This window comes from Actinomadura sp. 6K520 (genome assembly GCF_004349245.1).
Taxonomy (GTDB): Bacteria; Actinomycetota; Actinomycetes; order Streptosporangiales; family Streptosporangiaceae; genus Spirillospora.
The window spans coordinates 1-52,338 of the sequence record NZ_SMLC01000038.1 but is presented as its reverse complement, the minus strand read 5'-3'; the positions used below and the strand labels follow the sequence as shown (position 1 = coordinate 52,338).

Here is a 52,338-nt window from a genome sequence, read left to right as displayed (position 1 = left end):
GGTATGGAAGCGCGGTAACGTGTGGAGTTGACCGGTACTAATAGGCCGAGTGGCTTGAACACACAATTCGTTCAAGGTGAATCGCTGTGTGAGTTGTTCGCGTCCCTGTGTGGTTCTCAGGAAACAACCCTGAGCAACCCGTGATTGTATAATTGAATGCTGAGCCGTTGTGCTCGGACGTTGACTTGCCCGCCTTCGGGTGGTGCGTTGAAACGTTCGGTGGTTTTGGCGAAGGGGAAACACCCGGTCCCATTCCGAACCCGGAAGTTAAGCTCTTCAGCGCCGATGGTACTGCATGGGAGACTGTGTGGGAGAGTAGGACACCGCCGGACATATATTAAGGGAAGGGCCCCGCCGTTACGGCGGGGCCCTTTCTCATTTCTACGGACTCGCTCATATTCGGTGTCGAGGAGACGGTCATCCATTGAGGGCGTGACGCCATTGCCCACTAGATTCATGCGCTCGACAGCGGCGGTGACCTGGACTCCGCGGCCTGGCTGCTCCTCCAGGAACTCTCCTCCCTTTCCGCAGACAGGCTCCCGGCCCATTTGTGGGGATGATGACCCGGGCAGAGCACCAGGGCGCTTGGCAGGGGCGAGCCGGAGCGGTGGTTCTGCGGCCTGACGAGGGCATGCCTGACATGGACCATACGTTCATGCTTTTCGGCAGAGCAATGCTTGAGACCTGCGGATCTGCCGGGAGGGGTGTACCTTCCCGGTGATCGTTTGAGTCTCCCGGATGGCCGACGCGCCGACGTCGGTCGGGAAGGTACACCCATGCTCAGCGGAGTCCCGGACCCCGCTGGCGGTGATCGCTCCGTAGGTGGCCCGGTGCCGTCGGGCTCGGTGGTCGACGAGATCGTCCGCGACGGTGCCCGGCGGATGCTGGCCGAGGCATTGCAGGCCGAGGTCGACGCCTACATCGCCCAGTTCGCGGGCGAGTGCGACGAGTGTGCGGCCGCCGCTTGGTGGTGCGGAACGGGTCGCATCAACTTGCTTGGGGCCGGCCGGTGTAGGTCGGTGGTGAGCTGGTGTCGCCCTTCGAGTGGCTCGGTGGCGTGGCGGCTGATTGGGCGGGGTCAGAGTTGTCGACGGAGGTGCTCGGCTTGTTCGGTGACCTTGGTCAGGACGCGCTGAGCCACGGCCAAGTCATCGGGGGAGAGGCCGTCGTAGAGGCGGGCGGCGGTGCCCTGCACTGTGGCCGTCAGGCGGTCGAGTAGGTCCTTTCCTTGCGCTGTCAGGACTACTGGGGTGTCGGTGGTGATCAGTCCTCGCTGTTCCAGGCTGTCGAGGAGGCGGTCCGCGGCGGACTGGTCGAGGGCCAGTTGGGGTTGGTCCTGGAGATAGTCGCGCAGTGCGGTACGGGTGGTCCAGGGGCCGCGGACGGCCACCACGCGGAGGGTGATCTGCTCGTTCGAGGTGGTGCCGCTGCCGTGGAGGATCTGTTCGTGCAGTTTGCGGACGGCGCCGTGCGCCTCTGAGATGTCCTGTCCGGTGAGCACTTGGGTCTTGGTCATCTTCTCGCTCCTGTCTGAAGGGTGGAGCAGGGCTTGCAGCGTGCGGATGAGGTCGCGGTTCCGCGGTCCGGCGATGCCGCCGATCGGTGCGGTGAGTTCCTCCTGGAGGGCATGGACAACGGTCACGGCCTCGCGGATGACCGCCGTCCCCTGGTCGGTGAGGGTGAGTTGCAGTGCCCTCGGGTCGGTGGGGTGTTCGGTCCGGACGACCAGGCCGGCGCCTTCCAGCGCGCGGACGAGTTTGGAGACGTAGATCGGTTCGAGGCCGGCGAAGTCGGCGAGTTCGCGCTGGCTGGGACGGGTGCCGGACCGGGAGAGGCCGTACAGCGAGCCGAGCAGCGTGTACTGGGCGTGCGTCAGGCCGAGCGAGGCGACGGCACGGTCCACCGCGGCCCGCCAACGGGTCGTGACCTGCCACAGCAAGCGTCCCGTGGTGGTGTCGTCCGAACTCATACCGATACTCTACATGGCAACTATTTCCATGGAAAGTATCGACGGCAATGGTGGCCGCTCGGTCAGGGTTCGGTTGTTTCCAGCGTTCGCAGGAAAGCGTCCACGGCGGCCAGGTCGTTCTCGTTGAAGACCCGGATGCCTGCCCGTTCCAGGAGGGCCGTCGTCACGCCATCTCCTGGCATGGGCGTCCCCGTGAACGTACCGTCGTAAATGCGGTCGCTGCCGCAGGAGGGGCTGCTCTCCTTGAGGAGGGCGATTCGGGCGCCGGAGCGCCGGGCGGTGTCGAGGGCCAGGCGGGCGCCGAGGAGGAACTCGGCCGTTACGTCCTCGCCCGCGTCGGTGCGGACCCGGGCGGTCCCGTCCAGGACGGCGTGCCCGTCGCCGCCGACGATCTCGGCGGGTGGGCGGGGGACCGCCAAGCCGCCCGACACCTCGGGGCAGAACGGAACGAGGCGGCCCTCGGCCCGCCAGCGTTCGAAGAGGGCCGCCCCGACCGGCTTGGCCGCACCGTCGTAGCGGACGCGTCGGCCCGCCAAGCACGAGCTGACCAGGATGCGTTCCACGTCTTCAGACTATGTCGGCCACTCGGCGCCCGTAGACCTTCCCCACTTCGCCATCTGGACGCCCGCGGGGCGGCTGCCGAATGGCGACAATACGTCGCAGGTCAACGAACTCGGTGGACCTTGGTGGTCACCGCTGACCGGTCACTTGCCCGCGCGGACGCGGTTCACGGCCAGTTGGGCGATGCGGACGGCGGCGCCCGGGTTGAGGCGGACGCCGCGCCACGCGACGCGGCCGTGGGCGGGGGCGACGATGAGGGCCTGGTTCCTGGCGACGCCGCGCATGATGTCGCGGGCCAGTTTCTCGGCCGTGTAGAAGCGGGGGGACGCCTTGGAGATGTCGGCGGTGGCGTCGCCGCTCAGCGCCGTCTCCGGCAGGTCCGGGTTGATGTTGTGCAGCAGCGGGGTGTCCACGAAGCTCGGGCACACGACGCTGACCTTGACGCCGCGGCCGGCGGCCTCGGCGCGCAGCCCGAGGGACAGGCCCACGACGGCGTGCTTGGTGGCGGTGTACGGGATGCCGATCGGCATCGGGACGAGACCGGCGAGGGAGGCGGTGTTGACGATGTGCCCCTGCCCCTGCTCCAGCATGATCGGGTAGGCGGCGTGGACGCCGTGCACGACGCCCTTGAGGTTGATGTCGATCGCGCGGTTCCAGTGGTCGAGCGTCAGTTCCTCGGCCAGCCCGCCGATCCCGATGCCGGCGTTGTTGAACACCAGGTCGAGGTGGCCGTGGTCGGCCCGCACGCCCTTGTACAGGTCGGCGACGGCGTCGGCGTCCGCGACATCGAGGTGCGCGGACGTGGCCTTGCCCCTGCCGAGCGTGTTGAGCTTGTCGGCGACCTTCCCGGCGCCCTCGGCGTTGATGTCGGTGACCACGACGGTGTCGCCGCGCGCCACCAGGGCCGTGGCGATCGCCCGGCCGATGCCGGACGCTCCTCCGGTGACGATCGCGATGCTCATTGGGCGCTCCGCTCGATCAATTGTATTCAGCGTTAATTGCGGGGATTCTACGGGTTCGCGGCCCCGCCCGAGACGGGGCCGCGATGCGCGCGGCGGCGGTGGTGTCAGGCGGCCTTGGCCGGCTGGACGGCGCGGCGCTTCTTCGGCTCGTCCCAGATGCCGAACGCCTTCCAGAGCTGCTTGCCGACCGGGCCGATCGTGTCGAGCTCGGCCATCAGGTCGCGGATCTTGCCGACCGAGTCGGAGATCTCGGCCTGCGCCGTCTCGCTCTTGTACGCCTGCCGGACGACGTCCTTCGGGATGTTGAAGTGCCGCACCATCGGGCCGGGCGGGGACAGCATGATCCGCGCCATGATGCCGAGGACGATGGGCGTCGCGAAGCCGAGGATCCGGCGGCGCACCGGGTTCATGTTCGGGACCCGGTGCCGGAGGTAGTGCCGGGCGAAGGAGATGTGCCGGGCCTCCTCCGCGATGTGGATCCTCATGATGGTCTCCTCGAGCGGGTGCTTGATGTGCCCGCCCTTGAGGTGCTTGCGCTGGACGTAGTCGATCGGGTCCTCGCCGCCGAGCACGAACACGAAGAACATCTCGGTGCTGACCAGCGGGATCCACGGGGCCGCCTGCGCGATGAGGCTGAGCGAGCGCGGCATGCCGCGGATCGGCATCTTCGTCCGGTTCACGAACTCCTGGAACATCATCCCGTGGTGACATTCCTCGGTCGTCTCGTGGTAGACGTACCGGAACTCCGGCCGGCCGTTCGGCAGGCGGTAGGCGTAGTTGAGCAGCCCCCGCTTCAGCAGGTTCTCGAACTGCAGTCCGATCTTCATCGCGGTGGCGACGCGCCACAGCCCGATCTGCGCCTGGACCTCCGGCGGCTGCGCCTGGTACCAGGCCGTCTGGCCGAGGTGGTCGGACGCCGGCAGCACCCAGCGCGGGTCGTTCTTGTCGACCTGGAACTCGGGGTCGTCCCAGGGGATGTCGGCGTAAGCCTCCCAGTGCTTGTCCACCGACGCCTTGTTCAGGCGGTCGATGACGCCCAGATACGACTTCTTGTCCTTGACCTGCTCGCGGACCTCGTCGGCGAGTTCGGTGGGGGCCTTCGGCATGTCGGTCGCTCCCTCGGGGTGGTGCTGTCGGACGGGGCCGACGGGGTTCGGGGGTGTCAGGGGTTGATGCGGCTCTCGCCGTCCTCGGCGGGCGTGTCGGGCATCGGGGCGCGGGTGGGATGCCCCGGCTCGGGGATGATCAGCTGGGCGACGTCCTTGACCTGGCGGAGGACGGCCCGCTGGTGGCCGTCGGCGTCGTCGTCCAGCGCGTTCTGTATCGACAGCCCGACGAACATCGCGAACACACCGCGCAGCATCGTCGGGACGAAATCGGGGGGCAGCGTGTTCTCCGGGAACAGCCGCTCGAAGGTCTCCAGGATGACCTGCAGGATCCGCTCGTTCAGGTCGCGGCACAGGGGACGCAGCTCGTCGTCGGTGCGGGCCGCCACGGCCAGTTCCATGAGCGCCTTGGCGGGCCGGCCGCGGAACACCTCCCAGAGCAGGTCGAGCGCGCCGGAGACGTTGCGGCGCTCGGCCGGCAGCACCGCGAACGCGGTCTCGTACGCCAGCCGCTGCGCCTCCAGCAGATGTTCGAGCGCGGCCGCGACGAGCACCATCTTGGTCGGGTAGTGGTGCTGCTGCGCCCCGCGGGACACGCCCGCGCGGCGGGCGACCTCCGTGGTGGACGTCCCGGACCAGCCGAGGTCCACCAGGCACTCCATGGTGGCCTCCAGGAGCCTGGCCTGCGTGCGGGACCGGCGTTCCTCCTGCGTGCGGCGGCTGGACGAACCGCGCCCATGACGTCGGCGACTGCTTACTGACACGCCTCCGACGGTACGAGCACACATACAAGCAATCAAGCCTGCATGTATGTTGGCCGCGTCACAGTTGGACCACGAGTCCACTACCGCCGTGGCCGTGGCCGTCGGTCCGTCCGTGGCCTGGCCGGGACCGGAAGCGAGCAGCGAGGGCGGCACCCGGCGGGTGCCGCCCTCGACATGTGGCGGAAGGTGGGAGCTACGTCAGCACGGGTCGATGTACCAGATCGGGCGCCAGTCGACGCCCACGATCACACCGCTCCTCGCCGCGATCTCCTCCTTGACGCTCCCGTCCTGCCTCTTCAGGCGGACCGTTGCGCCGCCGGTCTGGTTGTTGACGACGGCACCGGCGTCGATGAAGTTGGTGAGGCTGCGCTGGCTGCAGTAGTAGAGCCAGTACACGGTGTGCTGGCCGTCGCCCTCGCCGGCTGCGACGCATGCCCACCCGCTCGGGCAGTTCCAGAGCAGATTGCGGCGTTCTGTCCCGTTCACATCTCGCCACACCCGCTCGGGGCTGGAGATCGGAATCACCTGCGGGATCCAGGCCCTTGCTTCGGCGCCGGCCGTGCTCGGGCGCCCCTCGCCTTTCGTCTCCGCCGCCTGCGCCGCCGCAGCGGTGACCGAGGAGACGGAGAACAGGACGGCGAGGGCGGCGACGAAGGCCGGCACCCTTTTCCGCAGGAGGCGTGGCGTGCTCGCCGTAACCGCCATGTCATGGTCCTTTCCGGCTCGGCTCCGGGAGTCGGGCCCGTGAGGTTTCACTGCCTTCAGTGAAGCCGCCGGGGCCTTCAGGACGTCTTCGGATCGGCTTCACCGGCGGTCGCGTGTCAACCGGCGGGCGTAGACGAGGGGCCCGGCATGCCGCAGCGGGAGCAGCCGCGGTGTCTCTCCTCGCCCGATGACGGATGCCGGTTCGTGCCGCGACGATCCGCGGCATGGGAAACGCAGCAGAAGCAAGACCGGCGAGCAACGAGGGCCAGGCCACCGTGAACGGCGGCGCACGCACGGTCCATCTCACCAAGGTGTACGGGTCCGGTGACATGGCGGTGCGCGCGCTGGACGACGTCAGCGTGGTGCTCCCCGCGGGCCGGTTCACCGCGATCATGGGTCCGTCCGGCGCCGGGAAGTCCACGCTGATGCACTGCGTGGCGGGCCTGGAGGACGCGACGTCCGGCAAGGTCTACGTCGGCGACCAGGAACTCGGGGTGCTGTCGGACCGGCGCCTCACCCGGCTCCGGCGCGAGCGGATCGGGTTCGTGTTCCAGGCGTTCAACCTGCTCCCGACGCTGACCGCGCACGACAACATCGTCCTGCCGATGACGCTGGCCGGCGCGGCGCCCGACCGGGAGTGGCTGGACACGGTCGTCCGCGTGCTGAGGCTGGGCGACCGGCTCGCGCACCGTCCGGCGGAGATGTCCGGCGGGCAGCAGCAGCGGGTGGCGCTGGCGCGGGCGCTCGTCACCCGCCCGCAGATCGTGTTCGCGGACGAGCCGACCGGCAACCTCGACTCCCGCACCGGCGGGGAGGTGCTGAGCCTGTTCCGGCACGCCGTGGACGACCTCGGCCAGACGGTCGCGATGGTCACCCACGACCCGGTCGCCGCGGGACACGCCGACTCGGTGGTGTTCCTCGCCGACGGCCGCGTCGTCGACGTCATGGACGCCCCCACGCCCGACCGGGTGCTGGACCGCATGCGAGGGCTGGGGGACCACCGATGATCCGGCTCGTCTTCAAAGAACTGTGGGGACGCAAGCGCCGGATGGCCGGCTCCCTGACGGCGGTCTTCCTCGGCGTGACGTTCCTGACCGGGACGCTTGTGCTGGGTGACACTCTCGCAGGCAGCATCGACGGCTACTACGCCAACGCCTACGGCAAGACCGACGTCAGCGTGCGGAGCTCCACCCGGGTCAGCGACCAGCCGTGGGGGTCCCGTGGGCAGATCGACGCGGCCGTCCTCGACAGGGTGCGGCAGGTGGACGGCGTCGCGAACGCCGAACCGGTCATCGAGGGCTCGGGGCAGCTGCTCGCCAAGGACGGCGCCACGATCCAGTCACGCGGCCCCCGGACGGCCGGCAACTGGATGACCGACCCGAAGCTCAACCCCTACCGGCTCGCAGAGGGCAGGGCGCCCCGCGCGCCGGACGAGGTCGTCATCAACAGGATGTTCGCCGACGAGGGCGGCCTGGCCGTCGGTGACCGGACGGCGGTGCTCACCCCCGACCGGGTTCCCGTGACGGTCGTGGGCATCAGCATGTTCGGTGCCGAGGAGGCGTTCGGCGAGACGTCGTTCACGGCGTTCACGCTCGACGGCGCCCGCGAGCACGTCGCGAAGTCGCGCGACCGCATCAGCGGCGTCTCCATCAGGGCGGCCGACGGCGTCGGCGCGGACGAGCTGGCGTCGCGGGTGCAGGCCGTCCTGCCGTCCGGGGCGGAGGCGATCACGACCGAGGCGCAGGTCGAGGAGGGGATGAGCGAGGTCGAGAGCGGCTTCCTCAACGTCTTCCGCACCGTGCTCGGCGCGTTCGGGGCGGTGGCGCTGCTCGTCGCGGCGTTCAGCATCCACAACACGTTCGCGATCACGATGGCGCAGCGGACCCGCGAGTCGGCGCTGCTGCGCGCCCTCGGCGCCGGGCGCCGGCAGGTCGTCACGATCGTCGGCTTCGAGGCCCTGGTGATCGGCGGCGCCGCCACCCTCGCCGGGCTCGCCGGCGGGATGGGGTTCGCCGAGCTGCTCAGGCAGATGTTCACCGCGTTCCGGATCGGCATCGCCATGGAGGGCCTCACGGTGTCGGCGACCACCCTGCTGATCGCCGTGCCGGTCGGGCTGCTGGTCACGCTGATCGCGGCGCTCGGTCCCGCGGTGAAGGCGTCCCGGGTGGCGCCGCTGGCCGCGCTGCGCGAGGTCGCGGCGGAGGCGCACCGCCCGTCCCCCACCCGCGTCATCGTCGGCGGCGTGCTCGCCGCGGTCGCGGCCGGCACCGTCGTGTTCGGCGGCGTCGCCGAGCGGATGACACCGGCCGCGGCGGGTGCGCTGCTGGCCGTCGTCGCGATGGTCGTGCTCGGCCCCGTCGCCGCCCGGCCGGTGGCGTCGGTCGTCGGCGGGCCCGCGGCGCGGCTGCGGGGCATTCCCGGCGCACTGGCGCGCGGCAACGCGTCCCGCAGCCCGCACCGCACGGCCGGGGCGGCGGCCGCGCTGATGATCGGCGTGGGGGTCGTCACGCTGATGACGGTGTTCATCGGGTCGCTGGGCGCGTCGCTGGAGAGCAGCGTCGCCGGGTCGTTCAAGGGTCCGCTCGTCGTCAACGCGGGCAACAACGAGACCGGCGGGTTCAGCACCCGGCTCGTCCAGGACGCCGCAAAGCTGCCGCAGGTCAGCGCGGTCGCCGGGGTCGGCAGCGGCAACCTGCGGGTGGACGGCGACCCGTCGGTGGTCAGCGTGGCCGACCCGTCCGCACTGGGGCGCGTCCTCGACCTGGGGGTCGACCAGGGCGTGCTGTCGGACGCCGGCACGTTCGCGGTGTCGAAGACCGTCGCCGAGGAGAAGGGCTGGAGCACCGGTTCCCAGGTGGACGTCACGTTCGCGGACGGTGCCGCGCAGCGCCTCACCGTCGGTGCCGTCTATGAGAAGACCGATCTGACCGGTGACTACCTGGTGCCGCGCACAGAATGGGACGCGCACACCAGGCAGCCGCTCGACAACCGGGCGTTCGTCGAGTTGGTGCCTGGGGCGTCCACGGCCGTGGCGGCGCGCGCGCTCACCGACCTGGGCAAGCAGTACGGCGCGCCTGAGGTGCAGTCAAGGGACGACTATGTCGCGTCCCAGACCGAGGAGCAGCAGGGGTTCATCACCGTCGTGTACGGGCTGCTCATCCTCGCCATCGTGATCGCGCTGATGGGCATCGCGAACACGCTGTCGCTCGCCGTCCACGAGCGGACACGCGAACTCGGGCTGCTGCGGGCCGTCGGAGCGACCCGCCCGCAGATCCGGTCGATGGTCCGCTGGGAGTCGGTGATCGTCGCGCTGTTCGGCACGGCCGGCGGGCTCGGGCTCGGCCTGTTCCTCGGCTGGGGCCTCGGCGGAGCGCTCGGCAACCCCTTCGCCCCGCCCGTCGCCCAGCTCGTCGTGATCGCGCTGGTCGGTGCGGTGGCGGGTGCGCTCGCCGCGATCCGGCCGGCGCGGCGCGCGGCGCGCCTGGCGATCCTGTCCGCGATCTCCGCGCCGTGACGCCGCCGGACCCGTCCCCTCGCCCCGGCGCGGGAGGGGACGGGTCTTGGCCACTGCTTCCACGTTCGCGGGGCCGCGCGTCTGTAGGGTGAGTCCATGCAGGTCAATCAATCGGGGAAGCTCACCAACGTCTGCTACGACATCCGCGGTCCGGTGCTCAAGCGCGCCAAGCAGCTGGAGGCCGAGGGCAACAACGTCCTCAAGCTCCACATCGGCAATCCCGCCCCGTTCGGGTTCGAGGCCCCGCCCGAACTCCTCCAGGACATGATCCGCAACCTGCCGGAGGCGCACGGCTACAGCGACTCCAAGGGGATTCTGCCCGCCCGCCGCGCCATCGTGCAGCGCTTCGAGGACAACGGCGTCTGCGGCATCGACGTCGAGGACGTCTACCTCGGCAACGGCGTGTCCGAGCTGATCGTGATGACGCTGCAGGCGCTGCTCAACGACGGCGACGAGGTGCTGATCCCCACGCCCGACTACCCGCTGTGGACGGCGTCGGTGTCGCTCTGCGGCGGGACGCCCGTCCACTACCTGTGCGACGAGGACGACGGCTGGCAGCCCTCCCTCGACGACATCGAGTCGAAGATCGGCGACCGGACCCGGGCCATCGTCATCATCAACCCGAACAACCCGACCGGCGCCGTGTACTCGCGGGAGGTGCTGTCGCGCATCGTCGAGGTCGCCCGCCGCCGCAACCTCATGGTCTTCGCCGACGAGATCTACGACCGGATCCTCTACGACGGCGCCGAGCACGTCCCGATCGCGTCCCTGGCCCCGGACCTGCTGTGCCTCACCTTCGGCGGCCTGTCCAAGAACTACCGGGTCGCGGGGTTCCGCTCCGGCTGGGTCGTGCTGTCCGGGCCGAAGGAGCACGCCGAGTCCTACATCGAGGGCCTCGACATCCTCGCCAATATGCGGCTCTGCCCGAACGTCCCCGGGCAGCACGCCATCCAGGCCGCGCTCGGCGGCTACCAGAGCATCGACGACCTCGTCCTGCCGACCGGCCGCCTCGGCGAGCAGCGCGACCGCGCCTGGAAGCTGCTGAACGACCTGCCGGGTGTCAGCTGCGTCAGACCCCAGGGCGCCGTGTACGTCTTCCCGCGCCTCGACCCGGAGATGTACCCGATCGAGGACGACATGCGCTTCGCCCTCGACCTCCTCGAACGGCAGAAGCTCCTGGTCGTCCAGGGGACCGGCTTCAACTGGCCGGCCACCGACCACTTCCGCGTCGTCACGCTCCAGTACGCCGACGACCTGGAGGAGGCCGTGGGCCGCATCGGGGAGTTCCTCCACTCCTACCGCCGCTGACCCCCGGGGCGCCGCCGCGGCCGCGTCCGCCTCTGGTGGCGGACCGCTAGGAGGCGGTCGTGGCGGCGTCGTCGAGGCGGCGGAGGGCGCCGCGGACGACGCCCGGGTCGGTCGTCGCCCAGAACGGCGGCAGCGAGTTCTTCAGGAAGCCGCCGTAGCGCGCCGTGGCCAGGCGCGGGTCGAGGACGGCGACGACGCCCCGGTCGTCCATCGAACGCAGCAGGCGCCCGGCGCCCTGGGCGAGCAGCAGCGCCGCGTGCGTCGCGGCGACCGCCATGAAGCCGTTGCCGCCGCGCGCCGCCACGGCCCGTGACCGCGCCGAGGACACCGGGTCGTCCGGGCGGGGGAACGGGATGCGGTCCATGATGACGAGCTGCAGCGAGGGGCCGGGGACGTCCACGCCCTGCCAGAGCGACAGGGTGCCGAACAGGCAGGTCCGCTCGTCCTCGGCGAACTGCTTGACCAGCAGGGAAGTGGAGTCGTCGCCCTGGCACAGCAGCGGGTGGGACAGGTGGTCCCTCAGCTCGTCGGCGGCCTGCCGCGCGGCCCGCATCGAGGAGAACAGACCGAGGGTCCGGCCGCCGGCCGCCTCGATCAGCTCGGTGATCTCCGTCAGGTAGGCGTCGGCGAGGCCGTCCCGTCCCGGCTGCGGCAGGTGCCGCGCGACGTACAGGATGCCCGCCTTCGGGTGGTCGAACGGAGAGCCGACGTCGAGCCCGGACCACACGACCTCGGACGCCTCGCCTTTCGCCTCGCCCTTCTCGGTCGCCGTGCGGGCGAGCCCCTCGGCCGCCGTCAGCGCGTCCCGCCCGGCGCCCTTCTCGTTCAGCGGCGGCAGGCCCCACTGCCGGGCGAGCGGCTCGAACGACCCGCCCAGCGTCAGCGTCGCCGACGTCAGGATCGCGGTGCGCCGCTCGAACAGCGTGGTGCGCAGGAGGCCGCCGACCCCGATCGGCGCGACGTGCAACGCCGGTGGACGCTTCGGCCGCCCGTCCTGGACGAACGGCTTCTCCAGCCACACCACGTCGAAGCGCTCGGCCATCTCGGGCTGGAACGCCTCCAGGGTGCGTACGGCCGTCTCATGCAGCTCTTCGAGCGACGACCGTGCGGCCTTGCGCGCGGCCATATCGCCTGGGTCGGAGTCCTTCTTCTCGGGGCCGAGCGCGCTGATGCAGGCGTGCGCGGCGTCCCGGACGACGGCGAGGGTGTTGCCCAGGGCCGGAGGGAGGACGTCCATACGTCCGGTGGGCAGGTCCTCCAGAAGTAGGCCGAGACCTTCCGCGGACTCCTTCAGGCGGTCGGCGGTGGACTCCTCGATGAGCCGCCCGCATCGGCGGGCCGTCATCTCGACCGCGGCGGCGCTCAGGTCACCGGTGGCGACCGACGTGACCCGGTCGACCAGTTCGTGCGCCTCGTCCACGATCACCACGTCGTGCTCGGGCAGGACCTGGAACTCCTCCAGCGCGTCGATCGCCAGCAGCGCGTGGTTGGTGACCACGATGTGCGCCTCGCCCGCCTCCGCCCGCGCCAGCTCGGCGAAGCACTCGGTGCCGTGCGGGCAGCGCTGGGCGCCCAGGCACTCCTTCGCGGTGACGGCCACCTGCCGCCACGCCTGCTCGCTCACGCCCGGCACCAGCTCGTCCCGGTCGCCGGTGCCGGTCTCCTCGGCCCACTCGTTGAGCCGCTTCACCTGCCGTCCGAGCGAGGAGAGCTGCTGCGGATCGAACAGGCTCGGGCCCTCGTCCTCCTCCGGCACGCCCGTCTGCACCCGGTGCAGGCACAGGTAGTTGCGGCGCCCCTTCAGGATCGCGAACTTGAGCTCCGTGCCGAGCAGCGGCCCGAGGCTCTCCGCGAGGCGCGGCAGATCGCGGTCGACGAGCTGGCGCTGCAGCGCGATGGTCGCCGTCGACACGACCACCGTCGTCTGCTTCTCCACCGCGTGCCGGATCGCGGGGACCAGGTAGGCCAGCGACTTCCCGGTGCCGGTGCCCGCCTGCGCGGCGACATGCTCCCCGGACTCGATCGCGTCCTCCACCGCGCGGGCCATCTCCACCTGGCCGGGGCGCTCGGCGCCCCCGATGGACGCGACGGCCGCGGCGAGAAGGGACGCCGTGTCCGGAATCTTGGTTTCGCCGGCGGTCAGCAGATCAGGGGCGGGCACGTCGCCCAACGCTACCGTCCGCGGCGGACACCCGCGTCCGCCCCGGAGTTATCCACAGTTCGCGTTCCCCGTGGCCCCGGAACCGCCGCGCTGCGAACCTCGACGACATGACACCCTTGGTGATCCGATCGGCACAGGACGCGATCGCGGCCGTCCCCTACCTGCTGGGCTTCCATCCCTCGCGGAGCCTCGTCGTGATCGGCTTCGAAGGACGCGCCCACGGCACCTGCGCCATCAGGCTCGATTTACCGTCGGCCGGCGCCGCGGGGAAGGTGGCGGCCCTCCTCGCCGGCAACGGCTTCGCCCGGTCCCTCGTCCTCGGCTACGGGCCGCCGGGGGAGGTCGGCGAGTCGGCGTCCGCGATGCGGGCCGCGCTGGAGGCCGCGGGCGTCCCCGCCGCCGAGGCGATCCGGGTCGCCGACGGCCGCTGGTGGTCGCTCACCTGCGACGACGACTGCTGCCCGGCCGAAGGGACCCCGTACGACATATCCGCCAGCGCCCTCGCCGCGCAGGCGACGTACGCCGGCCACGTCGCCCTCGCGGACCGCTCCGAACTCGTCCGCTCCGTCCAGCCGCTCGACGGCCCCGCCCGCGCCGCCATGCGCGACGCGACCGAACGCGCCGAGAGACGCCCCGGCCCCGCCCCGGGCGAGGGCCTCGCCTTCGTCCTCGCCCTCCTCGCCCGCACCGGCACCCGCTCCGGCGCCGCCCCGACCGACGACGAGGTGGCCCGCCTCGGCATCCTCCTCACCGACCTGCGCATCCGCGACGAGGCATGGATCCGCATCGACGAGGACGCCCCCGCCGCCGACATCGCCTTCTGGCGCGACGTCCTGCGCCGTGTCGAAGCCCCCTACGTCCCCGCGCCCGCGTCCCTCCTGGCCTTCGCCGCCTACTCCGCGGGCGACGGCGGCCTGGCCAACGTCGCCCTCGAAAGAGCGCTGGACACCGACCCCGCCTACTCGATGGCCATCCTCCTCCGCGAAATCATCAACGCCGGCATCCCACCCTCGAAGGTCCGCCTGCACACGACCCCCGACCAACTGGCCGCCGCCTATGGGGAGGAACGAGAAGCCGGCTGACCCACCACCCGCGACCAGGCCGCGTGTTGAGACCTGAGCATTGTGGTCTCGGCTTGCGTGGCTGCTGGTTGCATGTCCCGGGTGGCGGCTTCGTCGGCACGGGCTCGGCGACGGGGAAGGTGGTGGCCCGCCGGGGTCTATTCGGCGGTCCGGGTTGCGGGCGTTCCAGGCGCGCATGCGGGCCGGGTAGCCGACGATCTGGACGTCGTAGATGGGGAGTTTCAGGTCGCGGGCGACCTTGCCGATGACCTTGGGGGAGCCCACGCGGCGGCGGGTCCACTCGCCGTCGTGGGCCACGGCGACGGCCGTGGTGTCGGTGGCGAACGTCTCCGGCTCGACGAAGAACTCCACGCCGCGGCGGCTGCGGGCGAAGGCGATCAGCGCCTCGATGTCGGAGTCGGTGGCCTCGCGGTCGAGCCTCGTGACCGAGGACCCGCGGTTCTTGCGGAGCCCGAATCGATCCCGGAACCTCATGCCTGTCCCGTCGTCTGGTGCGGCCCCCGGACCTCTTCCGGGGTCGGTGCGGTCTACGACGATAACGGCTCGGCGGGACCCGCGGTTCCCGACACAGCGGCGGCATCCCCGTCCGGCGGGGCGCCGCGCCCTAGACTGTCGGCCCTCGGGGGATCAGCAGCGGGGGGCGTGTGTTGATAGGCGTGGTCCGGCGGGCGGCCGCCGCCGTGCTCGTGGCGGCGGTATGCGGATGGCTGAGCACACTGGCCCCGGACGACGGACCGGTGCGGCTCACCGCGGCGAAGGACAAGGCCCCCGAGCGTAGGAGCGAGGTGCCGAAGCCCAAGCCGAAGCCTCCGCCGCCCGACTGCACGCGGGTGAAGTGCCTGGCGCTCACGTTCGACGACGGCCCGGCGGAGAGCACCGGCGAACTGCTCGACATCCTCGCCTCCCGCAACGTCAAGGCGACGTTCTTCCTGGTGGGCGAGAACGTCGCCGAGCATCCCGACCTCGTGCGGCGCGAGCACGCGGCCGGGCACGAGATCGCCGACCACAGCTACACGCACGCCGACCTGGGCAGGGCGTCCAAGAAGACGATCGTCTCGGAGCTGACCCGGACGCAGGACGCGATTCGGAACGCGTCCGGGGTCACGTCCAAACTGCTGCGGCCGCCCTACGGGTCGACGTCCGAACGCCTGGCCCGCATCACTCGGCGCATGGGCATGGCGCAGGTGCTGTGGACGGTCGACCCGTTCGACTGGCGGCACCGCGAGAGCGACGACATCGAGCGCCGGGTCCTCAAGCAGGCGAAACCCGGCAGCATCGTGCTGCTGCACGACATCCACCCGACGACCGTGCGGGCCGTTCCGGAGATCATCGACAAGCTGGCCGCCAAGGGCTACGTGTTCGTGACCGTCACCGAGCTGTTCGGCGGGAAGCTGACCCCCGGAAAGGAATACCGGGAACTCGAATCAGGGGACGGTCAGGGTCTTCCCTGATGCCCCACGGCACCACGTCGCGGAGCATGAAAGGTATGAACAGTAGCTACGCGGTGGGGGATCTGAGGGTCTCGGACGCCGAACGCGAATCGGTCATCGAGCGCCTGCAGGACGCGTACGCGGAAGGCCGGATCGACCACGAGGAATTCGACCTGCGCACGCACCTGGCGATGACGGCGAAGACCCGCAACGACCTCGGCGGGCTCACCCACGATCTGCTCCCCGCACCGCAGCCGGGACGCAAGGCCGTCGCCTGGGACGGGGAGTCCCCCACCGGCGAGGACCGCATGCTCGCCTCGGCCGCGCACGCCGTAGCCGTACCGACCCTGTTCGTTGGGCCACTGGTGCTGATGCTGCTGAGCGGCAAGCGGTCCGAGTACGTCCGGCGCCAGGCGGCCGAGGCCGTGAACTTCCAGTTGACGCTCCTCCTGCTCACCATCGTCACCTTCGGCATCGGCGGAATCGTCTACGCCGTGGCGTGGGTCCTGTCGGCCGTGGCGGCCGTCTACGCCCTGTCCGGCAACACGTTCCGCTACCCGTGGATCCTCCGCCTGGTGAAGTGACCACGCCCGACCGTCGCCTGCCCGACCCCTTGAGGTGGCGCGGTCATTACCGTGAGCACGAGCGTGGCGTGGGGGCGGTCGGCTGCAGTGGCCGGATACGTGTTGACCGGCCACATCTTCCGCTGGGCGTGATGTTCCGCGGGTGAAGTCATTGCGCGCGAACCTTCGTTGGCTCGCCCGCCTGGCCCGTGTACGTGGCGCGGCCGGTGTCGTGAGCGCGAGCGCGGCGTGGGGCGCGGGTGGTGTCGTGACTGTGGTCCGGCGCGGGGGCGTGTTTGTAGGTGTGGGGGGCGGGGGAGATGTTGACGTGGTCGCCCAGTTGCGGTTCCGTCGCCTCCAGGAGATGAAAAGACGCCGATGTACGTGCCCGAGGAGTTATTCCGCTCTCTGCCTGTGACTCCCCTAACGTCCAAATCATGTGGACCCTGCATGGGATGATCGATTAACTGTGTCTCCGGGAGGGGCAGATGACGGAACTTGTGGTCAGGGGCGATCACCAGCGGGCGGTGGAGGAGCTCAAGAGGTCCTACGAGGCGATCCCGGCGGGCACGCCGGTGCGGCTGGCGAAGCGGACCTCGAACCTGTTCCGGTGGCGCGACCCCTCGGACGCGCCCGGGCTGGACGTGTCCGGGTTCGACAAGGTGCTGAGCGTCGACGCCGAGGAGCGGACCGCGCAGGTCCAGGGCATGACGACGTACGAGGACCTCGTCGACGCGACGCTCCCGCACGGGCTGATGCCGACGGTCGTCCCGCAGCTGAAGACGATCACGCTCGGCGGCGCCGTGACGGGCCTCGGCATCGAGTCGAGCTCCTTCCGGGACGGGCTGCCGCACGAGGCGGTCCTGGAGATGGAGGTCCTGACCGGCGACGGGCGGGTCGTCACCGCGACCCGGGACAACGAGCACGCCGACCTGTTCTACGGGTTCCCCAACTCCTACGGCACGCTCGGCTACTCGCTGCGGCTGAAGATCGAGCTGAGGCGGGTCGACCCGTACGTCCGGCTGCGGCATCTGCGGTTCGGCGACGCGGCCGAGCTGTCCAGGGTGATGGCGGAGATCACCGAGTCAGGGCGGTTCGAGGGCGAGGCCGTCGACTTCATGGACGGCACGGTCTTCGGCGCGGACGAGCAGTACATCACGCTGGGCTACTTCACCGACTCGGCACCGTACACGTCCGACTACACCGGCCAGGGGATCTACTACCGGTCGATCCAGGAGCGGTCGGTCGACTTCCTGACGATCCGCGACTACATCTGGCGCTGGGACACCGACTGGTTCTGGTGCTCCGGCGCCTTCGGCGTCCAGAACCCGGCCGTCCGGCGGCTGTGGCCCGACAGGTACAAGCGGTCGGACGTGTACCGGAAGCTCGTCGCCTACGACCGGCGGTACCACTTCGTCGCGCGGGCCGACCGGTGGCGTGGGCTGCGGCCCCGCGAGGACGTCATCCAGGACATCGAGGTGCCCGCCGAGCGGCTCCCCGAATTCCTGGAGTTCTTCCACGACAAGGTCGGGATGAGCCCGATCTGGCTGTGCCCGCTGCGCGCGAAGGAGCGGTGGCCCCTGTACCCGCTGGAGGTGGGCCGCCCGTACGTGAACGTCGGCTTCTGGGGGACGGTCCGGCTTCCACCCGGGCAGATCCCCGAGTACCACAACCGGCTCATCGAACGTAAGGTCGCGGCCCTTGACGGGCACAAGTCCCTCTATTCGACTGCCTTTTACGGCAGGGAAGAGTTCTGGCGCTACTACGACGGGGAGACCTACCGGCGGCTCAAGGGGAGCTACGACCCCGGCGAGCGCCTGCTTGACCTGTACGACAAGTGCGTGCGCGGACGCTGACCAGGCGTCCGCAGGTTCGGGGGAGTGCCCGGACGGCCGCCGGTCATCCCGGACCCGGCCGGGCGGAGAGACAGGAGGGATCACCATGACGCTGGCGAGGGTCTTCGAGCGGCTCGCCGGGGCTGAGGCGCCAGTGGAGTTCACGGCGTACGACGGTTCCCGGGCAGGTGTGCCCGGCGCCGACATCCGGTTCGACATCCGCTCGCCGTACGCGGTGTCGTATCTGCTGCACTCGCCGGGCGCCCTGGGCCTGGCACGCGCCTACGTCACCGGCATGATCGACGTCAGCGGCGAAATGATCACGGCGCTGCGCACGATGCAGCAGGTGTTCAACGAGGTGACGCCGCGCGACAAGGCGCGGATCCTCGGCGGCGTGCTCGGCGATCCGCTGCTCCGCGCCGCGGTCTCCCGCCGGCTCGACCCGCCGCCGCAAGAGGCGCCGTTCAGCCGCATCCCCTCGTGGCTGCGGCACTCCAAGCGCCGGGACGCGAAGGCGATCTCGCACCACTACGACGTGTCCAACACGTTCTACGAGTGGGTGCTCGGCCCCTCCATGGCCTACACGTGCGCGTGTTACCCCACGGAGGACGCCACGCTGGAGGAAGCGCAGTTCTTCAAGCACGACCTGGTCGCCAAGAAGATCGCCCTGAAGCCGGGCATGCGCCTGCTGGACGTGGGCTGCGGCTGGGGCGGCATGGTGATGCACGCCGCGAAGGAGTACGGCGTCCGGGCGCTCGGCGTCACGCTGTCCAAGCAGCAGGCCGAGTGGGCGCAGAAGGCCATCGCGGACCGCGGCCTGTCGGACCTCGCGGAGGTCCGGCACATGGACTACCGGGACGTCACCGAGTCAGGCTTCGACGCGATCAGCTCCATCGGCCTCACCGAGCACATCGGCAAGGCCAACCTGCCCGCCTACTTCTCGTTCCTGCACGGGAAGCTGAAGAAGGGCGGGCGCCTGCTGAACCACACCATCACCCGCCCCGACAACATCGCGCCGTCCCGCAAGGAGAACGGCTTCATCAACCGCTACGTGTTCCCGGACGGTGAGCTGGAGGGCCCCGGCTACGTCCAGTGCCAGATGAACGACGCGGGCTTCGAGATCCGCCACCAGGAGAACCTGCGCGAGCACTACGCCCGCACGCTCACCGCCTGGTGCGAGAACCTCGACGAGCACTGGGACGAGGCCGTCGCCGAGGTCGGCGAGGGCACCGCCCGGGTGTGGCGCGTCTACATGGCCGGCTGCGTGCTCGGCTTCGACCAGAACTGGATCCAGCTGCACCAGACGCTCGGCGTCAAGCTGCACGACGACGGCACGAGCAACATGCCGCTCCGTCCCGACTGGAATTCGTGACGCCCACGACCATCCGCTGAACCAGGACGAGCCGACCGGACACTCCGGCCGGCTCGTCGCCTTTCCGGCCGGCCGCCGTCCGGCACGTCCGGCCCGGCACCGTGACCCGGCGGCTCCCGAGCCGCCCCGGACGGTGCAACCGCTGGTCAACATTCGTCCGGCGGCCTATCGGCGCAGGCCGGGCGGGGTAGGCGGTCATCAGGACCGCCGAGTTCGGGGGGCGCGAGCCATGCACATCCGGTCCCCGCTGAAGCCGATGCTGGCCGCGACGATCGACCAGATCCCGCCGCCGCAGTCATGCCCGGGCGGCTGCCGCTACGAGCCCAAGTTCGACGGGTTCCGCGCGCTCGCCCGCGTGGCCGAGGACGGCGCCGTCCACCTGTCGTCCCGCCGCCGCACCCGCTTCAACGAGGCGTTCCCCGAGATCGTCGCGGCCGTCGCGGAGCAGCTCGCGCCGGGCACGGTCGTCGACGGTGAGATCGTCCGCTGGGCCGCCGACGGGAGCCTCGACTTCGGCGCGCTGCAGCGCCGCCACGTCGCCGGACGCCGCCGGGCCGAGCTCGCGCGGACCGAACCCTGCCACTACGTCGTGTTCGACGTCCTCGAATCCGATGGCGTGGACCTGCGTCCGCGCCCGCTGCGGGAGCGCCGCACCGTCCTGGAGGCGTTGCTCGGCGCCGCCCCGCCGCACGCGCGCGTCGTCGTCACCCCGCAGACGGCCGACGCCGAGGAGGCGGCGCTCTGGTTCGACGCCTTCGCCGCCCGGGGCGTCGAGGGCCTCGTGGTCAAGGACGCCGACGGCCCCTACCTGGAGGGCCGGCGCGGCTGGCGGAAGGTGAAGCGCCGCATCACCGTGGAGGCGATCATCGGCGGGGTGACCGGCACCCGGCAGGCTCCCGAGACGCTGATCCTCGGCCGCTACGACACCGGCGGGCGGCTCCGGGTCGTCGCGCGGACGACGCCGCTCCCGCCCGCCGCCCGCACGTCGCTGGCCGACCTTCTGCGGCACGCCGGGCCCGGCCATCCGTGGCCGGCGGAACTGCCCGCCGGGTTCGCGGGCGGCCCGTACGGGGCGCATCCGCCGATCCGGTACCTGCGGACGGAGCCGGAGATCGTCGTGGAGATGAGCGCGGACGCCGCCGTCGAGCAGGGCCGCTGGCGGCACGCGGTTCGCTTCGTCCGGGTCCGGAGGGATCTGGAGCCGTCCGACGTGCCGCTCTTCGGTGACCCCACCTGACGGGCGCGACCCCGTCCGGAGGCTACGCCAGCCAGTCGAGGATGCGGGTGTTCACGTCTTCGGGGCGGTCCAACTGGAGGAAGTGACCAGCGCCCGGGACGAGATGGGCCTGCGAGCCCGGCGGCAGAGCGGCCTCGACGGCGCCGAGGTCCCCGCCGGGGGCGACCACGTCCGCGCCCAGGCAGCCGTCGTCGGCCCCGTGCAGGTACAGGACGGGCAGTTCGCCGACCCTGGTCGTCGCCTCCTGCTCGGCCGCGAAACGCTCGACGAGCCGGGACGGGTCGAGCATGGCGCGGTAGTACCCGATCGCCGCCGCGACGTTGTCCGGGGCGGCCAGGCAGTCCATGACATGGTCCACGTCCGGTGACCGGTCGCGGTCGTCGCCGGGGGACCAGTCGCGCCAGAGCCCCTCGACGAACGCGCGGTCCAGTGCGGCCTCGGCCAGCGGCGTCTGGAACACGAAGATGTAGAACGAGCGCTTGAGCTGCTCGTAGTCGAAGAACGCGGTGGTCATCACGGAGATGGGCGGGACGGACATGGTGACGACCCTGCGCCAGCGGTCCGGGGCGGCGTTCGCGGCGCCGTAGGTGGCGAAGGCGCCCCAGTCGTGCCCGACGATGACGGCGTCGGACCCGCCGCCGAGGGCGTCGTGCAGGGCGATGGCGTCGGCCGCGAGCGCACCGCTCTGGTAGGTGCCGTCCTCGGGGACGGACGTGGGCGCGTACCCCCGCATGAACGGGGCGACGGCGCGGTACCCGGCGGCGGCGAGCCCGGGCATGAGGTGCCGCCAGGTGTGCGGCGAGTCCGGGAAGCCGTGCAGGAGCAGCGCCAGGGGGCCGTCCGCGGGGCCCGCCGCCAGGTATCCGAAGTCCAGCCCGTTCGCGCTGACCGATCCGGTCGTGAAGTCGCTCATGTCCGCCTCCTCGGTTCGCGGCGCACGCTACCCCGCGGTCCGGCCGCGGAGTCGGCCGGGGGGTGGTCCGGGGCGGCTAGTGTGACTGTCGTCACCGTGTCGAAAAGTGGGCACTTGTGGCTTTACTTTGAGAGGGTGCCTGTAAACCGAACGAGGTTCGGATCGACGAGGTGGTGGGTACGTGCTCAAGGTCGAGGACATCAACCTGACGGACTGGGAATTCTGGCGGCAGCCGCACGAGTACCGGCATGAGGCGTTCAAGGCCCTGCGCTGGCATCCCGCGCTCGTGCGCTTCGAGGAACCCGACATCGTCATCATGCCGCAGGGGCCCGGCTACTACGCGCTGACCCGGCACGCCGACATCATCGAGGCGTCCCGCCGCCCGCAGGACTTCTGCTCCGGCAAGGGCGCCATCAGCATCCCGGACATGCCCGGCGACATGCACGAGTTCTTCGGCTCGATGATCAGCATGGACGACCCGCGGCACGCCAAGATCAGGCGGATCGTGTCCCGGGCGTTCTCCCCGCGCATGATCCAGCGGTTCGAGGACAAGGTCGAGGCCGTCGCCGGGGAGATCGTCGAGCGCATCGCCACCGGCGGCGGCTCGGGCGACTTCGTCGCCGACGTCGCCGCCCGGCTGCCTCTGAAGATCATCTGCGACATGATGGGGATCGCCGAGGAGCAGTACCAGACGGTCCTGGACGCCACGAACGTCATCCTCGCCGGCAACGACGCGGAGTTCATCCCGTCCAACGACGCCGAGCAGATGGCGATGGCGCTGCTCGGGGCCGGGGAGACGCTCAAGAACCTGGTCGAGGACCTCGGCAGGCAGCGCCGCGCCGACCCCACCGACGACCTGACCTCCGCGCTGGTCAACGCCAACATCGACGGCGAGTCCCTGACCGACCAGGAGCTCGGCTCCTTCTTCATCCTCCTGGTCGTCGCCGGGAACGAGACCACCCGCAACGCGATCGCGCACGGCCTGGACCTGCTCACCCGCAACCCCGACCAGCGGGCGCTGCTCACCGCGGACTTCGACGCCCGCATGCCCGGGGCCGTCGAGGAGATCGTCCGGTACGTGTCGCCGGTGATCTGGATGCGGCGCACCGCGACCCGCGACACCACGCTGAACGACCACCAGATCAAGGAGGGCGACAAGCTCGTCCTGTACTACTGGTCGGCCAACCGCGACGAGACGGTCTTCACCGACCCGGAGAAGTTCGACATCCTGCGCGACCCCAACCCGCACGTCGGGTTCGGCGGGCCGGGGCCGCACTTCTGCCTCGGCGCGCACCTGGCCAGGCGCGAGATCACCGTGATGTTCCGCGAGCTGCTCCGCCGGACGCCCGAGATCCGCGCGTCCGGCGAACCCGCCCGCCTGGAGTCCAACTTCATCAACGGGATCAAGCACCTGCCCTACACGATCTGACCTGCCCTACACGATCTGACCGGCCCTCCGCGAGCTGACCGGCCACCCGGCCGCGATCACCAGGACAGGGGCCGGCCCGGCTGCTCTCCGCCGCCCTGGAACGCGCCGGTCGGGCCGTCGTCGTCCAGGGTCGCCAGGAGGAAGACCTCCGTGGCGCCCTGGACGGGCGTCCGGGACCCGGCGTGCCCGTTCATGTCGGTGGCGCAGTAACCCGGGTCGGCTGCGTTCACCTTTATCGGGGTGTCGGCCAGATCCTTCGCATAGGCGACCGTGAGCGCGTTCACCGCCGTCTTGGACGACGGGTAGGCCAGCGTGTTCATCGGGAAGAACTCACCGGACGGGTCGCTCATCGCGGCGAGCGAGCCCAGCCCGCTCGACACGTTGACGATCCGTCCGGCCGGGGAGCGGCGCACGAGCGGCAGCATTGCGTTGGTCACGGCGACGACGCCGAACACGTTCGTCTCGTACACCTCGCGCATCGTCTCGACGGAGGTGGCGCTCGGGGCGGCCCATCCGGCGGCAGGCGCGATTCCGGCATTGTTGACCAGGACGTCCAGGCGCCCGTGCTCGCTCTCGATCCGCTTGGCCGCGGCCTCGATCGTGGCGGGATCGGTGACGTCGAGATGGACGAACCGGGCGTCGATCCCCTCCCCGCCCAGCGCCGCGGCGGCCTCCTCCCCGAGGCCGGCCGAACGCGCCCCGATGAGGACGGTCATGCCTTCACGGCCCAGCAGCCGCGCCGTCTCGAATCCGATTCCCTTGTTGGCTCCTGTGATCAGGGCGATCTGTGCAGTCATGTCAGGAAGGCTGCTCGGTCACGGCGGCCTTGAGGAGAGACCGCCGGAAGCTGGGACCGGCGGTACCACCCTTGGGAATGCCGCGGGGCGGTCCGCTCGGCCATCCTGGGACACATGGACAGGGAGGCAATGGCCGAGTTCCTGCGTTCGCGCCGCGCACGCGTCCAACCCGCGGACGTGGGCCTGGAGGCGGGTGTCCGGCGCCGCACGCCTGGACTGCGGAGGGAAGAGGTCGCGCGCCTGGCCGGGATGTCGGTGGACTACTACATCCGGCTGGAACAAGGACGCGGGCCACGTCCGTCCAGGCAGATCCTGGGCGCGATGGCGCGCGCGCTGAGGCTCACCGACGACGAGCGTGCCCACCTCTTCAACCTCGCGGGGGAGCCCCCGGCGCCACCTCCGGGACCGCCGCAGGAGGTGCCCGCGGGCATCCTGCACCTGCTGCAACGCCTGGACGACACTCCCGCGTACGTGCTGGACGCCAAGTACGACGTCCTCGCATGGAACGCCATGGCGGCCGCGCTCATCACCGACTTCTCCGCGCTGGAGCCGCGCGACCGCAACCCGATGCGCTCCCTGTTCCTGCGCCCCGGCTCGCAGCACATGACGGACGAGGACGAGAACCAGCAGTTCGCGCGGCTGAGCGTCGCCGACCTGCGCGCCGCCCTCGGCCGCTACCCGGACGATCCCGGCGTGAACGGCCTGATCGCCGAGCTGACGGAGGGCAGCGAGCTGTTCCGCCGGCTCTGGGCACGCCACCAGGTCGCGGTGCGCCGGAGCGGCACCAAGAAGCTCACGCACCCGGTCGTCGGGGAGATCGAGGTCCACTGCGACGTCCTCGTCGTGCCCGAACGCGACCAGAAGGTCGTCCTCTACACGGCCGCGCCCGGCAGCCGGTCCCACGAGGCACTGAAACTGCTGCGCGTCGTCGGGACGCAGGACCTCACCCCGCGCTGAACCTCCGCTCCGCACGTGCCGGGGCCCGGGACCCCGGCACGTGCCGGGAACCCGGGCCCGCGGGCACGGCGGCTCAGCGCAGCTCGCGCTTGAGGATCTTGCCGGTGGCGGTCATCGGCAGCTCGTCGCGGAACTCGACGATCCGCGGGTACTTGTAGTTCGCGAACTGCTCCTTGCCCCACGCGACCAGCTCGTCCTCGGTGAGGGTGGAGCCCGGCGTCCGGATCACGTACGCCTTGATCTCCTCACCGTGCGACGGGTGCTCGACGCCCACGACCGCGGCCAGCGACACGTCCGGGTGGGTCATCAGGACCTCTTCGAGCTCCCGCGGGTAGACGTTGTACCCGCCCCGGATGATCATGTCCTTGGAGCGGTCGATGATGTAGTAGTAGCCCTCCTCGTCGCGGCGGGCCACGTCACCGGTGCGGAACCAGCCGTCCCGGATCGACTCCGCGGTCGCCTCGGGCCGGTCGTAGTAGCCCTTCATGATGTTGTGCCCGCGGATGGCGATCTCGCCGGGCCCCTCGCCCTCGACGTCCTTCCACTCGTCGTCGATGAGCTTCATCTCCACGCCCCAGACGGGCAGGCCGATCGAACCGGGCTTGGCCGGGCGGTCCGGGCGGTTGAACGAGGCCACCGGCGACGTCTCCGACAGGCCGTAGCCCTCCAGGACGTCCACGTCGAACTTCTTCTTGACCCCCTTCAGGACCTCCATCGGCAGCGCCGAACCGCCCGAGACCGCGACCCGCAGGTTCTCCCGGATCGTCGCGATGTCCTCGTCGGAGGTGTCGTCGGTCAGCAGCCCCCAGTACATCGTCGGGACGCCCGCGAAGATGTTCACCTTCTCCTTGACCATCAGCTCGATGGCCTGCTTCGCCTCGAACCGGGGCTGCAGGACGAGCGTCGCCCGCCGGTAGAAGCCGACGTTCATCACGCACGTCTGCCCGAAGATGTGGAACAGCGGCAGCGTCACCAGCGACGTGTCGTGCAGCGTCCGCTCGAAGAGCGTGTCGCTCACCATGGCGTTCGACAGCAGGTTGCCGTGCGACAGCTCGGCGCCCTTCGGCTGCCCCGTCGTCCCGCTGGTGTAGATGATGACGGCGGTGTCGTTCGGGTCGGTCAGCGCCGCGTCGAACGTGCTCGGCTGCCCGGCCAGCGCGGCCCAGAACAGCTCGGCCCCCTCGATCGGCGACTCGGTCGCCGCCGGGTTCGCCGGCAGCAGGAAGAAGTGCTCGCAGCCCTCGGCCTTCTCGAACCCGGCGTGGCCCATCTCGCCGAGCGGGAGCTCCGGCGTCCCCTCGAAGCAGAACAGCGCCTTGGCGTCGGAGTCGGCGAGGTGGTAGGTGATCTCCCGCGGCTTGAGCAGCACGTTCAGCGGGACGACCACCGCGCCCGCCTTGAGCGCCCCGAAGTAGACCATCGGGAAGTAGGGCAGGTTCGGGCTGGACAGCGCCACCTTGTCGCCCGGTCCGATGCCGCGCGACCGCAGCAGGTTCGCGACCTGGTTGGCGACCGAGTCGATGAACGAGTAGGAGAGCCGGAGATCGCCGAACACGACCGCCTCGCGGTCGGGCGTCTCCCTGGCGGCGTCCTCCAGCAGCACGGACAGGTTGAGCATCGTGTGGCACTCCTCGCGGGAAAGGTGACCGGCCGGTTAGTTACCGCCGAGTGTATGGGTCATTTCGCCCATCCTCCTGCATGGAGTTCCGTTCGCGCCATCCTTCAAGTCCCGTTGACGTGCGGTTTCCGTGCCGCCGACCGCGGACCGTCCGTGGAGACGCCTTCGGGGCCGGGAAGCCGTTCCGGGACGGATCGCACCCCATGCCGTGCACCGCCCCGTTACGATGTGCCGCTCCACCCAGAAAGGTGACGATCTTGATCATATTCGGCTGGCGCGTGGTCTTCTTCACCCTGACCAGAGGGGTCTTCCACTGCCCCAACTGCGGCGGCGACCGGGAGTACAAGCGCCGCCAGGGCCGCAACTTCTTCACCCTGTTCTTCATCCCGGTCATTCCGCTCACCAAGACCGGCGGCGAGTTCGTCGAATGCGGCACCTGCAAGGGACGCTGGGAGCCCGGCGTCCTCGACGCGCCGACCACCGCCCAGCTCGCGCAGATGCCCGCGATGCTCCTGCGCATGGCCATCGCCCAGGTGCTGCGCGCCGGCGACTACACCGACCCGTCCTCGCGCTCCCGCGCCGTGGCCGTCGTCCAGCAGGCGGGCGTGGCCGGCTACGACGACGCCGCCCTGAACGGCGACCTCGCCCGCCCCTTCGACGAGGTCCGTGTCGAGATGGCCCGCACCGCCGGCGCACTCGCCCCCGAGGCGCGCGAGAGCATCCTGCGCGCCGCCGCCGAGATCGCCCTCACCGACGGGCGGCTCAGCGTCTCGGAAGAGGAGACCCTGTCCGCCGTCGGCGCCGACCTCCAGCTCACCCGCGTCCAGGTCACCGGCGTCGTCTCCATGGCCCGGCAGGCGTCCGGCCACTGACCCGCCGCGGGAGGGCTTGCGATTGCGCTACTCTTGATGTATGTCAGCCAGGCTGCTCCTTGTACGACCACGTTGACGAACTACTGACGTCAGCGTGGTGGCCCCTCCTGTGCGAGGGGCCATTTCATGTCGGCGCCAGCCTGGTCCCTGCCGGCGAGCGAGCAGAATTCGGAGTACGGAAGCGTGAGCAGCGACGTTACTTCCCGCGCGGCCGCGGGCGGTACAGGGGGTCCGTCCCCCCTGAACGACGGGTACGACCCGCGGGCGGTCCAGGACAAGTGGCAGGCCCGCTGGGCGGAGCTCGAACCGTTCACGGCCGACGAGAAGGACGCGGACCGCGAGCGCCGCTACGCGCTGGACATGTTCCCCTACCCGAGCGGTGACCTCCACATGGGCCACGCGGAGGCGTTCGCCATCGGCGACGTCCCCGCGCGGTACTGGCTGCAGCGCGGCTTCAACGTCCTGCACCCCATCGGCTGGGACTCCTTCGGCCTGCCCGCCGAGAACGCCGCCATCAAGCGCGACTCGCACCCCGCCGAATGGACGTACGCCAACATCGAGACCCAGGCGGCCTCGTTCCAGCGCTACGCCCCGTCCTTCGACTGGACGCGGCGCCTGCACACCTCCGACCCCGAGTACTACCGGTGGACGCAGTGGCTGTTCCTGCGCTTCTACGAGCGGGGCCTGGCCTACCGCAAGGGCGGCCACGTCAACTGGTGCCCCAAGGACCAGACCGTCCTGGCCAACGAGCAGGTCGTCGGCGGGCACTGCGAACGCTGCGGAGCCCTGGTCGAGAAGCGCGTCCTGACCCAGTGGTACTTCAAGATCACCGACTACGCCGACCGGCTGCTGGACGACATGGAGCAGCTGGAGGGCAGGTGGCCCGAGCGCGTCCTGCTGATGCAGCGCAACTGGATCGGCCGCTCCACCGGCGCCGACGTCGACTTCGTCATCGAGGGCCGCGACGAGCCCGTCACCGTCTACACCACGCGCCCCGACACCCTGTACGGCGCGACGTTCATGGTCGTCGCCGCGGACGCCGCGCTGGCCGAGGAGATCTGCTCGCCCGACCACCGCGCCGCGTTCGAGGCGTACCGCGAGGAGGTCTCCCGCGAGAGCGAGATCGAGCGGCTGTCCACCGAGCGTGAGAAGACCGGCGTCTTCCTGGGCCGCTACGCGGTCAACCCGGTCAACGGCGAGCGGCTGCCGATCTGGGCGTCCGACTACGTCCTGGCCGAGTACGGGCACGGCGCGATCATGGCGGTGCCCGCCCACGACCAGCGCGACCTGGACTTCGCGCTGAAGTTCGGCCTGCCCGTCCGCGTCGTCGTCGAGACCGGGCAGCCCGACCCGGCCGAGACCGGCGTCGCCACCCCCGGCGACGGCGCGATCGTCAACTCCGGCCCGATCGACGGCCTGGTCAAGGGCGACGCCATCGCCCGCATCACCGAGATTCTGGAGGAGCGCGGCACCGGCCGCGCGTCGGTGAACTTCCGGCTGCGCGACTGGCTGGTGTCCCGGCAGCGGTTCTGGGGCTGCCCGATCCCGATCGTGCACTGCGCGGCCTGCGGTGAGGTCCCCGTCCCGGACGACCAGCTGCCCGTGCGGCTGCCCGAGGGCCTGCGCGGCGCCGACCTGGCACCCAAGGGCACCTCGCCGCTGGCCGCCGCGTCCGAATGGGTCAACGTCGCCTGCCCCAAGTGCGGCGGCGCCGCCACCCGCGACACCGACACCATGGACACGTTCGTCGACTCGTCCTGGTACTTCTTCCGGTACTGCTCGCCCGGCTACGAGGACGGCCCGTTCGACGTCGAGCAGGTCCGCCGGTGGATGCCGGTCGACCAGTACACCGGCGGAGTCGAGCACGCCATCCTGCACCTGCTGTACAGCCGGTTCTTCACCAAGGTCCTGCACGACATGGGCATGGTCGACTTCACCGAGCCGTTCCGCCGGCTGCTGAACCAGGGCCAGGTGATCAACCAGGGCAAGGCGATGTCGAAGTCCCTGGGCAACGGCGTCGACCTGGGCGAGCAGATCGGCCAGTACGGCGTGGACGTCGTCCGGCTGGCGATCCTGTTCTCCGGCCCGCCCGAGGACGACATCGACTGGGCGGACGTGTCGCCGCACGGCATGTCCAAGTTCCTGTCCCGCGTGCACCGCATCGCGACCGAGGTGTCCTCCGCGCCCGGCGTGGACGTCACGACCGGCGACACGGCGCTGCGCCGCGTCACCGCGCACACCGTCGACGAGGTCACCTCCCAGGTCGAGAACCAGCGGTTCAACGTCGCGATCGCCCGGATCATGGAGCTGGTCACCGCGACCCGCAAGGCCATCGACTCGGGCCCCGGCGCCGCCGACCCCGCCGTCCGCGAGGCGGCCGAGGCCATCGCGGCGATGCTGTCGCTGTTCGCCCCCTACACGGCAGACGAGGCCTGGGAGCTGCTGGGCCGCGAGGCGCCGGTGATCCGCGCGGGCTGGCCGTCCGCCGACCCCGCCCTGCTGGTGGAGGAGTCGGTCACGTGCGTGGTCCAGGTGGCGGGCAAGGTCCGCGACCGCCTGGAGGTCCCGCCCACGATCACCGCGGACGACCTGGAGCGCCTGGCGCTGGACTCCGCCAGGGTCCAGGACAGCCTCTCCGGCGCCGAGATCGCCAAGGTCATCGTCCGCGCACCCAAGATCGTCAACATCGTGCCGAAACGCTGACCCTTGCCGAGCGGCCGCCCCACGGCGGCCGCTCGGCCCGGCAGGCGCTCGCGCCTTCCGCCCCCCGTGTCGCCGCAAGCCGCGGATCGGGGCCGGCTGGGCTGTGCCGGTCACGCGCAGGGCCCGGGGCCGCCTGCGTCAGCGCAGGTCTCTTCGCGGATCCATGACCCAGTGGCTGGTCTGGAGGAGCCGTCCCGCGCGGGTCGCCTCGGCCCGGCCGCGCCGGGCGCCCGGCGCGGGTGTTCGCCGGCGCGGGCGGCGGATCAGGTCGGGGCGCCGGTGGTCACATCTTGCGGAGGACCGCTACGACGCGGCCCAGGACCGAGGCTTCGTCGCCGGGGATCGGCTCGTAGGCGGAGTTCTGCGGCATCAGCCAGATGTGCCCGTCGCGCCGCTTGAACGTCTTCACGGTGGCCTCGCCGTCGATCATGGCGGCGACGATATCGCCCTGCTCGGCCACCGGCTGCTGGCGCACCACCACCCAGTCCCCGTCGGCGATCGCGACATCGATCATCGAGTCGCCGCTGACCTTCAGCAGGAAGTGCGTGCCCTCGCCGACGAGCTGCTTGGGCAGGGTGAAGACGTCCTCCACGGCCTCCTCGGCCAGGATCGGCCCGCCGGCGGCGATCCGTCCCACCAGCGGGACGTAGGCGGGCGCGGGCCGCGCCGTGGCCGGCTGCGCACCCGGCGCCTCGAAGGTGTCCTCGTCCGTGCGCACGGGCGTGGTGCCCGGCACCCGCACCTCCACGGCGCGCGGCCGGTTCGGGTCGCGACGCAGGAAGCCCTTGCGCTGCAGCGTCCGGAGCTGGTGCGACACGCTGGAGGTGCTGGTCAGCCCCACGGCCTCGCCGATCTCGCGCATCGAGGGCGGGTAGCCCCGGCGCTGGACCGAGTCGCGGATCACCTCCAGCACCATGCGCTGCCGCTGGGTCAGGCCGGTCTCGTCCATGGGCCCGTCGGGCAGCTCCCGGACCTTGCTCATCGCTAGTCGCCTCCCGGGCGCCTCGAACCGTCACTCGTTGTCATGGAACGCTATCGCGTCCAGACCCGATGATCAAACAATTGTTCGAAGATGCCCTCGCTTTTTGTCGATGTCCCCTGTAGAACATCGTACAGACGTTCGATCGAAAATGCATTCGACGTCGAGGAGGGAGAGATGTCGGGTTCACCGCACAGTGACCGGACCCCGATCCGCCTGACCCGCCGCGGCCGCGCGGTATTGATCATCTTCATCGCCGGCGTCACCCTCGTCTCGCTGTGGCTCACCGTCGGCTCCGGTGCCCTGGCCGGCGGACGGGAAGGCCACCCGCCGTCCACCCGCGCAGAGAGCGTCGTCGTCGAGCCCGGCGAGACCCTCTGGGACATCGCCGCCGACGCCGACCCGGGCAATGACCCCCGCCTCGTCGTCCAGCGCATCCTCGACCTGAACGGGATGGGCGGCGACCCGACCGTCCGGCCGGGCCAGGAACTCCGCCTCCCCGCCCGCTGAACCCCCGGCGCGACTTCCGCCCCCGGCTTGGGTCGCGGTCCGCTGCTGACAAGTGGTCGCCTGCCGGGCCACGAGACGAGCCACCCGCCCCCTTGGCGCAACCGGCGCGCGGACTGATCCACGTGGAGCCGGGAGCAAGCCGCTATCCACTCTCAGCGCCGCCCGGCAGCGGGTCCGCGACGGTCCAGACGGCGCTGACCAGGGCATCCGTCACGGTCGGGGGGTGTGGTGCGGACGGGGTGTGACGACACGCCCGGGTCGCGAAACGAGACGCCTTACGTGACCTGGGGGGACGGGGTGATGTGACCCGTGAGGCAGCCGATCAGGTTGCGTACGCCTGCGGCGGGCCGTACGGTTGCACCACAACATCTAGTAGTCACATCGCTGTACTTCACCTATATATGGCGATGTTCAGTGGTGTGAAGCGTTTTAGTCAGGGGAGGGATCGGACGTGCACTGCCCGTTCTGTCGCAACCCTGACACCAAAGTGATCGACAGCCGCTCCACCGACGACGGGGCCGCCATTAGGCGCCGCCGGTCGTGTGCCGAATGCGGCAAGCGATTCACGACGCAGGAGAATGTGCTCGTGATGGTGGCCAAGCGCAGCGGGGTCACCGAGCCGTTCTCCCGGGAAAAGATCATCGCCGGTGTGCGCAGGGCCTGCCAGGGCCGTCCGGTCGACGAGGATGCGCTCGCGAAGCTGGGGCAGCGGGTCGAAGAGGAGATCAGGTCCTCCGGCTCCGCGGAAATCCCCTCGCACGAGATCGGCCTCGCCATCCTGGGGCCGCTCGGCGAACTCGATGAGGTCGCCTATCTGCGATTCGCCTCGGTCTACCGGAGCTTCGAGTCGCTGGACGACTTCGCCAAGGAGATCGAAACACTGCGGAAGGCCGGTTCCTCGGGGGAGCCCGGCCCGTCCCGGTAGGGGACGGGCCCCGGAAACACAAGCAGCACATGTAAAGCGCCTCCGCGCGGGCATGCCCGACGCGGCGGCGGGGTTGTTCCTGAACAGGGCCCGGCGGGAGGGCCCGAGAGGGGGAAGGTCATGACGGAGACGGTGAGCGGCTCGGCGGCACGGCGCGGCAAGGGGGGCCGCAAAGGGCTGAAGGCCGAGCGCATTTTCACCACGCCCGGCGTGCATCCGTACGACGAGCTGCGCTGGGAACGTCGTGACGTCGTCATGACCAACTGGCGTGACGGCTCGGTGAACTTCGAGCAGCGCGGCGTCGAGTTCCCCGACTTCTGGTCGCTGAACGCCGTCAACATCGTCACGTCCAAGTACTTCCGCGGCGCGGTCGGCACGCCGCAGCGCGAATGGAGCCTCAAGCAGCTCGTCGACCGCGTCGTCGGCAGGTACGTCCAGACCGGCCGCGAGCAGGGCTACTTCGCCTCCGACGAGGACGCCGAGATCTTCGAGCACGAACTGAAGTACGCCCTCGTCCACCAGATGTTCAGCTTCAACTCCCCGGTCTGGTTCAACGTCGGAACCAAGTCCCCGCAGCAGGTGTCTGCGTGTCTTCCGTACGAATCGCTCGTGAGCACCCCGGCCGGTCTCATTCCCATCGGCAAGCTCGTTGAGGACGACGCCGTCGGCACGAAGGTCTACGACGCTACGGGGCTTACCCGAATCGTCGCGACGAAGGCGAACGGCGTTCGAGACGTCCTGCGAATCCACACCAAGGCCGGCTACACGCTCGACGTCACCCCCGATCACCTCGTCTGGCGGGCGAGCGACGAGAAGTACGGCTCCTTTGTCCCGGCCGGCGAGCTGAAGCCCGGGGACAAGCTCGAATGGCATCGGCGGGACGCCTTCGGCGAGGCGGAGATCACCTCCCGGGAGTTCGCTGAGGCCGCGCTAGCGGGCTGGCTGCAGTCCGACGGTTTCGTGGGCCGCTACGAGACCGGAACCAACCGCTCGCTCACGATCGAGGCCATGACGGTGACCGGCGCCGAGCGTGAGTGGGTCGGGCGTCACCTGAACGTCGTCTTTCCCGGCGTCCATCGCCACGAGCGCACCGTGGAGACGCAGGACGGCACTCTCGACTGCCGCCGCACCAGGCTTTACGGGGAGGTGCTTAAGGAGTACGTCGAGGAGTGGGGGCTGCTCGCCCGCGGGGTCGACATGATGGTCCCCGAGCGGCTCTTCACCGCTCCGCTTCCCATCGTCGCCGCCTACCTCCGCAGCATCTTCCAAGCCGAGGGGTTCGTGTCCGCACGCGAGTCCTCAACGGTTGTCGAGGTCGACATGATCTCCGAAGGATTGATTCGAGGCATGCAGCGGCTCCTGCTGCGCTTCGGAATCTTCGCGAGGGTGGGTTTCAAGGCGGACGCGCGGCCGGATCGGCACGGCTGCTGGACACTGCGCATCCAGAACGCGGGAGACCGTCGCGTCTTCGCCGACGAGATCGGGTTCATCGACCCGGCCAAGGCGCGGAAGCTCCACCAGGGTTTCGAGAAGCCGGGTCGCCCGGCCTTTCCTACCAAGCGGCTGGAGATCGCTGAGATCGAGGAACTCGGTGCGATGGAGGTCTACGACATCCAGACCGAGAGCAGCGAGTTCCTCTGCGACAACATCCGGGTGCACAACTGCTTCATTCTGTCGGTGGACGACACGATGGAGTCGATTCTCGACTGGTACAAGGAAGAGGGCGTCATCTTCAAGGGCGGCTCCGGTGCCGGCCTGAACCTGTCCCGCATCCGTTCCAGCAAGGAGCTGCTCTCGTCCGGGGGCACGGCCAGCGGGCCCGTCTCGTTCATGCGCGGCGCCGACGCCTCCGCCGGGACGATCAAGTCTGGCGGCGCGACCCGGCGGGCCGCCAAGATGGTCGTGCTGGACGTGGACCACCCCGACGTCGGGGAGTTCATCGAGACCAAGGCGCGCGAGGAGGACAAGATCCGCGCGCTGCGGGACGCCGGGTTCGACATGGACCTCGGCGGCAAGGACATCGGCAGCGTCCAGTACCAGAACGCCAACAACTCCGTCCGCGTGTCGGACGAGTTCATGCGGGCCGTCGAGTCGGACGGCGAGTTCGCGCTGCGCGCCCGGATGACCGGCGAGGTCGTGGAGACCGTCCGCGCCAAGGACCTGTTCCGGATGATGGCCAAGGCCGCGTGGGAGTGCGCCGACCCCGGCATCCAGTACGACGACACGATCAACGACTGGCACACCAACCCGGAAACCGGACGAATCACCGCAAGCAACCCGTGCAGTGAGTACATGAGTCTGGACAACTCGTCCTGCAACCTGGCGAGCATCAACCTGCTGAAGTTCCTCACGGACGCGGGGACGTTCGACGTCGCCAGGTTCGTCAAGCTGACCGAGCTGATCATCACGGCGATGGACATCTCGATCACGTTCGCCGACTTCCCGACGGAGAAGATCGCCGAGACGACCCGCGACTACCGGCAGCTCGGCATCGGGTACGCCAACCTCGGCGCGCTGCTGATGGCGACCGGCCACGCCTACGACTCCGCGGGCGGGCGGTCGCTCGCCGCGGCGATCACGTCCCTGATGACGGGGGTCGCCTACCGCCGGTCCGCCGAGATCGCCGGGGTCGTCGGCCCGTACGCGGGGTACGCGCGCAACGCCGAGGGGCACAAGCGCGTCATGCGCAAGCACGCCGCGGCGAACGACGGCATCCGGACGCTCGGCGAGATGGACAAGGCCATCCACGCCACGGCCGCGAAGCAGTGGCAGGAGTGCCTGAAGGCCGGTGACAAGCACGGCTACCGGAACGCGCAGGCCAGCCTGCTCGCGCCCACCGGGACCATCGGGCTGATGATGGACTGCGACACGACCGGTATCGAGCCCGACCTGGCGCTGATGAAGTTCAAGAAGCTCGTCGGTGGCGGTTCGATGCAGATCGTCAACCACACGGTGCCGCGTGCGCTGGAGCAGCTCGGCTACCAGCAGGAGCAGATCGAGGCGATCGTCGAGTACATCGCCGAGCACGGGCACGTGGTGGACGCGCCCGGCCTGCGGCCCGAGCACTACGAGGTGTTCGACTGCGCGATGGGCGAGCGGGCGATCAGCCCGATGGGGCACGTCCGGATGATGGCGGCGGTGCAGCCGTTCCTCAGCGGCGCGATCTCCAAGACCGTGAACATGCCGGAGAAGGCCACGATCGAGGACATCGAGCGGGTGTACTTCGAGGGCTGGCGGCTCGGGCTGAAGGCCCTGGCGATCTACCGCGACAACTGCAAGGTGGGCCAGCCGCTGTCGGCCGCGGGCAAGAAGGAGGCGGAGAAGGCGGAGCCGGCGACGCCGCGTCCCGTCCGCAGGCGGCTGCCGAAGCAGCGTCCCGCGACCGTGACCCGCTTCTCCGTGGCCGGGGCCGAAGGGTACATGACGGCGTCGTCCTACCCCGACGACGGTGTCGGCGAGGTCTTCCTCAAGCTCGGCAAGCAGGGCTCCACGCTCGCCGGCGTGATGGACGCCTTCTCGATGGCGATCTCCATCAGCCTCCAGTACGGCGTCCCGCTGGAGACGTGGGTGGAGAAGTTCACCAACATGCGGTTCGAGCCCGCCGGCATGACCGACGACCCGGACATCCGCATGGCGACGTCGGTGATGGACTACATCTTCCGCCGGCTGGCGCTGGACCACTTGCCGTACGAGGAGCGCGCGGGGCTCGGCATCCTGACCGCCGAGGAGCGTGCGATGCAGGCCAACGGCGAGGACCCCGCGGCCCTGCACGGCGACGAGGTCGACCACGAGTCGCTGGCCCAGTCCGCCGAGATCGCCAGGCCGCCGGCCGCGGCCCCGGCGGGTGCGGCGCGGTCGTCCCTGGAGATCATCGAGAGCCGCGAGGGCCGTACGGCGGACGCACCGCTGTGCCTGACCTGCGGCACGAAGATGCGTCCCGCGGGCAGCTGCTACGTCTGCGAAGGCTGCGGCTCCACCAGCGGCTGCAGCTGATTCTGGGCCTCACTACGGCGTAAAAGGCCAGTTCAGAGCAGTGGAGCGATGGAGGGGCCGGGGCATCGCTCCACCGCGCCGGGGGGATCGTGTTGCATCCAGCGCAACGCGATCTCTTCGGCGCGTGTGGCATCATAAGTACGTGAAGTACTTGACGTACTTACCTGCGAGTGTCACTCTGGAGGCACGCTGCGATGGAGGTAGTGCCATGACCGCTGTTCACTTCGACAGCTATACGGAGGCCCGTGCGCATCTCAAGGCTCTCCTTGACGCAGCTGAAACAGGACGCGTGGCCACGGTGCGTCGCGAGTCGTCCAGAACCGCCATCGTGGACGTCGAGCGATTGCGCCACTACCTCGCAGTGGTCAGTCCATCTCGTGCGCAAGTGGTTTCGGAAGCCGACGGCTGGTCGATCTTCATCCCCGGGTTGCCGATCGCTGCGGATGGAGGGACCTTTGACGAGGCCGTCACGGAGATGATCGATGCGCTGCGTGAGTACGCCGAAGACTGGCAGGACCATCTGCTCGATGCTTCGAACCACCGCGAGAACTGGGGGCTCGTCCAGCTGATCAGCCTCAGTGATGATGAGCAGTTGCGTGATTGGCTGGTGGGGAAAGCTCGGTGACCTGGCCGCAGCCCACGCGTGATGACCACGACCGCTTCTGCCGGACGGAAGGGTGGCGTCTGGTGCGGAATGCCCGTGGGCGAACGGGGACTCACCACGTCACCTATGAGTTGGATCTTGCCGACGGCCGGATCCTGAGGACTCGCATCTCCCACCCGGTCGATCGGAGCACATATGGCCCCGGTATCTGGGGCCATATCCTCCGTGATCAGCTTCAGGTGGACGAGGCGACGTTCTGGGGGTGTGTCCAGGACAAGGTCGTGCCGGATCGCGGAACGCCCACGCCACCATCGGGGGCATTGCCCGCCGACCTCGTTCACTTGCTGATCTCCAGGGTCGGTCTCGATGAGGCCGAGGTCGCGATGATGGCCAAGGAGGAAGCCGTCGCCAGGCTGCAGACGTACTGGACTGAAGGCGTCTGATCCGTAGGAATACCGCACCCTTCGAATAAGTGCTCTGCCCCAGTAGTGCGTTGCGGGCCCGGTCGGGGTGACCGGGCCCGGGCGGGCTTCGCGGCCTCCGGGGAGGGGATCGGCTTCGGCCGGTTCCCTCCTTGGCGTTTCAGGTGGTGGTGTCCTCGTCCGTGCCGGAGGGGCGCTTGATCGGCTGGGTGCGGGACGCGCGGCGCCGCTGGCTCTTGCGGCCCGCGACCAGCACGTCGTCCTCGGCGCCTTCCCCGGCCTTGCCGGACGTGTCCGGCTTGTCGGGGGTGCCGGTGCTCTTGGGGGGATCCAGGGAGGGCGGCTGGTCCTTCGGCTGGTCCTTCGCGGCACGGGGGGAGCGTGGCTTCTTCGCGGGCTTGGTCTCGGCCGCGCGGAGCGATGCCACGAAGCTCGCGGCGTCCTCCTCGTCCCCGTCGTCCTTCGGGGCCCGCGTCCGCTTTCCCAGGATCCACTGGTCGGCGGTCAGCCGGCCGCCGCCGCCCGCGGCGAACAGCAGGCTGACCATGCCGAGGGCGAGGACGAGCTCGTAGCCGTTCTGGACGTTCCCGCCGTCCACCAAGAACAGGCCCTGGTCCGCGTGGACGAAGATGAACGCGCCCGCCATGTCCAGGAAGAGCAGGGCGCCGGTGAGGGGAAGGCCGAGCCCGGCGATCAGCGCGGCCCCGCCGAGGAGTTCGACGAAGGCGGAGTAGACGGCGGCCGCGGTCGGCAGCGGGACGCCGAGGTCGTCGAACGAGCGGCTCGTCGCGGTGACGCCCGCCTCGATCTTCTGCCAGCCGTGTGCCATGAACACGACGCCCACGCCGAGTCGCGCGAGGACCGCCGCGATGTCGTAGAGCGGCCTTGTGCGCATGCCATCGACTCCTTCACGGGGGTTCCGGCCGGTGCCCGACGGAGAGTATGACGTCAGCCGGTCGGGTCGCGCGAACATACCAGGTGAAGTGGAGCGGGGGGCCGTCAATACGACAGATCACCCTGCGACGGACAGTCGCCCGGAGATGTTCCCTAAAGTTCCCTATCGTTCCCTGATGAGGTATGTTGGGGGACGATGGTGGAGAAAATGTATGCGGTCGAGGAGGTTGCGGAGCTGCTCGGGCTGCACGTGCGCACCGTGCGGGGCTACATCCGCACCGGCCGCCTCAAGGCGGTGCGGATCGGCAAGCAGTACCGGATCGCCCAGGCGGACCTGGACGAGCTGACCGGACGCGGAAAGCCCGCGGAGTCCGCTCCCGCGGGCGCCTCGCAGGTGGAGGTGTCGAGCATCGTGCAGGTCGACGGCATCGACCGCGCCGCGGCCGACCGGCTGGGCACCCTCCTGCTGGCGGGGGTGAACACCGGTGACCCCTCCCACCAGCTGCGCGTGCAGACGGTCCACGACCGGGAGCGGAACCGAATGAAGATCGTGATTCTGGGCGGCGCCGCCGCCACCGCCGATGTGCTGCGACTGCTCGAAGCGGTGCTCGGCGGCGACAACGGATTGCTCGTCCAGGAGGATGGCGATGGCTGACGTCATGCAGGAGCGCGCCGGTGTGCAGGTGATGGTGTGCGACCCGGACGGGCCGCCCGTGGCGACCGTGGAGGACGCGCTCGACCTGATCGGCGCGGCGTTCCTCGGCGCCGAAGTGGTGGCCTTGCCCGCGGGCCGGCTGGACGCGGACTTCTTCGCCCTGGGCACCCGGTTCGCGGGCGACGTGATGCAGAAGTTCGTCAACTACCGGCTGCGGCTGGCCGTCGTCGGGGACATCTCCGAGCACCTCGCCGCGAGTTCGGCGCTGCGGGCACTCGTCAGCGAATCGAACGCGTCCGGTCACGTGTGGTTCGTTCCTGACCTGGACGCACTCGACGCGCGGCTGCGGGTGGTCGCCTGAACGTCGGGCGGGCTCCCGCCCGCTCGCCCGTCGGTGCGGAATCAAGGGTGCTCAGCCGGGGTTGGCACGTGTGTGATGCACGGTGAGTACAAGGTTCCCGGTGGCAAGCTCGTCGTCGCGGACGTCGAGGTCGTGGACGGCCTGCTGCGCGGGCCGAGGATCAGCGGCGATTTCTTCCTGGAGCCCGACGAGGCGCTGGACGCCATCAACGCCGCCCTGGACGGCCTGCCGGCGAAGCTCGACGCCAAGGAGATCGGTACCCGCGTCGAGGCGGGGCTGCCGCGCGGCACGGTCATGCTGGGGATCACCGCCGAGGCCGTGGGCATCGCGGTGCGGCGGGCCCTCGTGCGGGCATCGGACTGGCGCGAGCACGACTGGCAACTGATCCACGAGCCGGCGCAGGAACCCGTGCTGCACATGGCGCTCGACCAGGTCCTCGCCGAGGAGGTGGGCGCGGGGCGGCGGCCCCCGACGCTGCGGGTGTGGGAGTGGGCGTCGCCCGCGGTGGTCATCGGCAGCTTTCAGTCGCTGCGCAACGAGGTCGACACCGAGGCCGCCGAACGGTACGGGGTCACCGTGGTCCGGCGCATCAGCGGCGGCGGGGCGATGTTCATCGAGCCCGGCAACACGATCACGTACTCGCTGTACGCGCCGGACACGCTGGTGGCCGGCATGTCGTTCGCGGAGAGCTACGCGTTCCTGGACGACTGGGTGCTCGGGGCGCTCGGCGAACTCGGGATCAGGGCGTGGTACCGGCCGCTGAACGACATCACCTCCGACCACGGCAAGATCGCGGGCGCGGCGCAGAAGCGGCTGGCCTCGGGCGTCGTGCTGCACCACGTGACGATGGCGTACGACATCGACGCGGCGAAGATGCTCCGGGTGCTGCGGATCGGCAGGGAGAAGATCTCCGACCGGGGGGTCGCCAGCGCGGTCAAGCGCGTCGATCCGCTGCGCCGCCAGACGGGGCTGCCCCGTGAGCGGGTCATCGAGCGGATGATCGAGCACTTCCGCGGCCGGTACGGGCTGGCCCGCGACCGGGTGACCGGGGACGAGCTGCGCCTCGCCGGCAAGTACGTCACCGACAAGTTCAGCACCCCGGAGTGGACCGCCCGCGTCCCGTGAAGGCGGTGCGGCGCCGCCGGGCCGGGTCTTCCGCCCGCTCCGCAACTCCGGGCCGCATCTCATGCGTCTTTTCCTCCCGCGGCAGGTCGCGGGGTCGCCGTGACTGGCCGTAGGTTGGGGACACCGATCGACGATGAGGAGCGTGCATGTCGCTGCAGAAGGGCGCCAACACCGCGGTGCCGGTTCCCTCGGTCCGGGTCGAGCTCGGCTGGCAGAGTGGCCCGGGCGTGCCCGACGCGGACGCGTCGGCGCTCCTGCTGGCCGAATCCGGCCGGGTGCGTTCGGACGACGACTTCGTCTTCTACAACCAGCCCGCGCACAGGTCGGGCGCGGTTCGCCATGACGGCAAGCAGCGGGGGCCGACCGTCCTGGACGTCCTCTCGGTCGACCTGAACCGGGTCGAGCCCGCCATTGACAAGATCGTCATCGCGGCGTCGTCCGACGGCGGGACGTTCGGCCAGTTCCAGGGCCTGTACGTGCGGGTCGTGGACGCGGCGGGCGGCACGGAGGTCGCCCGGTTCGACAGCGTCGGGGCGACCAGCGAGACGGCGTTCGTGCTCGGTGAGCTCTACCGGCGGCAGGGGGCCTGGAAGTTCCGCGCGGTAGGGCAGGGCTACGACTCGGGGCTCGCCGGCCTGGCCTCCGACTACGGTATCTCGGTCGACGACCCGGGCCAGGCCGCGCCGCCTCCGCCGCCGCAGCAGCCCATGGCGCCGCCCGTGCCTCCGCAGCCTCAGGCGCCTCCGCCCGGCCAGTACGCGCCGCCCCCGCCGCCTCAGCCGCAGCAGCAGCCGGGCGGGGCCATCTCGCTGACCAAGAGCGCGCCGTCGGTCTCCCTGACCAAGCACGGCGCGACGTCCGGTCACATGCGGGTCAACCTCAACTGGAGCGCCCGGGAGGGCGTGGCCAAGGGGCGGCTCGGCAAGCGCCGCCGCGGCGTCGACCTCGACCTGGACCTGTGCTGCCTGTGGGAGCTCCGGGACGGCCGCAAGGGCATCATCCACGCGCTCGGCGACATGGGCGCCCTCGAACGCCCGCCCTACATCAAGCTCGACAAGGACGACCGCACCGGCGCGATCGAGACGGGCGAGAACCTCCACATCAACCTCGACCACACCGCCGACTTCAAGCGGATCCTGGTCTTCGCCGAGATCTACGACGGCGCCGACGACTTCCGCGGTCTGGACGCGATCGCCACGCTGTTCCCGGTGGGCGCGCCGCCGATCGAGATGCGCATGAACGACTGCGTCGACGCGTCGCGTGACGCGGTCCTGGCGCTCATCGAGAACGTGGGCGGCGAACTGGTCGTCCGCCGTGAGGGCCGGTTCGTCCTCCCGCCTCCCGGCCGTCCGCGCTGGGGGAAGATGACCGTCGACCAGGCGTACAACTGGAACCTGGAGTGGGTCGCCGCACGCGGTAAGGACTGAGGTCCGGGGGCCCGCGGCTTCAGGCGGCCTTCACGGCGTCGGCCAGTTTCTTGTCGCGGGCCACCCGCACCAGTGCGGCGGTCAGCCGGGCGAGGTCCTTGTCCGGCACCTTGGCGGCGAGTTCGCCGGCGTCGGTGGGAAGACCGAGCCGTTCGGCGCCCTTCTTGACCTGGCCATCGACGTAGGGGCGGAGCCACGGCCAGATGGCCTGGGCTTCGCGGCAGAAGATGTCCACGCCGGTGGGGCCGATGCCGGGGAACTCTTGCAGCAGCTCGGCCGCCTTCTTGGGGTCGCGTTCGGCTTCGATGGCCAGGCGTCTGAGGTCGCCCTTGTACCTGTCCTGGACGATCTCGGCCATGTCGCCCAGGCGGGAGGCGGTGCTCTCGTCGTAGCGGACGTAGCGGCCGCGTCCGAGTGCGTCGACGCGTTCCTGCCAGGTCAGCCTGCTCATCCCGCGTGGGGTCCCGCCTCCGGCGTCAAACAGTTCGCGTGCCGCCGAGAGGGCGATGTCCGAGGGGATGCGGGCGCTCAGCAGGTTGGTGAGGACCAGCAGCTTGAACAGCGCGGCCGGCTGGTCCTTCAGGGGGATTCCGATCTCCTCGGCGAACGTCTCCCCCGACTCGTGCAGGAGCTTCTTGACGACGGTGTCCATGGCATTTACCTCCCGATGTCGCGCTACCCGAGTCGGCCGCGATGACTCACGCGGGCAGCCGGGCAGCCGGGCACCGGTCAGGGAAGCCGGTCATAGGAGGCTGAGCTGCCCTTCGCCTGCGTGGGGGTCGCGGTGCTTCTTCAGATGCCGCCAGCGTGGGAGGTCGTCCAGATAGGACCAGGACATCCGGTGGTGCGGTGTGGGCCCGAGCTCCTCCAGTGCCTGCTGGTGGGTAGGCGAGGGGTATCCGGCGCTGTCCGCGAACCCGTAACCGGGGTGCCGGCCGTCCAGCTCGGCCATCAGCCGGTCGCGATGGACCTTGGCCAGGACGGAGGCGGCCGCGACCGTGACCGACCTCTGGTCGGCCTTGACCTCGCAGCGCACCCGCCAGGGCCGGCTGAGGAAATCGTGCTTGCCGTCCAGGATGACCACGTCGGGTGGGACGGGCAGCGACTCCAGGGCGCGGACGGCGGCGCGCCGCAGCGCCTCGGTCATGCCGACCTCGTCGATCTCCTCGGGACCGGACGCGGCGATCGCGTGCCCGGCGAGCCAGCCGGGCAGCACCTCGGCGAAGGACTCGCGGTGGTCCTCGGTGAGCAGCTTGGAGTCGGTCAGCCCGATCACCCGCTTGCCCCGGCCATGCAAGACCGGCGGCGGGCTCAGGTCGGTGACCGCCGCGCACACGACGACCGGGCCGGCCCAGGCGCCGCGGCCGACCTCGTCCACCCCGGCGATCCTGATGGGACGCCCCCTGCCGGACGGCGCGGCCCGAAGCTCGTCTTCTATCTCGTAGCCCGCGACGCGTGAGGCGGCGACGGTGCCCGCCGGGGCGGGATCCAGGCCGGGCAGGGCACGGGTGGAGTCGGCCAAGGGGTCTCCTTAGGAGGGACTGCTCAGGAACGCATGAACGCCGCGATCGCGTGGCCGAGCCGTTCTCCGGCGTCCTCCTGCAGGAAATGCCCGGCGCCCTCGATCGTAGGGTGCCCGATGCCCTGCGCACCCGGAATCAGCTGCTTGAACAGGGGAGCCATCGCGCCGGTGATGGGATCCTTGTCGCTGAAGGCCACGAGGAACGGCTTGTCCCACGCGCGCAGGACGTCCCAGGCGTCGCGGTTGGGCTGCGCCTCTGGATCGTCGGGGTCGGCCGGGACGAGCCCGGGCATCGCGCGAGGGCCCGCCTTGAACGACTCGTCGGGGAACGGCGCGTCGTAGGCGGCGCGGACGGCGTCGGGGAGCGTGGTGCGGCATCCGGAGGCCACGCTGCGCGCGACGTCGAACTCGGGGGCGGTCCGGACCGACTGCCGGAACTTCAGCCACGTCTCCGGCATGGGGAAGTCGCCCGTGGGGAGCCCGGTGTTGGCCGTGACGACCCTCGCGAACCGGTCCGGATGGGCGGTCACCAGGCGAAGGCCGATGAGGCCGCCCCAGTCCTGCCCGACCAGCGTCACGTCCTTGAGGTCGAGGGCGTCGAACACGAGCGAGCGCGTCCACTCGATGTGGCGGGCGTAGGTGTGGTCGCTGATCTCGGCGGGCTTGTCCGAACGGCCGAACCCCACCAGGTCGGGGGCGACCACCCGCAGTCCGGCGTCCGCCAAGACGGACATGACCTGCCGGTAGAGGAAGGACCAGCTCGGCTCGCCGTGCAGGCACAGCACCACCCGGCCATCGGACGGCCCCGCCTCGACGTAGGCCATGCGCAGCGTGCCGTCGCCGTCCGGGGAGGGGACCTCGGCGTAGCGCGGCACGTACGGGAAGTCGGGAAGGTCACCGAAACGCTCATCAGGCGTGCGCAGGATCTGCATACCGCCCATCATGCCGAACATCGTTCTGTACGGGACGAAAGTCCAGGTCCCGGGACGGAGGCGCGCACCGGTTCCCACCGGGACGAGTCATGGGGAGTCAACGAACCGGGCGCGGGTAGTCCCGTTCCGGGCGGTCCTGCGCTTTACTCGCTTCTGATGGCTTTGTTCGGCAGGTCGCGCTCCCGCCCGGCGAAGGACGCCGCGGCACGGGATCTTTTCGAGCGCCTCCGGTGGCGGTACTTCCAGATCACCCCTGGTGTCCGGTTCCTCGGCGGGGCGCTGCTGACCGCGCTCGCGGTGGCGGCCGCGGTCGTGCTTGACGGCCCCATCCTCGCCGCCGCCGCGGTCAGCGTGCTCGCCGTCATCGTCGTCCACCTGACGCTGCGGTCGCCGACGGCCATGGCGGTCGTCGCGGTGATCGCGTCCTGGGCCGCGCTGTCGGTGCCGCTGGGCGGGCTCTATCCGGACGAGGCGCGCCCGCCCTACCTGGAGCCCGCGCTGCTCCTGGCGGTGCTCGCCCTCCCGGTGGCCGTGGCCGCGTTCCGCCTGCGGGGATACACCCCGTGGCGCACCGCGCTCGTCGCCTTGGGCGCCGCCGGGCTGGTGACGGCGGCCGTCGCCCAGCTGATGCCGGAGGCGAGCGTGGCCCCCGGCTGGGTCGCGGCCCTCGGCGTCCTCGCCTACCGCTGGGACCAGGCACGGCGCGCGGTGCCCGCGGAGGCGTACGAGACCGGCTGGGTGCAAGAACAGGCCGGCCCTCGCGGGGACGCCGCGGCCGGACCGCGCAGGAGCCCGTCCGGCTCCGACCGGCGCTCCCGGCCCGACCGGCCCGACCGGGCCGACCGCGCCGACAAGGGGGACAGGCCGAGCCGCCTCGGCAGGCCCGACAGGCGCGGCGGCGAGGACGACGCCTCCGTGCCGCCTGCCGCGCCCGCGATGCCCGAGCAGCGGGCGCCCGAACCGCGCGTCGCCGAACAGCGCGCCGCGGCGCAGGCGGCCGCCGCCGCCGAGCGCGCCGCCCCTCCCGAGCCCCGGCGGGAGCAGGTGCCGGAGATCTCCGTGGCCGAGGCGCTCGCCGAGCTGGAGGGCATGATCGGGCTAGAGCCGGTCAAGCGGCAGGTCCGCTCCATCGCCGCGTCCATCGAGGCGGCGCACATGCGCGCCGCGGCCGGGGTGCCGACGGAGAAGCCGATGCGGCATTTCGTGTTCGTCGGGCCGTCCGGGACGGGCAAGACGACCGTGGCGCGCGTGCTCGCCAAGATCTTCTACGCGTTCGGGCTGCTCCCCGAGCGGACGGTGGTCGAGGCGCACCGCGCCGACCTCGTCGGTGAGTACCTCGGTGCCACCGCCATCAAGACCAACCGGCTCGTCGACTCCGCCCTGGGCGGGATGCTGTTCATCGACGAGGCGTACAGCCTGGCCAACTCCGCCGAAGGGCAGCCCGACCGGTTCGGTGACGAGGCCGTGCAGACGCTGCTCAAGCGCGCGGAGGACGACCGCGACAACCTGGTGATCATCCTCGCGGGCTACGACGCGCAGATGGCCGAGTTCCTCGACTCCAACCCCGGCCTGGCCTCACGGTTCGGGACGCGCGTGCATTTCCCGTCGTACCGTCCGGCGGAGCTGCTGCGGATCGCCGACTACCACACCGGGCTCCGGGAGGACCGCCTCGATCCGGAGGCGCGGCGGCGGCTCGCCGCGCGCTTCGAGGAGGTCGAACGGCGCGGCATCGTGGACGAACTCGGCAACGGGCGGTTCGTCCGGACCCTGACCGAGGCCGCCGCCCGCGCCCGGGACGTGCGGGTGGTCGACGCCGTGGCCGCGTCCGGCGGGCCCGCCGAACCCAGCGCCGACGACCTGGTCACCCTGCGCGCCGAGGACGTGGAGGCCGCGTTCGCCGAGGTCACCGAGCGGTACCGCGGGTACGCCGAGACACCGACGCTGGACGAGGCCATCGGCTCCCTCGACGCGATGATCGGGCTGGAACCGGTGAAGCGGCAGGTCCGCGAGATCGCCGCGCAGCTCCAGGTCGCCCGGATGCGGCAGGAGCAGGGCCTGGTCACCCGCCCGCCGACCCGCCATTTCGTGTTCACCGGACCGCCCGGCACCGGCAAGACGACCGTCGCGCGCGTGCTCGGCCGCATCTTCGCCGCGTCCGGGCTGCTCGCCCGACCCGAGGTGGTCGAGGCGCAGCGCGCCGACCTCGTCGGAGAGCACCTGGGCGCGACGGCGCTGAAGACGAACAAGGTGGTCGATTCGGCTCTCGGCGGTGTCCTGTTCATCGACGAGGCGTACGCGCTGAGCAACTCCGGCTACTCCGGCGGGGACGCGTTCGGTGCGGAGGCGGTGCAGACCCTGCTCAAGCGGGCCGAGGACGACCGGGATCGACTCGTCGTCGTCCTCGCCGGCTACGAGGCCGACATGGGCCGCTTCCTTTCGTCGAACCCTGGGCTGGCCTCCAGGTTCGACGTGCGCGTGGACTTCCCGTCCTACGGCCCGGACGAGCTCCTCCGCATCGCCCAGCTCATCGCCGAGGAAGGCGGCGACCAGTGGGAGGAGCGCGCCCTGGACGATCTCGCCCTGGTCTTCCAGCGCGTCTGCGGAGCCGGCCTGATCGACGAACTGGGCAACGGCCGCTTCGCCCGCTCCATGTACGAGAAGGCGAGCGCGTGCCGGGCGCTGCGGGCCGCGCAGCTCGGCGACGCCGCCACCGCCGCCGACCTCACGCTCCTCACGACCGACGACGTCCGCGACGCGTACGCCGACCTCGCTCACCGCCTGGCGTGAGGGGGCGTTCCGTCGGCGGCATGGGCTGTAATCGGAACATGACATCGGTGACATGGCCGCAGGTGCTGGCCTGGCGAATGCGGCGGCAGTTCGTCGAACGGCCCGCCGACCAGCCGGCGGAGGAGGTGGCGCGGCGCCTGGCCGGCGTGCAGGCGCAGGTCGCGTCGGCGGCGGAACGCGCCGTCACGCTGCGGCAGGCGCGTCTAGGGCGGGCCGACGCAGGCCGGGCCGATGTGGCGCGCGCCGATGTGGCGCGGGCCCTGTTCGATGACCGGACCCTCGTCAAGACGTGGACGATGCGCGGGACGCTGCATCTGATGCCCGCCGATGAGGCCGCCGCGTACCTCGTGTTGTGCGGCGCCGTGCGCAACTGGGAGAAGCCCAGCTGGCAGAAGGCGTTCGGGGCCACGCCCGCCGACCTGGAGGCGATCGCCGGCGCGGCGCGGGAAGCTCTGGCGGGCGGCGCGGCGCTCACCCGTGCGGAACTCACCACCGCCGTCGTCGAGCGGACCGGCTCGCGGCACCTCGCGGAGGTCCTCGGTTCCGGATGGGGCACGCTCCTCAAGCCGCTGGCCTGGTGGGGCGTCCTCTGCCACGGGCCTTCGCAGGGCACGCGAGTGACGTTCACCGCGCCTGAGTGTTGGCTGCCCGGCTGGACGGGCCTGCCCGCGGTGGAGGACGCCGCCCGGACGGTGATCCGGGCGTTCCTGGGCGCGCACGGGCCCGCGACCCCCGACATGTTCGACAACTGGCTGATGCGCAAGGGCAATCGCAAGAAGGACGTCAGGGCCTGGTTCACGGCAGCCGAGGACGACCTCTCCACCATTGATGTGGACGGTGTGGAGATGTACGTGCTCCGGGAGCACCGTGACGAACTCATGGACACCGCGCCCAGTACGTCCGTCCGGTTGCTGGGCGCGTTCGACCAGTACGTCCTGGGGGCCGGAACGTCCGCGACCTACCTGGTGCCCACGGAACGTCGCAAAGAGGTGAGCCGTACCGCGGGCTGGATCTCACCGGTCGTTCTGTACGAGGGCCGTGTCGCGGGCGTGTGGGAGGCCAAGGACGGCGACGTGGTCGTGGAGCCGTTCGAGGACATCCCCGTGGCTCGGCTCAAGGACGAGATAGACCGCCTGAGGTCGCTGCTGGACTCCAGGGCGTAGCTCAGGGGCGGTCCCGGGGCGTTCACCTCTGGAGCGTTCATTTAAGGTGCCGTTCGTGGATGAGCGACACGAGCGAGATGAGCCGGTCGAGTTCGGGCAGAAGCGGTACAAGCCGCCGGCCGGCGCCGCCGAGATCCTGCTGATCAGGCACGGGTCCTCCGCGGCCGCCCGCGTCGACCGGCCGTTCCCGCTCGTGGACGGCCAAGGCGACCCCGACCTCGCGCCAGAGGGACGCGAACAGGCCGAACGGGTCTGTGAACGGCTCGCGTCCGAACGCTTCGACGCCCTCTACGTGACGCCCCTGCGCCGTACGCTGCAGACGGCGGAGCCCCTGGCGCACCGGCTCGGGATGGAGCCGCTTGTCGAGCCCGGTCTGCGCGAGGTGCACCTGGGCGAATGGGAAGGCGGGCTGTTCCGCAAGATGGTCGCCGAGAACACCCCGGTGGTGCAGCGGATGTTCACCGAGGAGCGCTGGGACGTCATCCCGGGGGCGGAGAACGACGAGGCGTTCGCGCGGCGCGTCGCCGAGAGCCTCACGCGGCTCGCCGCGGCGCACGCGGGCGGCCGGATCGCGGTGTTCACCCACGGAGGCGTCATCGCGCAGGCGCTCGCCGCCGCGGCCGGATCGAGGCCGTTCGCGTTCCTGGCACCGGACAACGCGTCCATCTCCCGGCTGGTGAACCTCGGCGGCCTGACGTCCGTCCGCGGCTTCAACGACACCTCCCACCTGGACTGGTCCGCTCCCGAACCCCTGACCTAGAGCCGGAAGCGGAGACGCTGGCCGGGACGCAACTGCGCCGCGTCCGCCATGGCGGACGACGCGAGTACCGCGACGACGGGGTAGCCGCCGGTCGTCGGGTGGTCCACCAGGAAGATGATGGGCAGCCCGCTGGGCGGGACCTGGAGGGCACCGGTGACCATGCCCTCGCTGCCGAGTTCGCCGTCGCGCGCACGTACGAGAGGCGGACCCTCCAGCCGTACGCCCACGCGGTTGCTGTGAGGGGACACCTCGTAGAGCGTGGACGTGAGCGTGGCCATCGCGTCGTCGGTGAACCAGTCGTCCCTTGGGCCCGGCCTGATGTGCAGGACCGGCGTCTCCGGTATGAGGGGTGCGGGCGCCACGTCCACGGTGATGTCGCCCAGCCCCTTGGTGGAGCCGACCGGGAGGCGGTCACCGGGCGACAGGGGTGAGGGGCCGAGCCCGGACAGCAGGTCGCTGGAACGGCTCCCCAAGACCTCATCGACCGCGATGCCACCGCGGACGGCGAGATAGCTGCGAAGCCCCGCCGGCGGCGTGCCGAACTCGACCAGCGCACCATCCGGGACATGGGCGGGGGCATGTGTGCCTTGGGTGCGGCCGTTGATGCGGAGCTGTGCCGGTGCCCCGGTGACCGCGAGCCAGGCGTGCCGGTGGAACCGCAGTGCCGCCCCGCCGAGGGTGAGCTCCACCGCCGCCGCGCCCTCGGGGTTGCCCACGAGCCGGTTGGCCAGGCGGAACGCGCGCCGGTCGGCCGCGCCGGAGCGGGGGACGCCCAGGTGCGCCCGGCCGGGCCGCCCGAGATCCTGGACGGTCGCCAGCGGCCCCGGCCGGACCACCTCGATCACCGGGACTCCCGGGCGACGAACCGGACGCGCATGCCCGGCCGGAGTAGCGCGGGCGGGTCGCGCGTCACATCCCAGAGCCGCAGCTCGCTGCGGCCCAGCAGCCGCCAGCCGCCCGGCGAGGGGGCGGGGTAGACGGCCGCGTACCGGTCCGCGATCGCCACCGACCCGGCCGGCACGGACGTGCGCGGCGACGCGCGCCGCGCCACCCGCAGCGCCGGGTCCAGGCCCGTCAGGTAGCCGAAGCCGGGGGAGAAGCCGAGGTAGGCGACCGTGTACGTCGCGGCGCAGTGCCGGCGGACGACCTCGCCGCGGGCCAGCCCGGTGAGCTCGGCGACCTCGTCGAGATCCGCCCCGTCGTAGGTCACCGGGATCTCCACCGGCTCCGCGTCGCCCCCGGTGTCGTCCGGCAGCCGCAGCCGGGTGAGCCGTTCCGCGAGACGGCCGAGGTCGGCGGCCGGGTCGGCGACCACCAGGACGGTGCGCTCTCCTGGGACGACGTCCACGACGCCGGGCAGCGGCTCGTCGCGGAGCGCCGCGTTCAGCCGGTGCGCGGTCGCGAGGTCCGCGGCTTCCACGAGCAGGGCCGCGTCCCCCGCCCGGACCACCTTCACGCGGTTCACGCGAACGGCTCCAGCACGACCCCGGCGTCGGACAGCGCCGACCGGACGGCGCGTGCGAGAACCGCTGCCCCCGGGGTGTCGCCGTGCACGCAGATCGATCGCGCCTTCAGCGCGACCTTGGCGCCGTCCACCGCCACGACGGTTCCGTCCACGGCCATCTGGACGGCCCGGCTGACCACAGTCCCCTCGTCGTGGATGACGGCCCCGGGCTCCCTGCGGGACACGAGCGCGCCGGTCGGCGTGTAGGCCCGGTCGGCGAACCCCTCGGCGACGACGGTGATCCCCTCGGCGACGTCGTGCACGGCGGAACCGGGAAGCGTCAGCAGCGGCAGCGACGGATCGTACGTCCGTATCGCGTCCACGATCGCCTGCGCCTGCACGGGGTCACGGGTGACCCGGTTGTAGAGGGCCCCGTGCGGCTTGACGTAGGCGACACGTCCGCCCTCCGCGCGCGCTATGCCGTCCAGCGCGGCGAGCTGGTAGAGGATCTCGGCGGTCAGCTCCGGGGCGGCCACGTCCATCTCGCGGCGTCCGAAACCGGCCAGATCCCGGTACGACACCTGAGCGCCGATGGTCACCCCGCGCTCGACGGCGGCGGCGCACACCCGCCGCATGATCAGTGGGTCGCCCGCATGGAACCCGCAGGCCACGTTCGCGCTCGTGAGCACGTCCAGGAGCGCGAGGTCGTCACCTAGCTCCCATATACCGAACCCTTCGCCGAGGTCGGCATTTATGTCGATGACCGCCATGAAGTAGACCTATCACCGAACAAGCGCATCCGGCTGGCCTTAGACGGTCTCCTCATGCACGTCCTCGACCTCGCTCACGGACGCCCACGCCTGGTACACGCCACGGTCGAACAGTTCCAGCCCGAGCCGTTCCGCCACCGGCGCCTTGCCGCCGCTGTACTCCACGCGCAACCAGCCGTCGTGCTCGCCCAACACCACGAAAGGCTCACCGCGCCATGTGCAGTGCGTCGTGACGTAGTGGAGGTGGTCCACGTCCGACAGCGGCACCACATGGATGAACCGGCTGGAGGTGACCTGCTTGAAGCCGTCGGTGTGCCGCGAGGCGTACAGGCGCACCCGGTCACCGTCCGGGCTCGCCTCGTACTCGGTGCCGCGCCAGCGCGCGTAGAAGCCGTGCCGGATGCTCATGCCCGCCCTCCCGGTCCGCCGGGCAGCTTCACCAGCCAGCGGCGCAGGTCGGCGTCGTAACCGGCCACCAGCCGCTCCTTGCCGTCCGCGGCGATGCGGTACAGCTCGGCGCCGTGCGGCAGCCGCTGGCTCTCGATCTTGAATTCGGGGATGGCGGGACCGTCGCCGGGCGCGTACCCCGACCCGGGGAACGGCGCCTTCTCGATCACCCATCCGCCGGGGATGATCCCCATGCTCCACTCGTCGATCCCGCCGAGCGGCCGCCGGAACAGCGGCGGCTTCACCGCCGGCCACCGGATCACGTGGATCTCCTCGCTCATGGGCGTGAACGGCGAGCCCTCGTAGATGAGCCCGAGGCCGCGGATCAGCGCACCGGGCGTGGTCAGCTCCCGGACGTCGTGGAACCGGTGCACATACCCGGCGACGAGGTCGTAGCCGCCCTCCAGGTAATGCGGCACATGCTCTGGCCGAACCACCTTCTGCATCACCACGACCTTGGGTACGCCCTCGGCCGGTGTCTGGCCCCTCTGGGCGGGACCCGTGGCGTCGGACGGACGTTGTCGTTGCGCGGTGGGCGCCTCTCGCGTGTCGCCCGCGTCTGTTCTGCGTTCGCGCCCGGCGACGGGGATGTCCTGTATCCGCGTCCGCTGCCCGTGTCCTGGCCCGGCTGGTGCGCCCGGCAGGTCCGTGGTGACGCTCCGCTGCGGGACGCCGGGTGCCGCGTCGGGCCTTTTCTGCGTGGGGGTCGGTGCGGTCGGGGCCGCCGCGGGCTTGCCCTGGCGGGGGACGGCGGGCGCTG

Annotated in this window: 44 protein-coding genes, 1 rRNA gene and 3 pseudogenes; 27 read left to right on the top strand and 21 right to left on the bottom strand. The window is 70.6% G+C overall.

From position 1 onward, the window contains the following. The first annotated feature begins 215 nt into the window (after nt 1–215). Nucleotides 216–332: ribosomal RNA gene (gene rrf / locus E1289_RS13260) — 5S ribosomal RNA — on the top strand. 444 nt (nt 333–776) lie between these two features. Further along, nucleotides 777–988 (top strand): annotated as a pseudogene (locus E1289_RS13250) (IS256 family transposase); the annotation flags it as partial. 90 nt (nt 989–1,078) lie between these two features. On the opposite strand, the gene E1289_RS13245 reads toward E1289_RS13250, so the two are convergent. The 6 genes from E1289_RS13245 to E1289_RS13220 form a co-directional block, all read right to left on the bottom strand. Then, the gene (locus E1289_RS13245; RefSeq protein ID WP_131979740.1) at nt 1,079–1,969 is read right to left on the bottom strand and encodes a MarR family transcriptional regulator; all 891 of its coding nucleotides are present in this window, start codon (nt 1,967–1,969) and stop codon (nt 1,079–1,081) included. A 62-nt stretch (nt 1,970–2,031) separates the two neighbouring features. Beyond that, nucleotides 2,032–2,532, bottom strand: a complete 501-nt coding sequence (locus tag E1289_RS13240; RefSeq protein WP_131979737.1) for a DUF523 domain-containing protein — start codon at nt 2,530–2,532, stop codon at nt 2,032–2,034. Between the two features lie 141 nt (nt 2,533–2,673). Beyond that, nucleotides 2,674–3,492 (bottom strand): SDR family oxidoreductase, encoded by an 819-nt coding sequence (locus E1289_RS13235; RefSeq protein ID WP_131979734.1) that lies wholly within the window; start codon nt 3,490–3,492, stop codon nt 2,674–2,676. A gap of 104 nt (nt 3,493–3,596) precedes the next feature. Next, nucleotides 3,597–4,598: a diiron oxygenase gene (locus E1289_RS13230; RefSeq protein WP_131979731.1), complete on the bottom strand. Its 1,002-nt coding sequence runs from the start codon at nt 4,596–4,598 to the stop codon at nt 3,597–3,599. A 56-nt stretch (nt 4,599–4,654) separates the two neighbouring features. Further along, the gene (locus E1289_RS13225) at nt 4,655–5,362 is read right to left on the bottom strand and encodes a TetR/AcrR family transcriptional regulator (protein ID WP_243712798.1); all 708 of its coding nucleotides are present in this window, start codon (nt 5,360–5,362) and stop codon (nt 4,655–4,657) included. Between the two features lie 198 nt (nt 5,363–5,560). Then, the gene (locus E1289_RS13220; protein WP_131979729.1) at nt 5,561–6,067 is read right to left on the bottom strand and encodes a hypothetical protein; all 507 of its coding nucleotides are present in this window, start codon (nt 6,065–6,067) and stop codon (nt 5,561–5,563) included. A 224-nt stretch (nt 6,068–6,291) separates the two neighbouring features. On the opposite strand from E1289_RS13220, the gene E1289_RS13215 reads away from it, so the two are divergent. The 3 genes from E1289_RS13215 to E1289_RS13205 all read left to right on the top strand — a co-directional run bounded on the left by E1289_RS13215 (nt 6,292) and on the right by E1289_RS13205 (nt 10,889). Then, the gene (locus E1289_RS13215) at nt 6,292–7,074 is read left to right on the top strand and encodes an ABC transporter ATP-binding protein (RefSeq protein WP_131979726.1); all 783 of its coding nucleotides are present in this window, start codon (nt 6,292–6,294) and stop codon (nt 7,072–7,074) included. Beyond that, nucleotides 7,071–9,581, top strand: a complete 2,511-nt coding sequence (locus E1289_RS13210) for an ABC transporter permease (protein ID WP_131979723.1) — start codon at nt 7,071–7,073, stop codon at nt 9,579–9,581. The genes E1289_RS13215 and E1289_RS13210 overlap by 4 nt, the downstream gene beginning before the upstream one ends. A 96-nt stretch (nt 9,582–9,677) precedes the next feature. Then, complete coding sequence (locus E1289_RS13205) at nt 9,678–10,889, top strand: pyridoxal phosphate-dependent aminotransferase (protein ID WP_131979720.1); 1,212 nt, start codon at nt 9,678–9,680, stop codon at nt 10,887–10,889. Between the two features lie 46 nt (nt 10,890–10,935). On the opposite strand, the gene E1289_RS13200 is transcribed toward E1289_RS13205, so the two are convergent. Further along, nucleotides 10,936–13,050: an ATP-dependent DNA helicase gene (locus E1289_RS13200; protein WP_243712797.1), complete on the bottom strand. Its 2,115-nt coding sequence runs from the start codon at nt 13,048–13,050 to the stop codon at nt 10,936–10,938. A 107-nt stretch (nt 13,051–13,157) separates the two neighbouring features. Between E1289_RS13200 and E1289_RS13195 the strand changes: the two genes are divergently transcribed. Further along, nucleotides 13,158–14,132 (top strand): DUF4192 domain-containing protein, encoded by a 975-nt coding sequence (locus tag E1289_RS13195; RefSeq protein WP_131979717.1) that lies wholly within the window; start codon nt 13,158–13,160, stop codon nt 14,130–14,132. 153 nt (nt 14,133–14,285) lie between these two features. Here the strand turns inward: E1289_RS13195 and E1289_RS39565 are convergent. Next, nucleotides 14,286–14,606 (bottom strand): annotated as a pseudogene (locus E1289_RS39565) (hypothetical protein); the annotation flags it as partial. Between the two features lie 170 nt (nt 14,607–14,776). Between E1289_RS39565 and E1289_RS13185 the strand changes: the two are divergent. The 5 genes from E1289_RS13185 to E1289_RS13165 all read left to right on the top strand — a co-directional run bounded on the left by E1289_RS13185 (nt 14,777) and on the right by E1289_RS13165 (nt 20,569). Next, nucleotides 14,777–15,583, top strand: a complete 807-nt coding sequence (locus tag E1289_RS13185) for a polysaccharide deacetylase family protein (RefSeq protein ID WP_243712796.1) — start codon at nt 14,777–14,779, stop codon at nt 15,581–15,583. A 35-nt stretch (nt 15,584–15,618) separates the two neighbouring features. Further along, a complete protein-coding gene (locus E1289_RS13180) occupies nt 15,619–16,146 on the top strand; it encodes a DUF1707 and DUF4870 domain-containing protein (protein WP_131979714.1) in 528 nt (175 codons plus the stop codon). A gap of 467 nt (nt 16,147–16,613) precedes the next feature. Next, nucleotides 16,614–17,981 carry an FAD-binding oxidoreductase gene (locus E1289_RS13175; RefSeq protein ID WP_131979712.1) on the top strand — a complete coding sequence of 456 codons (1,368 nt, stop codon included), beginning with the start codon at nt 16,614–16,616 and terminating at the stop codon, nt 17,979–17,981. Nucleotides 17,982–18,066: 85 nt separating this feature from the next. Beyond that, nucleotides 18,067–19,332: a class I SAM-dependent methyltransferase gene (locus E1289_RS13170; protein ID WP_131979709.1), complete on the top strand. Its 1,266-nt coding sequence runs from the start codon at nt 18,067–18,069 to the stop codon at nt 19,330–19,332. 229 nt (nt 19,333–19,561) lie between these two features. After that, nucleotides 19,562–20,569, top strand: coding sequence for an ATP-dependent DNA ligase (locus tag E1289_RS13165; RefSeq protein ID WP_243712795.1), 1,008 nt, complete (start codon nt 19,562–19,564; stop codon nt 20,567–20,569). Nucleotides 20,570–20,591: 22 nt separating this feature from the next. On the opposite strand, the gene E1289_RS13160 is transcribed toward E1289_RS13165, so the two are convergent. Then, nucleotides 20,592–21,482, bottom strand: coding sequence for an alpha/beta hydrolase (locus tag E1289_RS13160; RefSeq protein WP_131979706.1), 891 nt, complete (start codon nt 21,480–21,482; stop codon nt 20,592–20,594). A gap of 181 nt (nt 21,483–21,663) precedes the next feature. Between E1289_RS13160 and E1289_RS13155 the strand changes: the two genes are divergently transcribed. Next, nucleotides 21,664–22,911, top strand: a complete 1,248-nt coding sequence (locus tag E1289_RS13155) for a cytochrome P450 (RefSeq protein ID WP_131979702.1) — start codon at nt 21,664–21,666, stop codon at nt 22,909–22,911. Nucleotides 22,912–22,967: 56 nt separating this feature from the next. On the opposite strand, the gene E1289_RS13150 is transcribed toward E1289_RS13155, so the two are convergent. Then, entirely contained in the window at nt 22,968–23,708 is a 741-nt protein-coding gene (locus E1289_RS13150) for an SDR family oxidoreductase (protein WP_131979699.1), read from the bottom strand. A 114-nt stretch (nt 23,709–23,822) separates the two neighbouring features. Between E1289_RS13150 and E1289_RS13145 the strand changes: the two genes are divergently transcribed. Beyond that, entirely contained in the window at nt 23,823–24,665 is an 843-nt protein-coding gene (locus tag E1289_RS13145) for a helix-turn-helix transcriptional regulator (protein WP_131979696.1), read from the top strand. Between the two features lie 73 nt (nt 24,666–24,738). Here E1289_RS13145 and E1289_RS13140 read toward each other — a convergent pair whose 3' ends face one another. Further along, the gene (locus tag E1289_RS13140; RefSeq protein WP_131979694.1) at nt 24,739–26,283 is read right to left on the bottom strand and encodes a long-chain fatty acid--CoA ligase; all 1,545 of its coding nucleotides are present in this window, start codon (nt 26,281–26,283) and stop codon (nt 24,739–24,741) included. A 257-nt stretch (nt 26,284–26,540) separates the two neighbouring features. Between E1289_RS13140 and E1289_RS13135 the strand changes: the two genes are divergently transcribed. Together E1289_RS13135 and leuS are read left to right on the top strand one after the other, a co-directional pair. After that, the gene (locus tag E1289_RS13135) at nt 26,541–27,155 is read left to right on the top strand and encodes a zinc-ribbon domain-containing protein (RefSeq protein WP_131979690.1); all 615 of its coding nucleotides are present in this window, start codon (nt 26,541–26,543) and stop codon (nt 27,153–27,155) included. A 240-nt stretch (nt 27,156–27,395) separates the two neighbouring features. Then, entirely contained in the window at nt 27,396–29,858 is a 2,463-nt protein-coding gene (gene leuS, locus E1289_RS13130; RefSeq protein ID WP_243712799.1) for a leucine--tRNA ligase, read from the top strand. 283 nt (nt 29,859–30,141) lie between these two features. Here the strand turns inward: leuS and lexA are convergent, their stop codons facing one another. Further along, entirely contained in the window at nt 30,142–30,840 is a 699-nt protein-coding gene (lexA, locus tag E1289_RS13125; RefSeq protein WP_131979684.1) for a transcriptional repressor LexA, read from the bottom strand. 174 nt (nt 30,841–31,014) lie between these two features. Between lexA and E1289_RS13120 the strand changes: the two genes are divergently transcribed. From E1289_RS13120 to E1289_RS39560, 5 genes are all read left to right on the top strand, one after another. Then, nucleotides 31,015–31,347 (top strand): LysM domain-containing protein, encoded by a 333-nt coding sequence (locus tag E1289_RS13120; protein WP_165970455.1) that lies wholly within the window; start codon nt 31,015–31,017, stop codon nt 31,345–31,347. 451 nt (nt 31,348–31,798) lie between these two features. After that, complete coding sequence (nrdR, locus tag E1289_RS13115) at nt 31,799–32,272, top strand: transcriptional regulator NrdR (protein WP_131979678.1); 474 nt, start codon at nt 31,799–31,801, stop codon at nt 32,270–32,272. A 120-nt stretch (nt 32,273–32,392) separates the two neighbouring features. Continuing rightward, nucleotides 32,393–36,265: a vitamin B12-dependent ribonucleotide reductase gene (locus E1289_RS13110; RefSeq protein WP_131979675.1), complete on the top strand. Its 3,873-nt coding sequence runs from the start codon at nt 32,393–32,395 to the stop codon at nt 36,263–36,265. Nucleotides 36,266–36,473: 208 nt separating this feature from the next. Continuing rightward, complete coding sequence (locus tag E1289_RS13105; protein WP_131979673.1) at nt 36,474–36,890, top strand: prevent-host-death protein; 417 nt, start codon at nt 36,474–36,476, stop codon at nt 36,888–36,890. Further along, nucleotides 36,887–37,312, top strand: a complete 426-nt coding sequence (locus tag E1289_RS39560; protein ID WP_131979669.1) for a cytotoxic translational repressor of toxin-antitoxin stability system — start codon at nt 36,887–36,889, stop codon at nt 37,310–37,312. Before E1289_RS13105 ends, E1289_RS39560 begins: the two co-directional genes overlap by 4 nt. A 139-nt stretch (nt 37,313–37,451) precedes the next feature. Here the strand turns inward: E1289_RS39560 and E1289_RS13095 are convergent, their stop codons facing one another. Then, the gene (locus tag E1289_RS13095; protein ID WP_131979666.1) at nt 37,452–38,186 is read right to left on the bottom strand and encodes a DoxX family protein; all 735 of its coding nucleotides are present in this window, start codon (nt 38,184–38,186) and stop codon (nt 37,452–37,454) included. A 195-nt stretch (nt 38,187–38,381) separates the two neighbouring features. Between E1289_RS13095 and E1289_RS13090 the strand changes: the two genes are divergently transcribed. From E1289_RS13090 to E1289_RS13075, 4 genes are all read left to right on the top strand, one after another. Then, nucleotides 38,382–38,840: a helix-turn-helix domain-containing protein gene (locus E1289_RS13090; RefSeq protein WP_207928945.1), complete on the top strand. Its 459-nt coding sequence runs from the start codon at nt 38,382–38,384 to the stop codon at nt 38,838–38,840. Continuing rightward, a complete protein-coding gene (locus E1289_RS13085; RefSeq protein WP_131979663.1) occupies nt 38,833–39,201 on the top strand; it encodes a DUF4180 domain-containing protein in 369 nt (122 codons plus the stop codon). Before E1289_RS13090 ends, E1289_RS13085 begins: the two co-directional genes overlap by 8 nt. Before the next feature lie 75 nt (nt 39,202–39,276). Then, on the top strand, nt 39,277–40,326 hold the full coding sequence (locus E1289_RS13080; protein ID WP_131979660.1) for a biotin/lipoate A/B protein ligase family protein: 1,050 nt from the start codon (nt 39,277–39,279) through the stop codon (nt 40,324–40,326). A gap of 146 nt (nt 40,327–40,472) precedes the next feature. Continuing rightward, nucleotides 40,473–41,753, top strand: coding sequence for a TerD family protein (locus E1289_RS13075; RefSeq protein ID WP_131979657.1), 1,281 nt, complete (start codon nt 40,473–40,475; stop codon nt 41,751–41,753). Nucleotides 41,754–41,772: 19 nt separating this feature from the next. On the opposite strand, the gene E1289_RS13070 is transcribed toward E1289_RS13075, so the two are convergent. The 3 genes from E1289_RS13070 to E1289_RS13060 form a co-directional block, all read right to left on the bottom strand. Next, a complete protein-coding gene (locus tag E1289_RS13070) occupies nt 41,773–42,405 on the bottom strand; it encodes an endonuclease (RefSeq protein ID WP_131979654.1) in 633 nt (210 codons plus the stop codon). A 90-nt stretch (nt 42,406–42,495) separates the two neighbouring features. Continuing rightward, entirely contained in the window at nt 42,496–43,245 is a 750-nt protein-coding gene (locus E1289_RS13065) for a ribonuclease HII (protein WP_131979746.1), read from the bottom strand. Nucleotides 43,246–43,298: 53 nt separating this feature from the next. Beyond that, nucleotides 43,299–44,207: a haloalkane dehalogenase gene (locus tag E1289_RS13060; RefSeq protein WP_131979651.1), complete on the bottom strand. Its 909-nt coding sequence runs from the start codon at nt 44,205–44,207 to the stop codon at nt 43,299–43,301. 156 nt (nt 44,208–44,363) lie between these two features. On the opposite strand from E1289_RS13060, the gene E1289_RS13055 reads away from it, so the two are divergent. The 3 genes from E1289_RS13055 to E1289_RS13045 are packed head-to-tail and all read left to right on the top strand — an operon-like array spanning nt 44,364 to nt 48,917. Next, the gene (locus E1289_RS13055; RefSeq protein ID WP_131979648.1) at nt 44,364–46,994 is read left to right on the top strand and encodes an AAA family ATPase; all 2,631 of its coding nucleotides are present in this window, start codon (nt 44,364–44,366) and stop codon (nt 46,992–46,994) included. A 38-nt stretch (nt 46,995–47,032) separates the two neighbouring features. Beyond that, the gene (locus E1289_RS13050; protein ID WP_131979645.1) at nt 47,033–48,157 is read left to right on the top strand and encodes a winged helix DNA-binding domain-containing protein; all 1,125 of its coding nucleotides are present in this window, start codon (nt 47,033–47,035) and stop codon (nt 48,155–48,157) included. Nucleotides 48,158–48,212: 55 nt separating this feature from the next. Next, a complete protein-coding gene (locus E1289_RS13045; RefSeq protein WP_131979642.1) occupies nt 48,213–48,917 on the top strand; it encodes a histidine phosphatase family protein in 705 nt (234 codons plus the stop codon). Here E1289_RS13045 and E1289_RS13040 read toward each other — a convergent pair. From E1289_RS13040 to E1289_RS38960, 5 genes and pseudogenes are all read right to left on the bottom strand, one after another. Beyond that, nucleotides 48,914–49,762: a biotin-dependent carboxyltransferase family protein gene (locus E1289_RS13040; protein ID WP_131979639.1), complete on the bottom strand. Its 849-nt coding sequence runs from the start codon at nt 49,760–49,762 to the stop codon at nt 48,914–48,916. The two genes, E1289_RS13045 and E1289_RS13040, sit on opposite strands and share 4 nt — an antisense overlap. Continuing rightward, entirely contained in the window at nt 49,759–50,373 is a 615-nt protein-coding gene (gene pxpB, locus E1289_RS13035; protein ID WP_131979743.1) for a 5-oxoprolinase subunit PxpB, read from the bottom strand. Before pxpB ends, E1289_RS13040 begins: the two co-directional genes overlap by 4 nt. A gap of 5 nt (nt 50,374–50,378) precedes the next feature. Continuing rightward, a complete protein-coding gene (locus tag E1289_RS13030; protein ID WP_131979636.1) occupies nt 50,379–51,131 on the bottom strand; it encodes a 5-oxoprolinase subunit PxpA in 753 nt (250 codons plus the stop codon). A gap of 39 nt (nt 51,132–51,170) precedes the next feature. Then, entirely contained in the window at nt 51,171–51,539 is a 369-nt protein-coding gene (locus tag E1289_RS13025; RefSeq protein WP_131979633.1) for a hypothetical protein, read from the bottom strand. Next, a pseudogene (locus tag E1289_RS38960) lies at nt 51,536–52,338 on the bottom strand (hypothetical protein); the annotation flags it as partial. The gene E1289_RS13025 and the pseudogene E1289_RS38960, both read right to left, overlap by 4 nt.

Coding starts and splice junctions, on each gene's coding strand:
- E1289_RS13245 (WP_131979740.1), bottom strand. CDS start 1,969: ATGAGTTCGGACGACACCACCACGGGACGCTTGCTGTGGCAGGTCACG.
- E1289_RS13235 (WP_131979734.1), bottom strand. CDS start 3,492: ATGAGCATCGCGATCGTCACCGGAGGAGCGTCCGGCATCGGCCGGGCG.
- E1289_RS13230 (WP_131979731.1), bottom strand. CDS start 4,598: ATGCCGAAGGCCCCCACCGAACTCGCCGACGAGGTCCGCGAGCAGGTC.
- E1289_RS13220 (WP_131979729.1), bottom strand. CDS start 6,067: ATGGCGGTTACGGCGAGCACGCCACGCCTCCTGCGGAAAAGGGTGCCG.
- E1289_RS13215 (WP_131979726.1), top strand. CDS start 6,292: ATGGGAAACGCAGCAGAAGCAAGACCGGCGAGCAACGAGGGCCAGGCC.
- E1289_RS13210 (WP_131979723.1), top strand. CDS start 7,071: ATGATCCGGCTCGTCTTCAAAGAACTGTGGGGACGCAAGCGCCGGATG.
- E1289_RS13205 (WP_131979720.1), top strand. CDS start 9,678: ATGCAGGTCAATCAATCGGGGAAGCTCACCAACGTCTGCTACGACATC.
- E1289_RS13195 (WP_131979717.1), top strand. CDS start 13,158: ATGACACCCTTGGTGATCCGATCGGCACAGGACGCGATCGCGGCCGTC.
- E1289_RS13180 (WP_131979714.1), top strand. CDS start 15,619: ATGAACAGTAGCTACGCGGTGGGGGATCTGAGGGTCTCGGACGCCGAA.
- E1289_RS13175 (WP_131979712.1), top strand. CDS start 16,614: ATGACGGAACTTGTGGTCAGGGGCGATCACCAGCGGGCGGTGGAGGAG.
- E1289_RS13170 (WP_131979709.1), top strand. CDS start 18,067: ATGACGCTGGCGAGGGTCTTCGAGCGGCTCGCCGGGGCTGAGGCGCCA.
- E1289_RS13165 (WP_243712795.1), top strand. CDS start 19,562: ATGCACATCCGGTCCCCGCTGAAGCCGATGCTGGCCGCGACGATCGAC.
- E1289_RS13160 (WP_131979706.1), bottom strand. CDS start 21,482: ATGAGCGACTTCACGACCGGATCGGTCAGCGCGAACGGGCTGGACTTC.
- E1289_RS13150 (WP_131979699.1), bottom strand. CDS start 23,708: ATGACTGCACAGATCGCCCTGATCACAGGAGCCAACAAGGGAATCGGA.
- E1289_RS13145 (WP_131979696.1), top strand. CDS start 23,823: ATGGACAGGGAGGCAATGGCCGAGTTCCTGCGTTCGCGCCGCGCACGC.
- E1289_RS13140 (WP_131979694.1), bottom strand. CDS start 26,283: ATGCTCAACCTGTCCGTGCTGCTGGAGGACGCCGCCAGGGAGACGCCC.
- lexA (WP_131979684.1), bottom strand. CDS start 30,840: ATGAGCAAGGTCCGGGAGCTGCCCGACGGGCCCATGGACGAGACCGGC.
- E1289_RS13120 (WP_165970455.1), top strand. CDS start 31,015: ATGTCGGGTTCACCGCACAGTGACCGGACCCCGATCCGCCTGACCCGC.
- E1289_RS13110 (WP_131979675.1), top strand. CDS start 32,393: ATGACGGAGACGGTGAGCGGCTCGGCGGCACGGCGCGGCAAGGGGGGC.
- E1289_RS13105 (WP_131979673.1), top strand. CDS start 36,474: ATGACCGCTGTTCACTTCGACAGCTATACGGAGGCCCGTGCGCATCTC.
- E1289_RS13095 (WP_131979666.1), bottom strand. CDS start 38,186: ATGCGCACAAGGCCGCTCTACGACATCGCGGCGGTCCTCGCGCGACTC.
- E1289_RS13090 (WP_207928945.1), top strand. CDS start 38,382: ATGGTGGAGAAAATGTATGCGGTCGAGGAGGTTGCGGAGCTGCTCGGG.
- E1289_RS13085 (WP_131979663.1), top strand. CDS start 38,833: ATGGCTGACGTCATGCAGGAGCGCGCCGGTGTGCAGGTGATGGTGTGC.
- E1289_RS13080 (WP_131979660.1), top strand. CDS start 39,277: ATGCACGGTGAGTACAAGGTTCCCGGTGGCAAGCTCGTCGTCGCGGAC.
- E1289_RS13075 (WP_131979657.1), top strand. CDS start 40,473: ATGTCGCTGCAGAAGGGCGCCAACACCGCGGTGCCGGTTCCCTCGGTC.
- E1289_RS13070 (WP_131979654.1), bottom strand. CDS start 42,405: ATGGACACCGTCGTCAAGAAGCTCCTGCACGAGTCGGGGGAGACGTTC.
- E1289_RS13060 (WP_131979651.1), bottom strand. CDS start 44,207: ATGCAGATCCTGCGCACGCCTGATGAGCGTTTCGGTGACCTTCCCGAC.
- E1289_RS13055 (WP_131979648.1), top strand. CDS start 44,364: ATGGCTTTGTTCGGCAGGTCGCGCTCCCGCCCGGCGAAGGACGCCGCG.
- E1289_RS13050 (WP_131979645.1), top strand. CDS start 47,033: ATGACATCGGTGACATGGCCGCAGGTGCTGGCCTGGCGAATGCGGCGG.
- E1289_RS13030 (WP_131979636.1), bottom strand. CDS start 51,131: ATGGCGGTCATCGACATAAATGCCGACCTCGGCGAAGGGTTCGGTATA.
- E1289_RS13025 (WP_131979633.1), bottom strand. CDS start 51,539: ATGAGCATCCGGCACGGCTTCTACGCGCGCTGGCGCGGCACCGAGTAC.